Raw genomic sequence first — 56300 nt, forward strand, 5'->3', positions numbered from 1 at the left:
AGGACCGCGAGGCGACCTTCCTCATCGGCGGCGACCAGTGCACCCGGCGCTGCGACTTCTGCCAGATCGACACCGGCAAGCCCGAGGCCCTGGACCGCGACGAGCCGCGCCGCGTCGGTGAGTCCGTGGTCACGATGGACCTGAACTACGCCACCATCACCGGCGTCGCCCGCGACGACCTGGCGGACGGCGGCGCCTGGCTGTACGCCGAGACCGTGCGCCAGATCCACCGGCAGACGGCGGACCGGGAAGCCGGCCGCACCAAGGTGGAGCTGCTGGCTCCCGACTTCAACGCGGTCCCCGAGCAGCTCGCGGAGGTCTTCTCCGCCCGGCCCGAGGTCTTCGCGCACAACGTCGAGACGGTTCCGCGGATCTTCAAGCGGATCCGCCCCGGCTTCCGCTACGAGCGCTCCCTGAAGGTCATCACCGAGGCCCGGGACTTCGGCCTGGTCACCAAGTCGAACCTGATCCTCGGCATGGGTGAGACCCGCGAGGAGGTCAGCGAGGCGCTGAAGCAGCTGCACGACGCGGGCTGCGAGCTGGTCACCATCACCCAGTACCTGCGCCCCTCCGTCCGGCACCACCCCGTCGAGCGCTGGGTCAAGCCGCAGGAGTTCGTCGAGCTGAAGGAGGAGGCCGAGCAGATCGGTTTCTCCGGGGTGATGTCCGGTCCGCTGGTGCGGTCCTCCTACCGTGCCGGACGCCTGTACCAGATGGCTGTCGAGAAGCGCGGCTCCTACGTCGCCACGCAGGCTGTGTGAATTCACGCACAAGCAATTACCGGCCAGTAATGGCCGAGTCGACGCGGTCCTGACCGTCCTCGCTGATGAGGGCGGACATCAGGGCCGCGTCAGCGTTTCAGGGTTCTGTATCAAGGCTTCATTGGCGTTTGACCGGTCGGACACGCCCTGGTAACACCAATCAGTGACTCTGGTATCACGCCCCGTACACCACTCGCTCCGAGGGGGACCTCGATCATGCAGGCCGCGCCCGTACGCGCCACCGCCATCCCGTCCTTCACCGATGCCCTCCGCGCCGTCGAGTCCCTGCTCATGAGCGGCGGCCAGCGCACCGCCCGCCGCAACGCGTGGACCTCCGTGCTGGAGGACCGCCGGCGTGCCAAGGACCGGGTCGAGGCGCAGCGCTTCCTGGAGCAGGCCGCCGACCGCTCCTGACCCGCTCGCCCCGGGGCACTGCCGTCGTCCGCACTCCCGGGGACACGTAGACTTCGTGGCATGGCGAGGAAGGAAACCGCGGCGGACGCCGCGAACGCAGGGCGACTGAAGCAGATCGCTCTCACGTACAAGATGACCCGCAAGGCCGACAAGAAGATCGGTCTTGTACTCGCGGCCGTCGGCATCGGCACCCTCGGTGTCTTCCTCGGGATCGGCTTCCTGATCGGTCACCCGGTCTACCTGGGCATCTTCGGCCTGCTGATCGCTCTGCTGGCGACGGCCATCGTGTTCGGCCGCCGGGCCGAGCGGGCCGCCTTCGGCCAGATGGAGGGCCAGCCGGGCGCCGCCGCGGCCGTGCTGGACAACATCGGCCGGGGCTGGACGACCACTCCCGCGGTGGCGATGAACCGGAGCCAGGACGTGGTGCACCGGGCGGTCGGGAAGGCCGGCATCGTGCTGGTCGCCGAGGGCAACCCGAACCGGGTGAAGAGCCTGCTGGCCGCCGAGAAGAAGAAGATGAACCGCATCGTCGCGGACGTACCGGTGCACGACGTGATCGTCGGCAGCGGCGAGGGCCAGACCGAGCTGAAGAAGCTGCGCACGACGCTGCTGAAGTTCCCGCGCGTGCTGACCGGCCCCCAGGTGACGGCCACCAACGACCGGCTGCGGGCCATGGGGGATCTGCTGAGCAACATGCCGGTGCCGAAGGGGCCCATGCCCAAGGGCATGCGGATGCCGAAGGGGCGCTGACAGTCACACCGCAGGGCGCGCGGGGGGCCGTCGGTTGTTGGGGCGCCGGCCCCGTCGCACCCGATCAGCTGGGCCGGAACTGGGGGCCGTAGGTGCCCGGGGCGTTCGGGATCGGGGTCTCCATCAGTTCCACCGCCGGGTCCTCCATGGCGCGCATGGCGCGGATCGCCGTGCCCAGGCTGCGTCTGCCACCGCCGCCCCAGGCCTCGTCGAGGGCGTCCAGCACCGCCGAGTAGGTGCTGTCGAACTGGTCCAGGAGTCGCTGGACCTGTTCCGGTGGGCGGTGCCAGCCGTCGGGTGGGACCGGGGCCATGGGGCGGGCGGCGGGGAAGGGCACGGGCGCCCCGGCGAACTCCCAGCCGCGGGCGGTCCTGAGCAGCCGCCGGCCGTGGTAGATCTCCGCGAAGGCGTAGTAGTGCGCGGGGTGGTCGTCCTGGAAGGCGTCGGCCGGGGAGCTCGCGGTGCCCTCGCCCTGCTCCTTGACGATCTCCAGGGACCGCTCGACGTCGTCGAGTCCGGTGACCGGTTCCAGCACGTCCGCGCCGATGCGGTCGGAGAGCTGGAACTCGGCCGACAGATACGGCGCCGTGCGCCGGAACGCCGCCTGCAGGTCGCCGTAGAAGCCGCCGATCGTGGGCGAGTGGGCCGCCGTACGGGCGAGCGGGGCCTCGGGGGCTTCGATCGCCATCATCACGTCGCGCACGTATTCCCTGGTCAGGCCCGAGAGGTACACGTGCACTCCGGCGCGCACCCCGCCGGGCAGCGGACCGGGGTAGCGGGGTGCCGCGTCCTTGATCCGGGGCCGTCCGCCCACGGCCACGAGCAGGTTGCAGACGACGCCCAGGTGGTACATCTCGTCGCCGACGATGCGCCGGATCAGCTGCGCGGCCTCGCCGCGGCGGTCCCTGACCGACCACCAGCCGCACAGGTAGGGCGGGATGGTGGCGAGTTCGAGCCGCACGGCGGTGTGCAGGGCCGCGCGGAGCCAGTCGATGTCGCGGTCGCCCTCGGGCACGGCGAGCAGACGGGCGACGGAGCCGGGGCCGGGTGCGGCAGCCGGGCTGCCGGCCGGTCCCGCGGTGTCCGGTGCGGCAGCGGCAGCCGGTGCGGCGCCCTGTGCCGGCGCCGCCCCCGGGAGCGGTGCGGTGGCGGCCAGGGCGGCCGATGCCAGGAAGCCCCGGCGGCCGACCGGGGCGGCCGCCGGCCCGTCCGGTTGTTCGCTCGTGCCCGTCACGTCGCCTCCGCTCCGTCCTGCCCCCGCCCGCGCACACGGCGGCCGGGGCCTTTCGACAGCTCGCGAAGCTAGCAAGCCGGCGCGGCCGTGTGCGGGACGTCCGGCCGCCGGTGTGGCGCGGACCGGCTCTGACACGCCGCCGGACGGAGCATCCTGCCGGTAATCGGCTCATGCGCTTCTAGCCTTCCGAATGTGACAAAACGCCATATCCCGTACATTGCCTGCAGTACCGCAGTCCTCGGCGCGCTCCTCGGCGCCGCCCCGGCATCGGCCGACCCCCAGGTGCGCGTCGTGCATCCGGGTGAGTCGATCCAGAAGGCGGTGGACGCCGCGCGGTCCGGCGACACGGTGCTCGTGCAGGCCGGCACGTACCACGAGAGCGTCGAGGTGACCACGTCCGGGATCACGCTGCGCGGCGTGGGCCCGGACACCGTGCTCGAACCGGCCGCCCCCAAGGCCGGGAGCACCGCGAAGGACAAGAAGAGCTGCGCGGGGCAGGGCAACGGCATCTGTGTGGTCGGAGCCAAGAACCAGCCCGTCCGCGACGTCACCGTCGCCGACCTGACCGTGACCGGATTCGCCAAGATCGGTGTCGTCGCGGTGGGCGCGGACGGCCTGACCGTGCGCGGCGTGACGGCGGACCGGAACGGCCAGTGGGGCATCGCGGAGGAGCGCTCCACGCGCAGCGTCTACCGGCAGAACATCGCCCGGTCCAACGGTGACGCGGGCCTGTTCCTCGCCAACACCATCACGGCGGAGCAGGGCGCCGCCGACACCGGGGGCACCGTCCTCGAACAGAACCAGCTGGAGGGCAACCGGATCGGCATCACCGTCCGCCGGCTGCGCAACCTCACCGTCAAGCAGAACTACCTCACCGGCAACTGCGCGGCCGTCTTCGTCGTCGGCGACGAGAACAAGCCGAAGGCGGGCGCCCTCACGGTCAGCCACAACCTCGTCGAGCGGAACAACAAGTACTGCGCGGCGACCGCTCGGCTGCCCTTCCTGCAGGGCTCCGGCATCATCCTGACCGGCACCGAGGACACCGTGGTGACGCACAACCTGGTCAGCGACAACTCGGGCGCGTCCCCGCTGTCGGGCGGGATCGTCCTGTTCAAGAGCTTCGTGGGCGCCACCAGCGAGCGCAACCGGATCTCGGGCAACTGGCTCGGCGGCAACGGCCCGGCGGACCTCGTCAACCAGGAAGCCACCAAGAGCAGCAACGTCTTCCAGCTCAACCTCTGCCGGGCCTCGAAGCCCGCGGGTCTGTGCTGACCGGACGGCCGTACCCCCGTCCCCATCCCGTCCCCACCCCCGTCCCAGGCGCCGTATCCCACCCAGCAAGGAAGGAAGGCGGCACATGACCGCACCATCCCCCGAGCTCTCGGCTCCCCCTGCGCAGGGGGCACCCCCGTCCCCGCCGCCGTCGATGCGGCTGCGAGAACTCGTGTTCGGGGCGGCGTGCGCCGCCGCCGTCCGCGCGGCCGCCCGGCTCGGCGTCGCCGACGCGCTCGGGGACGCGCCCATGGCCGTGGAGGACCTCGCGGCCGCGGTGAAGACCGAGCCCAAGCCGCTGCGCCGGCTGCTGCGCGCCCTGTCCTGCTACGGCGTCTTCGCCGAGCACCCGGACGGGACGTTCGGCCACACCGAGATGTCGCGGCTGCTGCGCGAGGACGACCCGCACAGCCTGCGCGACATCTCCCTGTGGTGCACCGAACCCTGGACGTGGGACGCCTGGCCGAAGCTGGACGAGGCGGTGCGCACCGGGAAGAACGTCGTCGAGGGCCTGTACGGCAAGGAGTTCTTCGACTACCTGAACGAGGACGCCCCGGAGTCGGCCGATGTCTTCAACCGGGCGATGACCACGTCCAGCGAGCAGTCGGCGCGCGATGTCGCCGCGCTGCTGGACCTGTCCGCCAGCAGGTCGGTGGCGGACCTGGGCGGCGGGCAGGGGCACGTGGTGGCCTGCCTGCTGGACAAGTACCCGGCGATGCGGGGCTGGCTGCTGGACCTGCCGCGGGTGGTGGAGAACGCCCTGCCCCGGCTGCGCCCGGGCGGCGATCTCGCGGAGCGCGCGCGGATCGTCCCGGGCGACATCCGCGAGTCGGTCCCGGTCGAGGCCGACGCCTACATCATCAAGAACATCCTGGAGTGGGACGACGAGTCCACGGCCAGACTGCTGCGCAACGTCGTCGAGGCGGGTGGCCCCGGCGCACGGGTCGTGGTCATCGAGAACCTCGTCGACGACACCCCGTCGATGCGCTTCAGCACCGCGATGGACCTGCTGCTGCTCCTGAACGTCGGCGGGGCCAAGCACACCACGCAGAGCATGGTCGGACGGCTGGAGGCGGCGGGACTGAAGGTCGGCGACATCCGGCCGGTCAACCCCTATCTGCACGCCTTCGACTGCACGGTCCCCATGTGAGCCGCGCCTTCCCGGAGAACACCGGTGCCGGGCCCGCGTCGGACGCGGGCCCGGCACCGGTGTCCGGGAGGGGGTTCAGGCGCCGGCGTCGCGCTCCCAGAGGTAGAAGCGCTGTGCCATCGCGTCCTTCGGGGACCGCCAGGTCTCCGGGTCGTACGCGCTGACGTACGCCGAGAGCCGCTCGCTGACCTCCTTGAACTCGGGGTGCGAGGTGACCTTGGCGATGGCCGGTCCCGGCTCGCGCTCGGACTCGATGAGGTGCATGTACACATCACCGAACTGGAAGAGGCTGCGCCGGACGACTCCGACGAGGTGCGGCAGCTCTCCGCGGTCGGACTCCGCGAACACCTTGGCGATGTCGGGGGCGGAGCCCGGGGCCATGCGGGCGACGATCAGGGCCTGGTGCACGGTCGTGTCCTCCGTCCGGCTAGTCGGCCAGCGCCGGGGCGGGCCGGTGACCGGCGGCCGCCTTCTCGATCTTGTCGCGGATCAGGGCCATCTGGACCTTGGAGTTCTTGTTGATGTTGTCGGTCATCCAGGCGTCGTCGACGGGGGCGTCCGGCTTCATCGCGAAGTCCTGGGTCCACACCATCCGGGTGCCGGCCGGCACCTCCTCGTAGCGCCAGTGGATGTCCATGTGGGCGAAGGGGCCGGTCTCGACCCGGCGGGCGGTGACCGTGAGGTTGTCGCGGTCGGGCTCGCGCTCGGAGACCCAGCTCCAGACGGTGCCGTTCTCGTCCGGGTGCATGGTCAGCCGGAACGTGGTCTTCTCGCCCTCTCTCTTGAGGACCTCCACCGACGCGTACTCGCTGAACAGCTGGGGCCAGCGCTCCAGGTCGTTGGTCATGTCCCAGACCAGGTCCAGCGGGGCGGCGATGGTGATCTCGTTCTGGGTGTGTCCTGCCATCTCAGGCTCCTGCCATCAGGGTGCTGTTGACGAGGTTGAGGAACTGCTGGGGCGTCTTGCAGCGCTCCGCGTCGACCGGCATCGGGGTGCCGTGTGCGTTCTCCAGCTCGCCGACGATGCCGAGCAGGCCCAGCGAGTCGACGCCGAGGACGTCGAAGCCGGTGTCGGGCTTCTCCTGGAGCTGCTGGGGGCTGACGGTGACCCCGGCGGCCTTCTTCATCAGCGCGGCGAGTTCTTCCACGGTGATCTGGGACATGTGCTTTCCTCCTTTGCTGTGCTCACTGCGCGGCGCCGTGCCGCAGCACCAGCGCAGAGTTCGACCCCATGAGTCCGCGGCTGAGCACCAGTGCCGTACGCAGTTCGGCGGGCCGGGCGCGGCCGGTCACGAGGTCGAGGTCGTGGCAGACGTCGAAGACGTTCGGCGTCGGCGGGATCAGGCCGTGCTCCAGGGCGAGCACGGCCGCCGCGGTGTCGAGCACGGGGGCGGCGCAGTACCCCCGGCCGATTCCGGTCTTCGGTGCCGTGACCGGCACCCGGGTGCCGTGCTCGCCGAGGGCGTCGGCGAGGGCCAGTGCCTCGGCGCGGTCGGCCTCCGGCACCCCGAGGGCGTCGGCGAAGACGACGTCGACCTCTTCGGGGGCGCAGTCGGCCTCCTGCAGGGCGTGCCGGATCGCGTGGGCGAGGCCGTCGCGGGATTCCGTCCAGCGGGAGGCACCGGTGAAGGTGGCCCCGTGCCCGGCGACGAGGGCCCGGACGCCGGCGCCGCGGTCCCGTGCCGTGCCCGCCGCCTCGATCACGAGCATCGCGCCGCCCTCGGCCGGCACGAACCCGCAGGCCCCCTCCGTGAACGGCCGGTAGGCGCGGGCCGGGTCGGTCTCGCGGCTGAGCTCCTCGTAGCCGAGCTGGCAGACCATCGAGTACGGCGCGAGGGGAGCCTCGGTGGAGCCGGCCACGATCGCGTCGGTGCCGCGCCGCACCGCCCGTGCGGCGTGGGCGAGGGCGTCGAGACCGCCGGCCTCGTCGGAGGCGACGACCGAGCAGGGGCCCTTGAAGCCGCGGCGGATGGAGACCTGGCCGGTGCTGGCGGCGTAGAACCAGGCGATGGACTGGTACGGCCCCACGAACCGGCTGCCCTTGCCCCACAGTTGCTGGAGTTCGCGCTGGCCGAACTCGCCGCCGCCGGACCCGGCCGCGGTGACCACGCCGATGTCGTAGGGCGCGTCGGGGGTGTCGGCCTGGCCGAGCCGGGCGTCGTCGAGCGCGAAGTCGGCGGCGGCCATGGCGTAGTGCGTGAACCGGTCGGTCTGGACGAGGAAGCGCTCCTCGATCGTGGCCGCCGGGTCGAAGGCGCGGACCTCGCCGGCCACCTTGAGGGGAAGGTGCTCACAGCCCTCGCGGGTGATCCGGTCGAGGACGCTGAGGCCCTCCTGGGTGGCCTTCCAGAAGGTGTCGGTGCTCGTGCCGTTGGGCGCGACCACCCCGATGCCGGTGACGGCCGCCTGCCGGTCCTGCGGTTCGCTCATCGTGTCCTCACTCCCTCGGCCGGGTCAGGATCACCGCGGACTGGAAGCCACCGAACCCGCTGCCCACGGACAGCACGCTGGTCAGCCGGCGTTCGCGGGCGACCCGGGGGACGTAGTCCAGGTCGCACTCGGGGTCGGGGATCTCGTAGTTGGCGGTCGGGGGTACGACCTGCTTGGCGAGGGCCAGCACGCAGGCGACCAGTTCTATGGCGCCGATCGCCCCGAGGGAGTGCCCCACCATGGACTTGATGGAGCTCATCGGGGTGTCGTAGGCGTGGTGGCCGAGCGCCCGTTTCACGGCCGCCGTCTCGTGGCGGTCGTTCTGCCGGGTGCCGGAGCCGTGGGCGTTGACGTAGTCGATGGCCGTGGGGTCGAGCCGGGCCTGGTCGAGGGCGGTCCTGATGGCCCGCGCCATCTCCAGGCCCTCCTTGGTCAGACCGGTCATGTGGTAGGCGTTGCCGAAGGTGGCGTAGCCGCCGAACTCGCAGTAGACGCGGGCGCCGCGGGCCCGGGCGTGTGCCAGTTCCTCCAGGACGAGCACCGCGCCGCCCTCGCCCATGACGAAGCCGTCACGGTTGTTGTCGAAGGGCCGGGAGGCGTGCTCGGGGTCGTCGTTGTTCGGGGAGGTGGCCTTGATGGCGTCGAAGCAGGCCATGGTGATCGGGGAGATCGGCGAGTCCGCGGCCCCCGCGATGCATATGTCGGCCCGGCCTTCCTGGACGGTGTGGAAGGCGTATCCGACGGCGTCGAGTCCGGAGGTGCAGCCGGTGGACACCGTCTGCACCGGACCCTGGGCGCCGAATCGTTCCGCCAGCGCGGAGGCCGCAGTGCTCGGCGAGAACGCCCGGTGCAGCTGCGGCTCCGCCTTGTGGTGGTCCACGTCCCAGCGCTGCCCCCGGCTGCTCACCAGGACGTAGTCGTGCTCCAGACGGGTGGTGCCGCCGACGGCGGTACCCAGGGAGACCCCGATCCGCCACGGGTCCTCGCGGGCGATGTCGAGACCGGAGTCCCGGACCGCCTCGTCCCCGGCGACCAGGGCGAACTGTATGTACCGGTCCGCCCGTTCCACCTGCTCTGCGTCCAGACCGTGCGCCGCCGGCTCGAAGTCGCACTCGGCTGCTATCCGCGACCGCAGTCCGGCAGGGTCGAAGAAGGTGATGCCGCGCGTCGCGGTACGGCCTTCGGCGAGCAGATCCCAGAACGCCGGCACGCCGATCCCGCCCGGGGCCACGATGCCTATACCGGTCACCGCCACGCGCCGGGTCATGATCGGGCCTGCCCCGCCTCGGCGGCGACGGCCACCTGCTCCGTCTCCTCCGTGTCGACGTGGCCGAGGCTCGGGCGCGGGGCCAGCGGGCCCAGGTGGAAGACGATCCGCGCCTCCACGTTGCCGACGTTGCGGAAGCGGTGGCGCATGTTGATGGGGATCATCAGCCCCTGCTCGGGCCGCAGCGGGTGCGGCTCGCCGTCCAGGTCCACCTCCAGCTCGCCGCAGACGACGTACACGAACTCCTCGGAGTACGGGTGGTAGTGCTCACCGATGCGGTCGCCCGGCTGCACGATGGCCACGCCCATGAAACCGCTGGTCGAGCCCACCGTGGCCGGGGTGAGCATGGCGCGCAGATCGCCGCCGCGCCGGGTGTTGGGCTCGACCTCGCTGAGGTCCACGATCTTCGGAAGGGGTTTGATCACGACAGTCCTCCGTGGGTGTGGTGCCGCTGTGGGGCTCAGGCGTCCGGCGAGCGCCGGTCGGTGACGAGCTGCATCCGGACGACCTCGCCGTCCAGCAGCGCGGTCAGCGGAGCCGCGGGGGCGACGTCCACGGCCACGCCGGCACGGTGGTCGACCAGCCGTACGACGACGTCGTCCCGCTGGAAGATCGTGCTGCGCAGCACCGGGCTGCGCGGGTCCTCCGCCGCCGCCTCGTCGTCCCGCGCGAGCAGCTGCGCCAGCTCCATCCCGCGGCCCGGCCGGGCCGGGTAGTACAGCGCGAGCCGCTCGCCCTCGACCAGCTCGTCCGCGGTGACGTGGTGCACGGCCGGCAGCGCCGCCCGGGTGAAGAACACGCGTGCGGATTCCTGGTCGTTGAGGTCCCGCTCCTGCTCCAGATAGGGGTTGATGGCCTCCTCGACCGCCCGGACCTCGGGCTGCCGGGCGACGTGGCGCAGCGCCGCCAGCAGGTCGCCGCGCACCTCGATGGCGCGTACGACCCGGTTGCCGTGCATGAACAGGGAGGTGCGGCACAGCCGGGTGGTCTCGTCGACCCGTGCCTCGGGCGAGGCGTAGTCCGCGAGGATCCTCGCGACCTCGGCCTCGCTGCCCGGCTTCACCGTGAAGGTGAGCGCGTGCCGGATCACGCCGTCGCCGATCCTCGGGGAGGCCTGGAGCCGGCGCTGGGCATCGGGAGCGGCCGCCGCCTCGCCGCCCGTCTCGCGGACGATGTGGAAGCGCAGCGACCGGGTGTCCCGGACGCAGCTGTGCAGCGGCTCCACCATCTGGACGTGTTCCTCGCTGTTGACCCAGGCGAGGAACGGCGGGGCGCTCTCCCACTCACTGGTGATGAGCCATTGGGACGGGTTCTCGATCGACTGGCACAGCTGGTCGCTGACATGGCCGGGCACCGACGCGACCTGGTTGCACAGTTGCTCGTAGGCCTCCAGGAACTGCTGCTGGGCGCCGTCGTATACGTCCACCAGCAGGACGACCCGGAGGCGGGAGCCGTCGAAGACGGACTGCGAGACCCGTTTCGACACCTGCCGCGCCAGCTGTTCCGAAACCTTTTCCGACGTGGTGGTCATACTGCGCACATCTCCTTCAGGGGAGCAGAGGGGCAACGCCGCCCGTGACGCGACGTCAGCGTTCCTTGATCCTGTTCCTGTCCTCCGGAGTGCGCGACTCGTGTGAACCAGGAGGGTGATTGAGCACGCGAAGCCGTTCCGAAAGGGCAAGGAATCTCCTAGGGGGCCCTAGGTGCCCCACACCCCCGCCCCTGCCCCCGCCCCTGGAGTCGTCGATGCAGCACAAAGCCGATCACCGCGTACCCGTCCTTGTCGTGGGCGGCTCGCTGGTGGGTCTGTCCCTGTCCCTGTTCCTGGGCCGTCTCGGCGTACGGCACATGCTCGTCGAGCGGCACTCCGGGACCTCGATCCACCCGCGCGGCCGCGGCAACAACGTGCGCACGATGGAGCTGTTCCGGGTGGCCGGCGTCGAGCCGGACATCAAGACGGCGGCGTCCCTCCTCGCGGACAACCACGGCATCCTGCAGACCCCGACCCTGGTCGGGGACGCGGGCGAGTGGCTGTTCCGGGAGATCGACCCCGGCGGGGGGCTGGCCCGGTTCAGCCCCACCAGCTGGTGCCTGTGCAGCCAGAACGACCTGGAGCCGGTGCTCCTGGACGGGGCCCGCACCCTCGGCGGCGACCTCAGGTACTTCCACGAGCTGGAGTCCTTCGCCCAGGACCCCGAAGGAGTGACGGCCTACGTCCGGGACCGCGACAGCGACGACCTGTACACCGTCCGCGCGGACTACCTGGTCGCGGCCGACGGCCCGCGCAGCCCGGTCCGGAACCGGCTCGGCATCGGGCAGAGCGGCCCCGGCGACCTCTTCGCGAACGTCAGCGTGACCTTCCGCTCCAAACTCCTCGCCGACGTGGTCGGCGACCGCCGCTTCATCTGCTGCTACCTCACCGACCCCGAGGCCGACGGCGCCCTGCTGCCCGTCGACAACAAGGAACGCTGGGTCTTCCACGCCCCCTGGCACCCCGAACACGGCGAAAGGCTGGAGGAGTTCACCGAGGAACGGCTCACCCGGCACATCCGCCGGGCCGTCGGCGTCCCCGACCTCGACGTCGAGATCACCGGCAAGGCGTCCTGGCGCGCCGCCGAACGCGTCGCCGAGCGCTACCGGGACGACCGCGTCCTGCTCGCCGGCGACTCCGCGCACGAGATGTCCCCGACCGGCGCGTTCGGCTCCAACACCGGCATCCAGGACGCCCACAACCTGGCGTGGAAGCTGGCCGCCGTGCTCGACGGCTGGGCCGGGCCCGGGCTGCTGGACACCTACGACACCGAGCGGCGGCCCGTCGCCCTGGCCACCAGCGCGCGGGCCTCGGCCCGCTCCGTGGAACACAGCCACCCCGGCTTCGCCCCGGCGCCCGGCATCGGCGGCGGCAAGCGCGGCGGCATCCTCAACGTGGTCCTCGGCTACCGCTACCCGCAGGGCGCCGTCGTGGGCGCCGACCCGGACCAGCCGGTCGTACCGGACGGGCTGCGGCTGACCGGGGAACCGGGCAGCCGGGCCCCGCACCTGTGGCTGCGCCGCGCGGGCGAGCGGCTGTCCACGCTCGATCTGTACGAGCGGTCACTGGTGCTGCTGAGTGACGCGGGCTCGGCCGCGGGGGCCGCCTGGCGGACCGCCGCGCTGCGCATCGCCGGGACGGAGGAGGTACGGCTGGAGGCCTACCGGATCGGTACGGGCGCGGACGCCGAGCTGCGGTACGACACGGAGGGTGACGACTGGGCCGGAGCCCACGGCGTCACCGCCGAGGGAGCGGTACTGGTACGGCCGGACGGGTTCGTGGCGTGGCGGGCGATGGATGCGGCACCGGACCCGGAGACGGCACTGCGGGATGTCCTGAGGACGCTGCTGAGGCGGGGCTGACCCGCTCCGGGTGCCCCCGCCGCCACAGCGGTTTCGCGGGCGACGGCAGTGCGGTTCCCGGGGACGCGGGGCTGCATCGATGTGCGGCTCCGCCGCGCGGGCGCGACCGGCCACGCCGGAGCCGCGCCCGGAAGACGGCCGCGAGCTCGACGGCGCCGGATCAGATCCGTACCTCGACCGTCTTCGCGAGCCGGTCGTGCAGCCCCCGCCCGTCCCGGTCCCAGATCAGCGCCGGAATCGCCAGGCACAGCAGGATCGTGCGCAGTACGGCCCGCAGCGGGTTGACCGTGCCCGTCTCCAGGGCCACCACCCGGACGCCGAAGAGCCGCTTACCCGGAGTGAAGCCGATCGTGCCGACCGTCAGCACGCTCAGGACGAAGAAGATGCCCAGCGCCCAGTTGCTCGTGTCCGGGCTGTATCCGTGCGTGACCAGGCCGTATGCGATCAGGACGCTCAGCCCCCAGTCCACGGCGAGCGCGCCGAGGCGCCGGCCGGGCCGGGCGATCGAGTCCGGCCCCTCCTCGGGCAGACCGAGCTGCTCGCCCCGGTAGCCGAAGTCGGCACCGGCCTCTTCCATGGCCGCGCGGGGCCCGGAGAGCCACGATCCGAGTGCTTGCCTGTTGTCCACCCGACCACGGTACTGCGCCCGAAATGACCGGGGTACGGCGGGGTGTCCCGGGGCTAGGGTGGAACCGTGGCCGGTTAACTTCTGCGAAACAAACGGGTCACGCCCGAGAAATCACCCGTCCCTAGGGTCGAGACCAGCGTGTGCCACCGCACTGGCCGCACGAACGATCTACCACCCCGGCGAGGACGGTCGGGAGTAGGAGGAGCTGGATGTTCCAGAACGCCGACGAGGCCAAGAAGTTCATCGCGGACGAGGACGTCAAGTTCGTCGACGTCCGCTTCTGCGACCTGCCGGGCGTCATGCAGCACTTCACGGTGCCCGTTGAGGCGTTCGACCCGGACGAGGAGCTGGCCTTCGACGGATCGTCGATCCGTGGTTTCCAGGCCATTCACGAGTCCGACATGGCTCTGCGTGCCGACCTGTCCACCGCCCGTGTCGACCCGTTCCGCCGGGACAAGACGCTCAACATCAACTTCTTCATCCACGACCCGATCACGGGCGAGCAGTACTCCCGTGACCCGCGCAACGTGGCGAAGAAGGCCGAGGCCTACCTCGCCTCGACCGGTATCGCGGACACCGCGTACTTCGGTCCCGAGGCCGAGTTCTACGTCTTCGACAGCGTGCGTTTCGCCACGTCCGCGAACGAGTCCTTCTACCACATCGACTCCGAGGCGGGCGCCTGGAACACCGGTGCGGTGGAGAACAACCGCGGTTACAAGGTCCGCTACAAGGGCGGCTACTTCCCGGTGGCGCCGGTCGACCACTTCGCCGACCTGCGCGCCGAGATCTCCCTGGAGCTGGAGAAGTCCGGCCTGAAGGTCGAGCGCCAGCACCACGAGGTGGGCACCGCCGGCCAGGCCGAGATCAACTACAAGTTCAACACCCTGCTGGCCGCCGCCGACGACCTGCAGCTGTTCAAGTACATCGTGAAGAACGTGGCCTGGCGCAACGGCAAGACCGCGACCTTCATGCCGAAGCCGATCTTCGGTGACAACGGCTCGGGCATGCACGTGCACCAGTCGCTGTGGAGCAACGGCGACCCGCTGTTCTACGACGAGGCCGGTTACGCGGGCCTGTCGGACACCGCCCGCTACTACATCGGCGGCATCCTCCGGCACGCCCCGTCGCTGCTGGCCTTCACCAACCCGACGGTGAACTCGTACCACCGCCTGGTGCCGGGCTTCGAGGCGCCGATCAACCTGGTGTACTCGCAGCGCAACCGCTCCGCCGCGATGCGTATCCCGATCACCGGCTCGAACCCGAAGGCCAAGCGCGTCGAGTTCCGCGCCCCGGACTCCTCCGGCAACCCGTACCTGGCCTTCTCGGCCCTGCTGCTGGCGGGTCTGGACGGCATCAAGAACAAGATCGAGCCGGCCGAGCCGATCGACAAGGACCTGTACGAGCTGGCTCCCGAGGAGCACGCGAACGTCGCCCAGGTCCCGACCTCGCTGAACGCCGTGCTCGACGCGCTGGAGGCCGACCACGAGTTCCTCCTCCAGGGCGACGTGTTCACGTCGGACCTGATCGAGACGTGGATCGACTTCAAGCGCACCAACGAGATCGCGCCGCTGCAGCTGCGTCCGCACCCGCACGAGTTCGAGCTCTACTTCGACGTGTGATCGGACCGCCACAACCGGTTCCGTAACCGAGGGCCGCCACCCGGAGTCGCTCCGGGTGGCGGCCCTCGGCCGTTGCTCGGACCCGCCCTCAGACCACGACCACGACCACGGGAACGCTGCCGAACCCGTTGTTGAAGCCGAAGAAGCCGTTGTTGAAGCCGAAGCCGTTGAAGCCGAAACGGTTGTTGAAACCGCAGTCCCAGCCGCCGTGGAAGCAGCCACGGTTGGTGGTGACCTGGGTCGGGGTGGCTGCCGACGCGGTGCCGGCGGTACCGATCGCCACTCCGCTCGCCATCAGGACGCCGATGGCGGACGCCGCGGCGAGACGCCTCGCGCGATGTGCATTCATGGATCCACCTTCCTTCCACCCCTCGTGCGGCCTGCCGGCACGAGGGGTGGGCCGCGACGTCGGAGTGAAGAGTCCGGCGCGGTCGTAGGGGATGCCGCACGAGCAGGAGTAGCAGGGGCAGACGTGGTGGGCACCCCGCGGTGCGGCTCTCCGTTAAATGCTAGCCGTCCGGCGACCACCCGGCATCCCGGGCAACCTTTGCCGCTTCCCCTGCTTCCTACTTTCGGGGGATCATCCCCCTGACTCTGTCCGACGAGAGAGGTTGAACGGGGATGACGGAAAACGACGACTGGGAGCGGGAGTTCGATCACCGCTGGGCGAATTCCGCCGAGCACAAGGAGCCCTCGGCCCGGGCTCGGATGCTCGCCGCGCGCTGGAAGGAGAACCCGCCGGACCCGGCGCCCTTCCGTGCCGACCCCGATCCGGTGCCGCACCGGGCGTCGTGGGCGTCGACGGCCATGGTCGTCGGCTGCGTGATCGTGGTCATGGTGCTCATAGGACTCGCGCAGTTCGGCTCGTCGTACTAGTCGTGGTACCGGTCGCCCCACGGGCCGCGCCTTTGCTGCCCCTAGGGCCGATCGGAACCACTTCATGGGAATCGGCAGGTGCACACTGGACAGCGGGACGAGTGCCTGACTGCGGGGTGATGCAAGATGCAGAGCCGCTTCCGGAGCGACCGACGGCTGACCGTGCGCATGGGGCTCACGCTGTTCCTGCTCGGGCTGCTGTACGTGGGCTTCGTCGCCGCGCTGATCGCGCTGCTGAAGTCCTGGGTGCTGGTCGTCGTGGTGGTCGGGGCGATGTTCGTGGCGCAGTTCTGGTTCTCCGACCGGATCGCCATGTTCGCGATGCACGGGCGGGTCGTGGAGCGCGAGGAGTATCCCGAGCTGCACGCGGTGGTCGACCGGTTGTGCGCGATCGCGGACATGCCCAAGCCGGTCGTCGCCGTATCCGACATGGACATGCCGAACGCGTTCGCGACCGGCCGGAACCCCGACCACGCGGTGGTCTGCGTGACCACGGGGCTGCTACGCCGGCTGGAGCCGGCCGAGCTGGAGGGCGTCCTGGCGCACGAGCTGTCGCACGTCGCGCACAAGGACGTCGCCGTGATCACGATCGCGTCCTTCCTCGGTGTGCTGGCGGGTCTGATCGTGCGGTTCGCGTTCTACTCGCAGGTCTTCGGCGGGGGCCGCAGGGACCAGAACACCGCCGCCGTGTTCGCCGCGATCATGGGCGTCTCGGCGGCGGTGTACGCGATCAGCTTCCTGCTGATCCGGGCCCTGTCCCGGTACCGGGAGCTGGCCGCCGACCGCGCGGCCGCGCATCTCACCGGCCGGCCGTCAGCCCTTGCCTCGGCGCTCACCAAGGTCTCCGGGGACATCGCCCGGATCCCGACCAAGGACCTGCGCACCGCCCAGGCCTTCAACGCCTTCTACTTCACCCCGGCGACCGGCAAGGAACCCGGCATCGAGCGGTTCTTCTCCACGCACCCCACCCTGGAGCAGCGGCTGGAGCAGCTGGGCCGGATCTCGGCGGAGCTGGGCGAGGCCGCCACACCGGGGAAGGCGGGCTGAGCGTTGGGGCTGCTGGACATCCTGCTGGGCCGTACGAAACCGGTCGTACCCGATCTCGACCGGCTCTTCGCGCTGCCCTCGGCCGCCGTGACCCTGCAGGCCGCGGCCGGTTTCACACCGGCCGGGACCGGCGCGGTGTGCTTCGCCACCGTGGAGGGCGCGGCCTTCGAGCAGACCCACCGGGAGGTGCAGGCGCTGCTGGACGCGGACACCGACCGCACCGGACCGCCGGTGGAGCTGCGCCGGGACGGCTACGGATACTCGTGGCTGGTCTCCAAGCGCTCGCCGGACCAGCTGCCGGAGCTGGTCAACGACCTGCACGCGGTGAACAGCGCGATGGAGGTCAACGGCTTCGGCCCCCAGCTGCTGTGCTCGCTGGCCGCCTTCACGGACGACGGCGGCCGCACGCTGGCGCTGGTCTACCTCTACAAACGGGGCACCTTCTACCCGTTCGCCCCGCTGCCCGGTGCCGCACAGCGCCGGGACAGCGCGCTCGAACTCCAGGTGAAGGCGGCGCTCACGAACGATCTGCGGATCGAGCAGGACCTGAGCCGGTGGTTCCCGGTGTGGGGCGCCCCCGGCCTGTGACCGGCGACGCCCTCCGTCCTCACCTGCTCTTCTCCCGTTCCTGCCGACGGGTCTCGAAGGGGCGCTCACGACGGTACCGGCGCTCCCACTTCGCCTGCCGGTCCCGGCGCTCGCGGTAGGCCCGGTAGCTGTCGGGCAGGGGCGGGGTGCCCGCTCCGGCGGGCGGTGACGGGGTGCCGGGCGACCCGCGTCCGTGCGTCGCGTACAGATAGAGCAGCGCGACGGCGGCGAGCCACCACAGGTGGTCTCCGATTCCGAGGATCACCAGGACGACGGTCCCGGACGCGACGATGCCACGCATGACGGACCTCCGTGGGGTGAGTGTGGAGGGGGTGGAGTGTGTCGGCTTCGTGCCGTTTGTTCAGCGTAGGGAGGCCGTGGCGGCGGCCGCATCCCGTTTTCCGCCCGGGAAAGAGCCCGCCGTGAACGAATGGCCTCATGAGCGAACTGACGGGCTCCACCCACGACTTCGACGGCGAACGGCTGAGCGGGGTGACCGCGGCCCCTCGGGCCGGGCCACGGCGAGAGCACGGGGTCCCTCGCGGAGCTGAGCCTGCGCCGGAGGTTCGGGCTCTACGCGCCCCAGGCCTGCTGGACCGTGCAGGAGGCGCTGACGGCACGGGCCCGGTACAGCCGCCGCCCCCAACTCCTCGCATCGGAACACCAGTTGGGTCTCCGGTTCCGTGACCACGCCGAGGGCCGGCGGGAGTTCGTGACGGCGCTGGTGAGCGGGCCGGGCACCCCCGAGGGAGCGCGGAGGTGCCGGGCGCCGGTGTCGGACGTCAGCGGCTGTAGCGCATGAAGGCGCGCACCATGTGGCACGTCGTGCCGGACGGCGGGCGCATGCCGATCTCCTCCGCCGTGCTGCGGATCTTGTCGTCGGGGGCCTGGGCCGGCTGGTGGATCCCGGAGTCGAGCAGGGCTATGGCCAGGCGCATGGCCTTCAGGCGGCGGTTGTGGGTGATGTACCACTCGCGGGGCCGTCCGGCGGGCAGCGGCCGCTTGGTCACGGGCTCGTAGGGCGAGTCGAACAGCACGGGTCGCTGGACGGTGGACTGGGTGGGCAAGGGCTTCGGCTTCAGGGCGGCAGCGGGCACAGGCATCCTCCTGTCGCGGGCAGGGCATCGGCCGGACAGCCCGGCGACGCCCTCGAACACTGCTTCCAGTCTACTGCCGGGCACTGACAACGGGGTGACTGCGGGACCGGGCAAATCTCCAGCTCAGCAGGGATATTGTCGCTGTGTCACACCAGTTCCGGCAGGGACGGGTGAGTCGGCCCGAATTCGAACACTCCGCAGCGCGCGGACGGCGCCGCGGTGGTGGCGGACACGGTCGGGCCGCGGGGCTTCGCGTACCGTGTGCGGCATGGAAATCTGGATCAATCCGGCCTGCTCCAAGTGCCGCAGCGCCATCAGCCTGCTCGACGCCGAGGGGGCCGAGTACACCGTCCGCCGCTATCTGGAGGACGTGCCGAACGAGGACGAGATCAGGGCCGTGCTCGACCGGCTGAACCTGGAGCCCTGGGACATCACCCGTACCCAGGAGGCCGAGGCCAGGGAACTGGGGCTCAAGGAGTGGGCACGGGACGCGAGTGCGCGCGAGCGGTGGATCACCGCACTCGCCGAGCACCCCAGGCTCATCCAGCGCCCGATCATCACCGCCGACGACGGAACGGCCCTGGTGGCCCGCTCCGAGGAGGCGGTACGGGAGGCCCTGGCGCACAACAAGAGCTGAGCGCCGCTCAACTCCCCTGTGACCCAAGCCACTTCACCAACTCCTGCAACCGCTGAGCAACCTCGTTCGGTATCTCGTACATAGCGGCGTACGCTCCCCTACCTCTTCAGGAGGCGCGCATGTCGCGCAGGAGAAGTCTCGGTACGAAGAAGAAGATCGCGCTGCTCGTCAGTGCCGCGGCGGTGGCGGGCGGCGGGGCCTTCGCGCTGGCCACCACGTCCAACGCCGCGCAGCCCGCGCACGACGCCAAAACGCTGTCCGCCGGGGGCTCGAACGTCTGCCAGGGGCTGGCCACGGCCCACGGCAACAACGACCGGTTCATCGCGGACCAGAAGGCTCATCCGGACGCGCAGTCGGCAGCCCGGATCGCCAACCGCGAGGCGGTCATCAAGCAGATCGAGGTCCAGCAGAAGGCCGCCGGATGCACCGTTGGGGAGTCGGCTCAGGACTCCCAGGCGGGGCAGGGCGCCAACGGCACCGGACAGCAGCAGGGCGCGGGACAGCAACAGGGCGCCGGTCAGCAGGCGGGGCAGCAGAGCGCACAGCCCTCGCAGTCCGCCGCCGGCGACGCCAACGCCGGTGGTGCCAGTGCCGGCGACGCCAACGCCGCCGGTGCCGCGGCGGGCTCGGGCCAGCAGGTCTGCAAGGGCTCCACGGTCACGCTCTCCGGCGAGGGCGGCGCCCCTGCCGCGTCCAGCGGCCAGTTCCCGGCCGGGACGACCCTGAAGGTCACCAACCTGGACAACAACAAGTCCACGACGGTGAAGGTCACCTCGGTCTCCGGCAGCTGCGTCCTGCTCAACAACGCGGCCTTCGAACAGGTCCGGGAACCCGGCAAGTTCCTCATCCGCCACGCGGTCATCGAGAAGGTGGGGTGAGGCTCAGGGACCGGTCAGAAACGCGGTGAGACGGCGGGCCAGGTCATCGGGTGCCGCCTGGGGCAGCGCGTGGTGGGACACGTCCGGCAGGACGGCGGTCTCCACGTGCGGCAACAGGGCGCGGGCCCGGCTCGCCACCTCACCGGGGTCATGGGTCCTGCTGTTCGCGGCCACGAGCAGCAGGACCGGCACCTCCAGGGCCCGCAGCGCGTCGGGCGCCGGACGCGGGTCGGTGACCGGCTTCGCGGCCGGGAAGCCCGCCCCCGCCTCCTGGAGGGCGAGCCAGTCCGGGTCGAGGGGCACTCCCCCGGTCTCCCATTCCATGAACGCGCGGACCCGGCGGGGCGTGGGCCGCAGCAGCATCGGCAGGGCGTGGAGCAGGTACGCCGCCTTGTACCCGGCGAAGCACTGGGTCGGGTCCAGGAGGAACAGGCGGCGCACCCGGCCGGGCGTGCGCAGGGTGTGGTGCAGGGCGATCCAGCCGCCGTACGAGTGGCCGCCCAGGTCGGCCGAGCCGGTGCCGAGGCCGTCCATGACGGCGTCCAGCCACGCCGTCAGGTCGGCGACCGTGCGGGGGTGGCGGTCGCCGGCCCGGCCGCTCAGGCCCGGGGCGCCGGCCACATCGACCGCGTAGACCCTGCGCACCCGGCCCAGCTCCGCGACCTGGGCGTACCAGGAGACGGAGGTGGCCGCACCGCCGCCCGGCAGCAGGAGCAGCGGGGGTGCGTCACGCGGGCCGCAGGCATGGACGCGGGTGTCACCGAAGGGGGTGGCGACCGTCAGCGCCGCCCGCTCGGCGGGCCACTTCGCCAGGACCTTGTCGTACGCACCCCGAAAGGCCTCCCAGTCGTATCCGGCCACCCCGCACCGCCCCCTATTATCTCGTTCGGCAAGATACTCGCTCAACGAGATGATAGCCCTGGAGGCCCGCGTGCAACCCGACCCGGACATGGAGATCGTGCACCTCCTGCGTGCCGTCGCCGTCGAACTCGGCCTGCACAGCGCCCGGTTCGCGAGCGGCAACGACATGCACGCGACGGACGTACGCGCCCTGATCGCACTCATGGACGCGCGGCGGGCGGGCGAGGAGACGACCGCCGGGCGGCTCGGAGCCGCGCTGGGGCTCAACTCGGCGGGAACGACCGCGCTGCTCGACCGGCTGGAGCGGGCGGGTCATGTGCGGCGGGTGCGCGGGAGGACCGACCGGCGCAAGGTCGTCGTGGAGGTGACGGAAGAGGCCGTGGAACTCGGGCAGTCCTTCTTCGGGCCGCTGATCGAGCGCTCGCTGGAGCTGCTGCGCGGCTACGACGACCAACAGCGGGCCGCCATCCGGGAGTTCCTCGACGGGGTGCGCAGAGCGGCGGCGCAGGACGCGCATACCTCACCCGCCGACGCCTCACAACGTGAGCCGGGACACAAAACCGCCAGGTAACACGGGGTTCACATACGGGCAACGGCCGGGAAATCGCCCGTTGACAGGCTGCCCGGCAGATCGAGCGGCGCACCGGTGCCGCAGCGCCGCAGCACCCGCGACGACGAGTGCGCCCGACCTACCCCTGAGGATGTGGCCCCCGTGACCTTCAAGGCCGAGTACATCTGGATCGACGGCACCGCGCCGACGGCCAAGCTCCGTTCCAAGACGAAGATCATCACGGGTACCCCGGCCGACCTGGAGGCACTGCCGATCTGGGGCTTCGACGGCTCCTCCACCAACCAGGCCGAGGGCCACTCCTCGGACCGCGTGCTCAAGCCGGTCTTCACCTGCCCCGACCCGATCCGCGGCGGCGACGACATCCTCGTCCTGTGCGAGGTCCTCGACATCGACATGACCCCGCACGCGTCCAACACGCGGGCCGCGCTGGCCGAGGTCGCCGAGCGGTTCGCCGCGCAGGAGCCGATCTTCGGCATCGAGCAGGAGTACACCTTCTTCGACGGCTCCCGCCCGCTGGGCTTCCCCGAAGGCGGCTTCCCGGCCCCGCAGGGCGGCTACTACTGCGGTGTCGGCGCCGACGAGATCTTCGGCCGTGAGATCGTCGAGGCCCACCTCGACAACTGCCTGAAGGCGGGCCTGGGCCTGTCCGGCATCAACGCCGAGGTCATGCCCGGCCAGTGGGAGTTCCAGGTCGGTCCGCTGTCCCCGCTGGAGGTCTCCGACCAGCTGTGGGTGGCCCGCTGGCTGCTGTACCGCACCGCCGAGGACTTCGGCGTCTCCGCCACCCTGGACCCCAAGCCGGTCAAGGGCGACTGGAACGGCGCGGGCGCGCACACCAACTTCTCCACCAAGGCCATGCGCGAGGGCTACGACGCGATCATCACCGCGTGCGAGTCGCTCGGTGAGGGCTCCAAGCCGCTGGACCACGTCAAGAACTACGGCGCCGGCATCGACGAGCGCCTGACGGGCCTGCACGAGACCGCTCCGTGGGACGAGTACTCCTACGGCGTCTCCGACCGCGGCGCCTCGGTCCGCATCCCGTGGCAGGTCGAGAAGGACGGCAAGGGCTACATCGAGGACCGCCGCCCGAACGCCAACGTCGACCCGTACGTGGTGACCCGCCTGCTCGTGGACACCTGCTGCTCCGCGCTGGAGAAGGCCGGCCAGGTCTGATCCGCCCGGTCTCCGAAGGGGTCGCCCGCCGTCACGGCGGGCGACCCCTTCCGCCTATCGTGCGTCCCATGGAGACCGACTGGGGGCAGCTCTCGCACGCGTACGGTCCGGCCGACGACATCCCCGGCCTGCTGCGGGAGATGGAGTCCGAGGACGCGGACGTACGCGCGGAGGCCGCGCACGAGCTGTTCTCCGCGCTGTGCCACCAAGGGGACATATACGACGCCTCGGCCGCCGCCGTCCCCCACCTCGCGCGGCTCGCCCTGCACGGCCCCGGCCACCGGCCGGAGCTGCTCCGGCTGATCGCCGGCATCGCGGACGGAGACGGCAGGCCCGCCGAACGGGCCGCCGCGCGGCGGGCCGTGGCCGAGGCCCTGCCGGCCCTGCTGCCCTTCGCGCACGACACCGACGCGGAGCTCCGCGACGCCATGGTGCTGCTGGTCACGGCACTCGGCCACCCGTACGCACTGCCGCTGCTCCCGCTGCTGCGGGCCCGGCTCGCCGAGGAGCCCGACCCCGGGGTGCGCGGCCGGGTGGTGACCGCGCTCGCGCTGCTGGAGGCGGGCGACGGCGGCTGGCGGCACGGCCTGCTGGCCGACCCGGAGCCCCGGGTGCGGCTCGCCGCCGCCGAGGACCTGCTGCGCACCGCCGGACTGCCGCTGCCCGGCGAGCTCGTGGACGTATGCGCCCGGGCGTACGCGGCCGACCCGCACGAGCGCGAGGACGTCTCCTGGCCGCACCCCTACCGACCGTTCACCGACCGGCTGCTGGAGGATGACCCGGACGCGGCCCTGCGCGCCCTCGCCCGGGGCGTGCCGCTCGCCCACGACGTCAACGAGCGCTGGCGGGACCGCGAGGCGCAGACACTGCCCTGGGCGCTGGCGGAACTCGACGGCGCGCCCTGGGAGTTGTACCGGCTGGCCCGGACGGCCTGCGCGCTGCCGGCGGAGGCCCACCCGCGCGTGCGGGAGCGGGTGCTGCCGTACCGGGGTTCGGACGACCCGGCCGTGCGGGCCGCGGCGCTCACCGTGCTGGCCCGCGCCGGTTCGGCCGAGGCCGTGCCGGAGGTGGTACGGCTGGTCGAGGAGGCACCCGGCCTGGACGGCACCGTGCGTGCCGTCACCGCGGTGACGGACGTGTTCGGAGCGGGGGCGCTGCCCGTGGCGCGGGCGGTGGCCGGGCGGCTCGACGCGGCCCCTGCGCAGCTGGTCGCGGTGCTGGCGCGGTACCCCGAGGTGGCCGTGGAGGTCGTGGCCCACCTCGCCACGCTGGTGCGTGAACGCACCGACGGCCACGGCGGTGCGGTCGCCGTGCTCGGCTCGCTGGGCCCGTCCGCCGGTGCGGTCGGCGCCCAGGCGCTGCGGGCGGCGGCGACCGGGGACGCCGGCTTCCCGGTGCCGACGGCCGCCGCGCTGGCGTACCACCGGGTGACCGGCGATCCGGAACCCGCGCTCGCTCTCCTCGGTGCGCAGCTCGCGGAAGAGCCCCCGGAAGGGCTCGCGCAGGCCGGTGAACTGGGACCGCGGGCCGCACCGTTGCTGCCGCTGGTCGAGCCGTGGCTCGCGCAGCGGCACACGGTCAGCAGGCGGGGCCGGGCGGCGCTCACCGTGTGGCAGATCACGGGCCGGACCGAGGACACGGTGGAGCCGCTCGCCCGGTGGCTGGTCGCCGACGACTTCTGGCCCCCTGTCGAGACACCCGCCCTGCCCGCGCTCACCGCGATCGGCCTGCTGCCCCGGTTCGCCGTGGACCGGCTGCGCAAGGTCGCCGAGTCGGCCCGCCGCGCCGCCCACGACCTGTTCGTGACGGGCGGCCCGCACCCGGACTACGTCCTGCGGTCCGCCGTGCGCGAGCTGCTGGCGACGGCGCGCGTGCTCGACTGAGGCGGTCATGTCCGCATGCCGAGACGTCATTTCGGACGCGTGAACCACCCGCAACGCCCTGATCAGGGCGTTGTGCGCGCTCCCTCGACCCACGCAGCGTCAACTTCACGCCAAGGAAGCGTCCAAGCAGTGAGAGGAGGGTCCTGCCCCGGGCCGGTGTCTGCTTCAATGGGCCCATGGCCAGCTTCCAGAAGACCACCGCGACGGGTCGCCATGACCTTGAGCCCTTCTGGCCTTCCCGTCAGCACCACGACTTCGACCGGGTGTGTTGCCGCGTGCTGAACGCGCGGGCCCTCTAAAGCCGTAACCCCCGGCCTTCGGCCAGCGCGGAACGACGTACGTCCCCCGGCGCGCCCGACCACGAATCGCGGCCGTCGCACCCACCGACGAACCTCTCGCGCGAAAGAGCTGACCTCTCATGGCGACCACTCGTTCCCTTTCCTCCGCCTCCACCCTCACCGCCCCCGCCCGGCACCGGCTGCGCGCCGTCGACCGGGACGAGGTGGTCGACGTCGCGGACTTCCTGCCGCCGGGCGCCACCTGGCTGCCCGCGCCGCAGCACACCCTGCCCGCCCTGCCCGGCCAGCCGCCGATGGTCGGCTACCTGGTGCTGGTCCCGGCCGACCAGCGGCCGCCGTTCCTGCCGGTCGCGGTGCCGGAGCAGCTGCATGAGGAGGCGTCGGCCGAGTCCACGGACACCGAGCCGGCGGTGCGGATCGACCCCGTGCAGCGCACCGCCAGCGTCGACGGCCGTGAACTCGACCTCACCTACCTGGAGTTCGAGCTGCTGGCCCATCTGGTGGCCCATCCGCACCGGGTGCACACCCGCGACCAGCTGGTCACCACGGTGTGGGGCTACGGCCATGTCGGGGACGGCCGCACCGTCGACGTGCACATCGCCCGGCTGCGCCGCAAGCTGGGCGCCGAGCACCGCCAGTCGATCCAGACGGTGCGCCGGGTCGGCTACAAGTACACGCCGCCGACCGCCCGCTGACCCGGCCGCCGCTCTGCCCTCGGCAGAGTCCCGTACCGCCGCGCGCCCGGAGCGGGCATGATCACCGGTATGAGACTTCTGGTGCTGGGCGGTACGGAGTTCGTCGGACGGGCCGTCGCCCAGGCCGCGCTGGGGCGGGGCTGGGAGGTGACCGTCTTCCACCGGGGACGCCACCAGCCCCCGCCCGGCGTACGGTCGTTGCACGGCGACCGCACCGCCCCGGACGGCCTGGCCGCGCTCGCCGCCGACCCGGGCACCTGGGACGCCGTGGTCGACACCTGGTCGGCCGGGCCCCGTGCGGTGCTCGCGGCGGCACGGCTGCTGCGGGGCCGTGCCGCGCGGTACGCGTACGTCTCCAGCCGGTCGGTGTACGCCTGGCCCTGGCCTTCGCTGGGCGGGGACGCCGAGCTCGGGCCGCTGGTCGAGGGTGCCCTCGCCGACGCGGAGCAGACCGCGTACCCCCAGGACAAGCGGGGCGGCGAGCTGGCCGTCCTGGAGACGTTCGGCGGGCAGGACTCGCTGCTGGTGCGGGCCGGGCTGATCCTCGGCCCGCACGAGAACGTCGGCCGGCTGCCGTGGTGGCTGACCCGGATCGCCCGGGGCGGCCCGGTACTGGCCCCGGGGCCGCGTGAGCTGCCGGTGCAGTTCATCGACGCCCGGGACCTGGCCGGCTGGCTGCTCGGCGCGGTGGAACAGTCGCTGAACGGGCCGTACGACCTGGTCGGCCCGCCGGGACACAGCACCATGGGCGAGCTGCTCGACCTCTGTGTCCAGGTCACCGGCGCGGACGCCGAACTGCGCTGGACCGACCCGGCGGTGATCCTGGCCGCCGGGATCGAGCCGTGGACCGGGCTGCCGGTGTGGGCGCCGCCGGACAGTGAGCTGTACGCCTGCGTCCACCGCACCGACGTGTCCCGAGCACTGGCCACCGGGCTGGTGTGCCGGCCGGCCGCGGAGACCGTCGCGGACACCTGGCGGTGGCTGACGGAGATCGGCGGCGTGGCCCCCATGCGGCCGGACCGGACGGTCAACGGTGTCGATCCGGAGGCGGAGGCGAGGGTGCTGGCCGGGGCGGGGGGTGTACCTGGCACCACTACCGAAGAGGGGGCCCCGGGCGAGTGATCTCCGCGCGGCCGTGGCCGAGACTGGCGTCATGACGACAGACACGAAGAGAGACGGCCTGCGCACCCGCGCCCGGGACGCGGCGCTCGCCGCCGTACGGGGATTCGTCCTGGCCGTGGCCATGCTGCCCGTGGCGGTGCTGTGCTTCACGCTGACCGCCGTCTCCCTCGTGCTCATCCCGGTCGGCATCGGCCTCGTCACGACCCCCTGGGTCCTCGGCGCGCTGCGGGAGTACACGAGCACCCGGCGCAGGCTCGCGTACGAGTGGTGCGGGATACGGATACCGGCGGCACACCGGCCGCCGCCCGAGCACGCCGGCCCCTGGACGCTCACCCTCGCGCTGCTCCGGGACCCCCAGGTCCGGCGGGACATGCTGTGGCTGCCGGTGGACATGACCGCGGGCTTCGTCACCGCGCTGCTCCCGGCCCTGCTGGTGTTCTACCCGCTCGAAGGGTTCGCGGTGGCGGCCGGGATGTGGCGCGTGGAGGACGGGCCGTACTGGTACCTCTTCGTACCGGTCGGCGGCCCCCTGACCGCGCTGGCCGCCGCCGTGCTGGCCGCCGCGCTCCTGGTCGTCGCCCTGCGGTACACCCCCCGGCTGCTGACCATGCACGTCCGGCTCACCCGGTCCGTACTCGGCGGCGACGCCGAACTCGCCGAACGGATCCGGGTGCTGACCGAGACCCGGCAGGACGCCGTGGACACCTCCGCCGCCGAACTGCGGCGCATCGAGCGGGACCTGCACGACGGTGCGCAGGCCCGGCTCGTCGCCATGGGCATGGATCTCGGCACCATCGAGATGCTGGTGGAGCACGACCCGGCGCAGGCGAAGCGGCTGCTCGCCCAGGCCCGCCGAAACTCCGCCGAGGCCCTGGAGGAGCTGCGCGACCTGGTGCGCGGCATCCATCCGCCGGTCCTCGCGGAACGCGGACTGGGCGACGCCGTACGGGCGTTGGCGCTGCGGCTGCCGGTGCCCACGGAGGTGAGCGTGGAACTGCCGGGCCGGGCGGACGCCCCCGTGGAGTCGGCGGCCTACTTCGCGGTCAGCGAGGTGCTCACCAACGCCGTCAAGCATTCCGGTGCCGAACGGGTCCGGGTGGGCCTGCGCCACACCGGCGGCCGGCTGCGGATCACGGTCACCGACAACGGCACGGGCGGCGCGGCGCTCGGCGCCGGGTCGGGTCTCGCCGGGGTCGAGCGCCGGCTCGCCGCGTTCGACGGCGTCCTGGCCGTCAGCAGCCCCGCCGGCGGCCCCACCCTGGTGACCGTGGAGATCCCGTGCGCGTTGTCCTAGCCGAAGACCTCTTCCTGCTGCGCGACGGGCTGGTCCGGATGCTCCAGGCCTTCGGCTTCGAGATCGCCGCCGCCGTCGAGTCCGGTCCCGAACTGGCCAAGGCCCTGGCCGAGCTGGAGCCGGACGTCGCCGTGGTCGACGTACGGCTGCCGCCCACGCACACCGACGAGGGCCTGCAGTGCGCGCTCGCGGCCCGCCGGGCCCGGCCGGGGCTGCCGGTGCTGGTGCTCTCCCAGCACGTGGAGCAGCTGTACGCGCGCGAGCTGCTCGCCGACGGAACCGGCGGGGTCGGCTATCTGCTGAAGGACCGGGTGTTCGACGCCGGGCAGTTCATCGACGCGGTACGACGGGTGGCGGCGGGCGGTACGGCGATGGACCCGCAGGTGATCCAGCAGCTCCTGTCCCGGCGGGCTTCCGGCGACCAGCCGCTCGGCCGGCTCACCCCACGCGAGCTGGAGGTGCTGGAGCTGATGGCGCAGGGCCGGTCGAACGCGGGCATCGCGGCGCAGCTCGTGGTGACGGAACGGGCCATCGCCAAGCACACCTCCAACATCTTCGGCAAACTGGGACTTGAGGTGTCGGACGACGACAACCGGCGCGTACTGGCGGTGCTCGCCTTTCTGGACCGGGACCGCTGACCTGCCAACTTCCCTGGTGCGCGAGGAATTTGTGAGACCGGTGAACACCTCTGGGACGGCATCCGTATGGAAGGACGCCGCTTCACTCCTGTCGGGCGCCCCGATGCTGCCCCGCAAGGAAGTCAGAGGAGTTCCATGGGACGCAACACACGAAAACGCCGTACGCCGCTGGCCAACAAGGCCATAGCCGCATCGGCGGCCCTAGCGCTCGGTGGGGGCGGGCTGATCTGGGCGAATTTCTACGCCTCGGCGCACGAGCCGGGCAACCAGATGTGGGGAGGCAACCAGACGAAGGCCGCGACGGCGCAGGTCGCGACGGTCTCCTGCCCGGACGTCCAGCAGAAGCTGACGAACGTGCCCTGGCGGGCCCGCCAGGGGGTGGCGACGGAGCTGGGGAACCTCGACCGGCAGATCACCGAGGCCTACAACCGGCTCGCCTCCACCCGGGACGCGCAGGCCAAGGATCCGAGCTTCGTACAGAACGCGATCGTCGGCCCCCTCAAGGAGAAGCGGGCGGCGACGATCAACCGGATCCGGATCGACATCCAGCGCGTCGGCGGTTCCTTCGACAACTCGCTCACGCAGCTCGCCGCCTGTACGACGCAGACCGCCAACCAGACCACCGCTGGGGGGAACACCGGTGGCCAGCAGCAGAACGGCGGACAGCAGCAGCAGAACGGCGGACAGCAGCAACAGAACGGCGGCCAGCAGCAGGGCAACAACGGCCAGCAGGGCAACGCCGGGCAGAACATCGGCGGGCAGGCCGGCAACGGCCCGGTCGCGGCCGACTTCGTCGACATCACCAAGGTCGCGCCGAACGTCCAGGGCAAGCCGCGTCAGCAGGGCAACGCCTCGACCGGCACGTTCACCACGCGCTGCGGTGTCAACGCCAACAAGAACCACAACACCGACAACGTGATCGTGGCGCCCGGCGTGACCAACGGCGCGCACCACCTGCACGACTACGTCGGCAACCAGAAGGTCAACGCCTTCTCCAGCAACCAGACGTTCCTGCAGGGCGGCACCAGCTGCCAGAACAGGAACGACCTGTCGGCGTACTACTGGCCGGTGGTCCGGGTCCAGGACGGCAGCCAGGACTTCGACCAGAACGCCGACGGCGGCGGCAAGGAAGGCAACGTCGGCAAGATCCTGACCCCGGTGCAGGCCCAGATCAAGTACGTGGGCAGCCCGGCGAGCAAGGTCGTCCCGATGCCGCAGTTCCTGCGCATCATCACCGGTGACGCCAAGACCACGACCAACGGTCTGGCGAACGCCAACGCGCACTGGAGCTGCACCGGCTTCGAGAACAAGGTCCAGCTGACGCAGCAGTACCCGATCTGTCCGCAGGGCAGCAAGGTGGTGCGGACGTTCGCCTTCCAGAGCTGCTGGGACGGGCAGAACATCGACAGCGCCAACCACCGTACGCACGTGGCCTTCGCGGACCCGGCGAGCGGGGTGTGCCCGAACGGCTTCAAGGCGATCCCGCAGCTGACGATGCGGCTGGTGTACAACATCAACCCGCCGACCGTCCAGAACGGCCAGGTGAAGAACGCCTACGCGGTGGACGGCTTCCCGGAGCAGCTGCACAAGCCGGCCACCGACCACGACGACTTCATCAGCGTCACGACCGGCGGCCTCGCCAACAAGATCGCCAACTGCATCAACAACGGCCAGAACTGCGCATGACCTTCTGACCGGGCCACGAACGAGGCCGGTGACGGACCCCCCTCCCGTCACCGGCCTTTCCCGTGTCCGCGCCCCGCGGGACGCCCCGGAGGGCCGGGGCGTCAGCCGTGGTGCGCGTGGTGGTCGGTGCCGATCTCCACGTCCCCGCCGAGCGTGCCGCGCAACGCCTTGACCACCCCGTCGTCGCCGACGGCGACCCACTTGCGGCCGACGAGGTAGTAGCCGCCGTAGTCCTTCGCATCGTTGATCCACTCGCGCTGGCCGCGGTCGGTGGCGAAGGTGGCGAGGATGAACCTGCCGTCGCCGTTCCTGCAGATGGCCTGGCGGATCTCGTCGGCGTCGGTCTGCATGTCCGGCTTGCACTTCACCTCGGCGGCCAGGCTCTCCAGGCTGCCGGTCGCCGTGGGCGGGACCGCCTTGGCGTCCCCGCCCGAGCCGCAGCCCGCCAGCGCGAGTACGGCCGCCGCACACAGCACCGCGCGTGTCACCCTCATCTGTTCCTCCGGTCCCGGTCGGCCAAGCATGCCTCAGCTCCTTCGGATACGGCTGCGGGCCGCCGGGCGCTCAATCCGGAGCCGGACGGACCCGGTCATCCCCGGAAGGGTGAATCACCCATCCGGGGGTGACCAACCTGCGGTTCGTTCGTTCTCCCGGACGTGCAGTCACAGGATGTAGCCCAGCGTCACGCACCCCTCTCCGCCGAGGACACCGGCCCCGTCGGCCTCGAACAGGCCGAGGCCGCGCTCGTCGAGCACTACCCCCGGCTGGTCCGGATCGCCTACCTGGTGCTGCCACCGGGCCTCGGCCGCAGCCGCCGGGTGCTGACCGCACACGCCCTCGCCCAGCGCTCCCTGCCCCGGGGCCGCGCGCAGCAGTGCGCGATCCCGGCGCAGACCCCGGGCCGCGAGGGAGACCTGGGATACGCCTTCCTGCGGGAGCGCGTCCTGCGGGCGGCCCTGGAGGCGGCCCGCCCCCGCACGGGCCTGCCCCGGCTCTCCCAGCTGCCGCCGCTGCTGCCCCAGGTGTGGGGCCTGAAGCTGTTCCCGCGCTCGGGCGGCGCCGATGAACTGGCCCTGGACCAGCGGCTGTCCGCCCTGTCCGGCCCGGCCCGCGCCGCCTATGTGCTGCGCGGCCTGGAGGAGCTGTCCGACGCCGACATCCGTACGGTCCTCGCGGCCGCCGGGGTGGACGACGTGGGCGGCGCGCTGGCCGACGCGAACGGCCTGCCGACCCAGCCCGCGCTGCTGTCCTCCCCCGAGTTCGACCCCTGTCTGCTCCAGGCCCGGCCCACCGATCTGGTGCGCCGCCGCCAGCACACCAAGGCCGCGCTCGCGGCCGCCGCGGCGCTCGCGGTGTGCGGGGCGCTGGTCGCCCTGCCCGGCGGCGGCTGGGGCCCGGACGGCGCCGCCGCACCCGCCTACGCCGGCAATCCGGCCGCCGAGGCCGCCCTCGACCCCGGCCGGCTGATCCGGGTCTCCCCCATCACCTGGGAGTCCGCCGCCCGTACCGACTTCTCGGTGTGGCCCGCGCGCGGCACGCTCACCGGCGACACGGCCCTGCTGCGCCGCGCCCTCGCCGTCTGGGCCCGCCCCGGCGACACCGTCCATGTCTCGGCGACCCCCGGCACCGACACCGGCGGCCCGGCCGGCCCGCCCCAGCTGCTGTACGCGGGCCAGCTGGACAACGCCCGCGTGGTGATGCTGTACGACGGTCTGCGCATCGCCCGGTACGCCGAGCCGGTCGACGGCACCCAGGGCGCGGCCCTCGACCTCGCCCGTGCCGACGGCGCGACCGGCGCCGAGGCGAACGCGCTGGTGCTGGGCCGCTCGGACGGCAATGTCCAGTATCTGACCGCCCCCTGGGTGAAGAAGGCGGCCTCGCGGGACCTGATGAAGCCGGAGGCGGCCGCGACCCCGCTGACGATCAGCGACGGCGTCACCGCCCCGCTGGCCAGCCCCGCGCTGCGTCCCGGCAACTGCACCTCGTGGCCGGTGCTGCAGCTGACCGACGCCACCGGCTCCCGGCTCAGCACCGACCTGGGCGAGTTGGTACCGGCGCACCTCACCGCCGGCCGGCCCGGTGCGGCCGGCGAGGCGTCCGGGGCGGCCGGGCTGCGGGCCTGGGCGCCGTACGCCTGCTCGCTGTCGCTGGAGCGCTCCGCCGGGGTGCGCAGCGTCAACGCCTGGACGTTCGCCGGTCAGCCGCTGCCCGACGGCAGCGGGGCGGCCGACTGGGTGTGCACCCGGGCCGAGACCTGGCGCGGTGACGGTACGGGGGCGTTCGCCCAGTTCCACCCACCGGGCGGACGGGTCGGGGCGGTGGTGGCCAAGGGGACGGACGCCCGGTCCTGCGGGCCGCGTGATCCCCATGTGCTGGCCGGGGTGCTGTGGAAGTCGGCGGCGGGGCACTGGTATCTGCTGGCGGCGGGCGACAAGGACACGGCGACGATCCGGGCCGGGGGCGGGGTCACCGCCGCCGGGCAGGGCCGGTTCCTGGTGGCCCGGGCCAGGCAGGGGGCACGCGCCGAGCTCAAGGGCACGCTGGTGGACGGGACGGAGGTCAGCGGGCTGAAGTAGGACGCTTTGCTGACGCCAGCGTAAACAAGGTCTGCCAGAGGGGTTCTCAGCACCCCTACCGGTCAGTACATTGACGCCATGTCCAATACGCAGGCCCGGGTGCCGCTCAAGGCACGCAAGGTGTCCTTCTCCTGGGACGGCACGCCGTTGCACTGGGTGCCGGGGGATCCGCTCACCACGCACACCATCAACGTGCTCCACCTGCTGCTGCCCGCCGGTGAGCGGTGGTTCGTGCACGTGTACAAGCAGGTGCTGCCGTACATCCGGGACGACCGGCTCCGCGAGGACGTCATCGGGTTCATCGGCCAGGAGGCGATGCACTCCCAGGCCCATGACGAGGTGCTGCCCCACCTGCGGGAGCAGGGGCTCGATCCGACGCCGTACACCGCGCAGGTCGACTGGTTCTTCGAGAAGCTGCTCGGCGACCGGACGCTGCCGCCGGGCAGGGCCCGCCGCTGGTGGCTGATGGAGCGGGTCGCGCTCATCGCGGCCATCGAGCACTACACGGCGTTCCTCGGCAACTGGGTGCTCAACGCCGGCGAACTGGACCGGCGCGGTGCCGATCCGACCATGCTGGACCTGCTGCGCTGGCACGGCGCGGAGGAGGTGGAGCACCGCTCGGTCGCCTTCGAGCTGTTCCTGCACGTCGACGGCAGCTACCGGCGGCGCGTAAGGACCTGGGCCACCGCCTTCTCGGCGCTGGTGTTCCTGTGGCAGCGCGGGGCGCGGTTCTTCATGGAGAACGACCCGACCCTCGTCGACGGCAAGGCCTCCTTCAAGGAGTTCCACGTCCGCGGCAGGCGGGGCCTGCTGCCCTCGACCGGGGACATGCTCCGGTCCGTCCCCCGCTATCTCAGCCGCGGATACCACCCCTCGCAGGAGGGCGACACCGAACAGGCCGTCGCCTACCTGGCCTCCTCGCCGGCGGCCATGGCGGCGGAGAAGAGGGCCGCCTGATGCCGAGGCCGCGCAACCTCGCGCTCGTCGCGGGCGCCGCCCTGCTGGCCCGGCGGGCCCTGCGCCGCCGTATCCAGGTCTCACCGCTGTGGCCGATGCCCGCGCTGGAGGTGCCCACCTCGGGCCGGCCGCGGTCGCGGGCCCTGCGGCTGCTGGTCGCCTCGCACGAGACGGTGGCCGACGGTGTCGTCCGACTCCGCCTGGAGGGGCGGGACCTGCCGCGCTGGCAACCCGGGGCGCATCTCGACCTCGTCCTGCCGTCGGGACGCATCCGGCAGTACTCGCTGTGCGGCGACCCCGAGGACACCTCCTCGTACACCATCGCGACCCGGCTGGTCGAGCACGGCCGGGGCGGCTCGCGCGAGGTCCACGAGCAGGTGACGGAGGGCATGGAACTGGAGGTGCGGGGACCTCGGAACCGTTTTCCGCTGATCGAGGCGGAGTCGTACGTCTTCGTCGCCGGCGGTATCGGCATCACCCCGATCCTGCCCATGCTGCGGGCCCTGCCGGAGAACGCCGAGTGGCGGCTGCTGTACGCGGGGCACGCCAGGGCGTCGATGCCGTTCCTGGAGGAGGTCGAGAAGCTGGGCCGAGACCGGGTGACCATCGTGGAGGGGAGGCCGGACCTCGACGCCCTGGAGGTGCGCGAGGGGGCCGCCCTCTACTGCTGCGGGCCCGAGGGGCTCATGGCGGCCGTCGCGGCACGCTTCCCGGACGTCCGCCTCGAACGGTTCGCGCCCCCCGCGGTGTCCGGCGGCAACGCGGAGTTCGAGGTCGAACTCAGGCGCACCGGAAGGACGTTGACCGTCCCCGCCGGCTCCACCGTGCTGCAGGCCGTGCGCAGGGAGCTGCCGGACACCGCCTACTCCTGCGAGCAGGGGTTCTGCGGGACCTGCCAGCAGCGGGTGCTCGAGGGCGAGATCGATCACCGGGACGAGCTGCTGACGGACGACGAACGGGCCGACTCGATGCTGATCTGTGTGTCCCGGTCCAGGGGCGATCGTTTGGTGCTAGACATGTGATCATCTCCGGTCGTGGTCCGATCGGTATGGTGTCCGCATGACTATCGGGGTTCGCCGCAGGATGGGCGTCGAGGAGCGGCGGCAGCAGCTGATCGGTGTCGCCCTCGACCTGTTCAGCCGACGCTCGCCCGACGAGGTCTCCATCGACGAGATAGCGTCGGCCGCGGGCATCTCCCGCCCGCTGGTGTACCACTACTTCCCCGGCAAACTCAGCCTGTACGAGGCCGCCTTGAAGCGTGCCGCGGAGGATCTCGCGGGCCGCTTCGCCGAGCCGCAGGAAGGGCCGCTCGGCGCCCGGCTGCTGCGCGTGATGCGCCGCTTCTTCGACTTCGTGGACGAGCACGGGCCCGGTTTCTCGGCGCTGATGCGCGGCGGTCCGGCGGTCGGCTCCTCGGCGACGAACGCGCTCATCGACTCCGTGCGGCATGCCGCCTACGCACACATGCTTGCGCACCTGGGCGTCACCGAGGCACCGGCACGACTGGAACTGGTCATCCGCTCCTGGATCTCACTCGCCGAGTCGACGGCCCTGATCTGGCTGGAGGGCCGGCGTGTCCCGCGCGCCGAGCTGGAGATCCAGCTCGTGCACGACTTCGCCGCGCTGACCGCCGTGAGCGCGGCCCACGACGAGGACATGGCGACCCTGCTGAAGAAGATGGTCAAGGACGAGCCGGCCGACGGCCCCTTCGCGGAGCTCGTCGGCCGGCTCGGCACCCTCGGTTGACGCGAGCGCTAGCGCGCCGCCCGGGTGAACACCGCCACCGTCCGTGCGGGGACGGTGAACGTGCCCGTGCCGGCCGCGTAGGCGGAGGTCTTCACCACCGGGTCGGCGCCGGCGGCCTGCACCGGGTGCAGCCGGTAGGGGGTGCCGGCGAGGCTGCCGACCGTCTGCTCCTGCTGCCGCGGGGTGGCGTTGAAGACGACGACCAGATCGCCGAGCTCCATGGTGATGACACCCGGCGTCTCGTCCCTGCCGGACAGCGGGAAGGACAGCTCGTCCTGCACCTGAGCGGCCGTGCCGAGCGAGAACGCCTTCTCCGTCGTACGGATTCTCAGCAGGTCCTGGTAGGCGGCGGAGGCCCCGGTGATCTGGTCGCAGCCCACCTTGACCGTGCTCAGCAGCGGCCGGGCGTAGTCCCACTTGGACTGGTTGTCGGCCGCCATGGGCAGTCCGCGCCCGAAGCCGTTGCCGTCGGCGCAGTTCCAGTGGATGGCGTTGAACCAGTCCCCGCTGTCGAAGGAGTTGCGGTCCAGCGACTTCGAGCGCAGCAGGTCGGTGCCCGCCTGGGACAGGGACGGCCCCTGGGAGAGGCCGGCCGTGGCCATCGCCAGGACCTGCATCCGGGCCCGGTCGGACGCGGAGGTGTCCTTCGGGAGCTTGTAGGCCAGCGCGTCGAACAGCGACTCGTTGTCGTGCGCGTCCACATAGGCGAGGGCGTCGCCGGGCGCGTCGGCGTATCCGGCGGGCGAGCCGCCGTAGTCGATCTCCGCTCCCGTGACCTGCCTGCCGTCCGTGTCCGTGAAGTGGTACTTGGCGAGGTTGCCGGTCAGGCCGACCTTGATGAGGTCCTGGTAGTGCAGGAGGCGCGCCTTCTGCTCCTCCTGCGAGCCGTTGGCCGAGGAGGAGTTGGGGTCGGTGTACAGCCCGGACGCGAAGCCCTGGACGCCGGGGTCGGAGTCGAAGGGGCTGCCGCCGCGCACGGCGTCACGGGCGCGGTCGGAGAAGGTGGCGATGCCGGTGCCGGCCATGTTCCGCTGCGTGGCCTGCACGAACCGGGCGTCGTTGGCGACCTCCCCGAAGTTCCAGCCCTCGCCGTACAGGATGATCTTCTTGCCGTCGACGCCGTCCTTCTTCAGGGTCAGCGCGTCCAGGGCCTTCCTGACCGCCAGGATGTTGGCCTTCGGGTGGTGGCCCATGAGGTCGAAGCGGAACCCGTCGACCTTGTACTCCTTGGCCCAGGTGACGATCGAGTCCACCACCAGCTTGCCCATCATCGCGTTCTCGGGTGCGGTGTTGGAGCAGCAGGTGCTGTTGGCCACCGAGCCGTCGGCGAGGAGCCGCTGGTAGTAGCCGGGCACGATCCGGTCGAGCACGCTGGTGTCCGCCTGGCCGCTGGCCGCCGTGTGGTTGTAGACGACGTCCATGACGACCCGCAGGCCGTCCCCGTTCAGCCCCTGGACCATCCTGCGGAACTCGACCGTACGGGCGGTGCCGTCCGGGTCGGTGGCGTACGAGCCCTCCGGGACCGTGTAGTGGTACGGGTCGTAGCCCCAGTTGTAGGCGTCCTTCGCGGCCGTCTTCGCCACGCACTCCTGCTGCCGGCCGGAGTCGGCGGGATAGGAGGCGAGGTCGCAGCCGGGGCTCCGCTGGTCGGCCTTCCTCTCGGGGACGGTGGCGAAGTCGAAGGCGGGCAGCAGGTGGACGTACGACGTCCCGGACCTCGCCAGCGCGCGCAGGTGCCTGGAGCCGTCGCTGTCCCTGTCGGTGAAGGCCAGGTAGGTGCCCGGGTGCTTCGAGGTGTGGTCCTCGACGGAGAAGTCCCGGATGTGCAGCTCCTGGATCTGCGCGTCCTTCAGCGGTACGGCCCTGGGCTTGCGCAGGGCGGACCAGCCGCTCGGGGCGAGGGCCTTGTCGTCCAGGTCGACGACGAGGCTGCGCCCGGAGTCGGCGGTGAGGGCGACCGAGTAGGGGTCGGTCACCTTGTTCGTCACCATCTTGCGGACGCTGGGCGCCCAGACCTTCACGACGTACCGGTACGGCTTGCCCTTCCAGGACGCCGGGCCGGTGACGGACCAGACGCCGGTCGTGTCGTCGCGGTGCATGGCGTGGGTGGAGCCGTCCAGCTCCAGTGACACGCTCTGCGCGGTCGGCGCCCACACGGAGAGCGTCGGCTTGCCGTCGTGGAAGACCGGTCCGAGCGCGGCCTTGGTGGCGCCGGGGTAGAGGTCGTCCAGCGCGCCCGCGACCTGCACGCCGGTCGCGGCCAGGACGGCACCATTGGCAGCCCGCTGCGAGGCCACCAGCTGGCCCTTGAGGGCCTCGCCCACCCGGTCCCGGTCACGCGGGTCGACGGACCAGGCGGTGTAGTCCTTCAGGTGCGGGAACCTCGCCTTCTGCGCGTCGGTCAGCGTGGTCTTCTCCAGCCGGATCCAGCGCTCGTCGTCGCTGGTCAGCGCCCCGTCCTTGACAGCGATCGAGCCGTCCGCGGAGTACAGCAGCTGGGTGGAGGCGGCGCCGTCCACGCCGTTCCAGGCGACCGTGTCCCGGTCGATCCAGATCGCCTTGGAGGTGCTCAGGTCGAGGGCGGCGGCGCTGCCCGCCGGCTGCGGGAGCAGGTACTTCTCCTGGCCGTTCAACTGCCACACCTCGTAACCGTCGGTCTTGAGGTCCAGGGACTGGTCGGCCGGGAGATCCTTGTCGTCGCCCTTGTGGATGATGTAGCTGAGGCTGGTGGCACCCGCGGTGAGCGGCACCTCGAAGACCGCGCCATAGGCATCAGTCTTCACCGGCTTCAGCGGGTTCGACCAGTCGGTGGGGTGCGCGGCACCCGTCCAGACGTGCAGGCCCCAGCCGTCGTAGTCGCCGTCGGCCCGGTGGTAGTGGATGACCGCCTTGGTCTTGTCCTGCGCGGGATAGTCGGGCTTCTGGGTCAGTACGTCCGTCTTCCCCTGCTCGACCCAGACCTCACCCGTCTTGGTGACGTCGATGCTCCGGTCGGCGGAGACGTCCTTGTTCCCGTTCTTGTCGATGACCAGGAATCCGACGTGGGAGGCGCCGGGCTTGAGCTTGACCCAGGCGAAGGCGCCGTACGCGTCACGGCCGGTGAAGGGGTGGCTGGCGGGCCAGTTGGTGGCCTCGCCGTCGGCGATGTCACCCCAGGCGTACAGGCCCCAGTTGGCGTAGTCGCCGTCGGTGCGCTTGTAGTGGACGACCGCGTAGTCCCGGGAGGAGGCGGTGGGGGTCCCGGGCGCGGGCGGGGTGCCGGAGGTGCTGCTCGCCGTGGCGCTCGCGGTGTGCCCGGCCGAGTCGACCACGACGGCCTTGTAGCGCAGCGTGGTGCCGGCGGGGATGCCCTTGCCGAGGGTCTGGGTGACCTTGTACGGGGCGTGGTCGGCGGAGCCGAGGACCTGCCACTTGGCGTCGCCGACCTGGGCGGCGAAGACGACCCGGTTCAGCCGGCCGCCGTCGACACCGGCGCCGACGTCCACCGTGCCGGTGGCTCCGGCGGCCGGGGCGTTCAGGGTGATGGAGGGTGGCGCGGCGGGCTCGGCGAGGGTGCCGGCCGCCTTGTAGACGACGGCGGACTCGGCCGGCACGGTGACGGTGACCTTGCGGTCGCCGTCGGACTTCACCGAGCCGGAGGCGCCGTAGACGCCCCGGTAGGCCATGCCGGCGGAACCGGTCGCGAAAGTCGCCGTCTGCGCCGAGTCGGCGTTGTTGAGGGCGACGACGTACTCCTGGCCGGTCTTCGCGTCCGTGCGGGTGAAGGCGTAGATCCCGGCGCCGTCGGCAGCGTACCGCTCGGTCTGGACGCCGTCGGTCAGGGCCGGGTTGGCCGCGCGGAGTCCGGCGAGCGCGGCGATCTGCCGGTACAGGGGCGCCGAGGTGTCGTAGGAGTCGCGGGCGTGGGTGCGGTCGGTGCCGATCTCGTCGTCCGCGAGGTAGTCGGGGACCTTGGAGGCGAACATGGTCTGGCGGGCGTCCTTGTCGCCGCCGGAGCCGGTGAAGCCCTGCTCGTCGCCGTAGTAGACGACCGGGTTGCCGCGGCTGAGGAACATCAGCTCGTTGGCCAGCTCGTCCTTCTTGAGGATCTCGGCGTCGGTGGCCTTCGGGTTGTCCTGCTTCAGGAAGTACCCGATGCGGCCCATGTCGTGGTTGCCGAGGAAGGTGACCTGCTCGTAGGCGTTGGCCCGGCCGGTCGTGTACTTGTAGTCGTCCGCGAAGACGCCCGCGAGCTTGTGCGCGCTGCCGCCCTGGGAGGCGTAGGCGCGGGCGGCGTCCTGGAAGGGGAAGTCGAGGGTGGCGTCGAGGCGGCCCTGGGTGACGTAGGGGGACGTGATGTTCGTGTCGGCGGAGTAGACCTCGCCGAACATGAAGAAGTCCTTCCGCCCGTGGGCCGCCGCGCAACGGTCGAGCGCGGTCGCCCACTGGGTCCAGAACGGCAGGTCGACGTGTTTGACGGTGTCGATCCGGAAGCCGTCGACGGCGAAGTCCTTCACCCACCGCTCGTAGATCCTCTCCATGCCGTGCACGACCTCGGGACGCTCGGTCCACAGGTCGTCCAGGCCCGAGAAGTCACCGTAGGTCGTGGACTCGCCGGCGTACGTGGAGTCGCCCCGGTTGTGGTACATCGTCGGGTCGTTGAGCCAGGCGGGGACCTTGGCCTGGCTCGTGACCCGCGGGGTGTACGGGAAGGAGGCACGGGAGACGGCCGGGAACCTCTTGCCGCCGTCCGCGTAGTCGGCGTCGTCGAAGGGCCGGCCGTCCCTGGTCAGGTAGGGGAAGGCGCCTTTGGAGAGGTAGTCGGAGGACTTCTCCTCGTAGTCCACGACGTCGGCGGTGTGGTTGGCGATGACGTCGAAGAAGACCTTCATGTGCTTGGCGTGCGCCGCGGAGATGAGGGTCTTGAGGTCCTCGTTGGTGCCGAAGTGCGGGTCGACCTGGGTGAAGTCGGTGATCCAGTAACCGTGGTAGCCGGCGGAGGCGTTGCTGCCCGTGCCCTGCACCGGACGGTTCTTGAAGAGGGGGGCCATCCATAGGGCGGTGGTGCCGAGCCCCTTGATGTAGTCCAGCCTCCTGGTCAGGCCCTTGAGATCGCCGCCCTGGTAGAAGCCCTTGTCGGTGGGGTCGTACCCGGTGGTGAGGCGTGAGCCGGTGAGTCCGCCCCGGTCGTTGGACCTGTCCCCGTTGGCGAAACGGTCCGGCATGACGAAGTAGAACTGCTCGTGGGTGTCGCCGTGCCGCGCGGGCTGGGCGGCGAGTGCCGCGTCCGAGGGGGGCGCGGGCGGGGTGGCGGCGTGGGCGGCCAGTGGCTGGATCAGTGCGGCGGCGAGGGCCACGGCGGCGATGGCCGCGGCCCGTCTCGCTCTCGGTATCACAGGCGGTAACTCCTAGCGCATGCGGCTCATTTGGATGCCTTGGGTCCGACCCCGCGCGACCGTATCGCCGACGAAAGGTTTACAGCAAGAGTCTTGAAACACATAGCAAGAGATTTCAGCGCCAACCTTGACGCGCGGCAACGCGGGTGGGGGTTCCGGTGACGCGGTAAACGCCACGACGAGTACGCCTCCACAACCTCCGGCACCACCGTGTACGTCGTCGGCTCCATCGCGGCGCCGGGCGGCTGGGACGCCTCGAAGGCGGTGTGGCTGTTGTCCTCCGGATACCACGAGCACTTCGCCCCTGGCCTCGACGACTGCTGGAACGTGGCGGACGCCGACGCCACCGACGCCACCTTCAACGAGATCATCCCCAGGAGCACGTCCTTCGAGTACAAGGACGTCAAGAAGGACGGCTCCGACAACGTGACCTGAAGGTCCGGGAGGAACCGCTCGTACACGGCGGGCAGTTCGTCCGGCTACACGACGGTCGACACCTGGAAGTAGCCGGCTGATGCCGTGAACACGACCCGGTCCGGCACGAGGCGGACCGGGTCAGCCACGCACGAGCGGCAGGTCCTTCAGCCTCTTGTCGACGGTGCCAGTGACAAAGACCGGGATGGGGCACTCACGCCTCACGTCGGCCCAGGAGGAGGCCAAGGCGTCCACGGTTTCCTGGAGTGTGCTGATCACCTGGCTCTCGGACATTTGGAGCGCGGGAGCGATCTTGCGGAAATGCTCCGAGGTGATCAGTTCGGATTTGACGGTTCCGCCCAATGGAAATGCGAGATTCGGGTCGGCCTGACTCTTGGGATAGGCGGTGACACAGACCAGATCGTAGGCGGGAGACAGCCGTGCCTGCTTGCCTTCTGGATAGCGGAGTGTCCAGTTCTTCAAATGCGCGTCTGCGTTTCCCATGAGGACGATGGCGACCAGACGCCGCAGGTACTCGACGGCGTCCTCGGCAGGACACACGGCCCTGATCACCCTGCCGATGCCCTCGTAGGTGGCCTTGTTGTACTTGGCCTCGGCGGACACCTCTCGGACCTGCGCGAAGTCCTCCTGATGGACCCGCCCGGCCTCGGTGCGGTCAAACCGGCGCACCGCAAGGGCGAGGGCGCCGGGCGCGATCGCACCCTCGGGCAGGTTGCGCAGATCGCTGCCCCGGACCAGCTCGGCCTCGGGCACATCGATTCCGGCTCTGCGCGCCCACTCCAGCATGGCGAACTCGTTGGCCGGCACGTCGGGAAAACGCTCGTCGGGCAGCTTCACGATCCAGTCCCCGCCGCTCCCGGTAGCCGGGAGCACCAAGGCCTTGCCGTCATGGCGCATGGAGAACTTCGGCTGCACACCAGCCAGCGAGAAGCGCAGCCCGTGGTCGTGCGCGCACTCGTCCTCCGCATCGTGATCGGGCAGTCCGTCGAGCGAGGCGTCGGGGACCACGCGCACTGCACCGGGAAGATCCTCGCCAAGGTGGCACAGCAGGGCGAAGTCATGGAGTCGACGCTTACCCAGTTCCGTGGCCACCAACTGCCGCAGGCCGCTACCGACCTCCGGAAGCAGGTTGGCGAACCATTCCGGAACGCTCCCGCTTCCGGAACGCCGCTTGCGTGGGTCCTGCTCGAAACCCTGGCCCAATACCGGGTGATCAGGGCTGAGATCGGTGTAGTCGAACCAGGTGTTTCCCTTGTGATAGCCGAGGACGCCTACCCGGCGGTCCCCCAGGAAGACCGAAGCGGTCGCGTCAGGTTGCATTGGGGGCTCCCCAGAGGTCGTCGGAGAAGAGGCTCTCGGGTTCCGGCCCGTCGGAGAAGCCCCACAGGGCCATGCTCTGGACATGGTCGGCGATCACCTTCCGAACCAACTCCGATCGGCGGCGCAGAAAGTCGTCCAGGCGTCCCTGGGCAACGAGTTCCATGCATCCGTCATCGACGCAGTGGGAACGGCGCGTCTCCGGGGTGGCGCTCGAAAGGAGTTGCGCTGCTGCCGACATGGAGAAGCCAGGGTGCACGAGTCTGTTGCCGATGGTCCTGTCAGGACTTTCCACAACCGGGAACAGCGGCGACGTACCTGTGTCAAGAAGTTCGGTCAGCAACCGAGTTCGCTCGATCCTCGTTCCTGCGGCGTGGAGGTTGTCTTCGACGTCCCGGACATCGACCAGCAGAACGGGATGCGCCGAGAGCAGGCCAAGGACGTTGATCTTCGCCTGTGCCCGGTTGAGGGCCGTCTGGGCGAGGTCAGGCTGCCACTGCTCACCACCCGGCGGCAACAACTCCAGCAGTCTGCCCGCACTGGCCACGGGGTCGTCCTCGATCGCGCTGGCGTTGCGCCGTAGCGCGACAGTGTTCCCCTGCGGAGCCGCGCCGATCGCCGAGCCGCGCCAGATCCAGCGGCGGAGCAACTCGGTGGCTCGGCCCTGGGGACGCCCGAAGAGGTGAGTGAACCGGGCAAGGACGGGCACGAACAGTGCGTACGGCAGGAGACGCATGTGGGGAATGCGAGCATCGGCTTTGAGGAACTCGACCACCAGGCGCAGGGCCTTCTCCGTGGCGGAGAACGCGGAGTGCAGATCTTCGTCGTCCTTGAACTCCTGCCGGAAGTCGCGGTCGACCTTCCCGCCGCGCAGAGCCATAACGCTCTGCATCAGTATCTGGGAGGTGAAGTCGCCGAACTCCAGAGCACGCAGACGCTCCCGCAGCGCCTCCAGGTCGGACGGCTGCACATCCAGTGGAGCGGAGTGCAGGGCCTGAAAGATCTCAGCGCGCTTCAACGTCTTGCCGAATGTGTTCATCCGGTCGAAGATCTCCCGTAGCGCCTGCTCGTCGTCGCCCTCGATCTCGTACATGGGGATCTCGTACGTGCGGATGGCCGTCGCGACAGCGTCGCACCTGTCGAAGTCCTCGTCGGTCAGCCAGTTCCGCTCACGCTGCCACGCCAGAAGCCGGCGGTTGTCACCCGCCACCCAGACAGGGAGCCAGTGGTCGGCCGGTTGCTTCGAATGCGGTGCGGACAGGAACTTCTTGTCCCGTAGATCGAAGAAGATTCGGAAGCGGCGGTCCACCGTCTCCTCGGACGCGGTGAGCGCACCGATCAGAGAGGTGAGCCGCTGCTGTCCGTCGACGACCCACAGCGCGTCGGAGCGTTCGGGCGCCTTGAGCCGGAGCTCCCCCAAGGAGATTTCGGCGGCAGGCGCGGGCTTGCGCCACATCAGCAGGTTACCGATTGGATACCCACGGAAAATGCTGTCGAACAATCGCTCGGCATCCTCGGCGTCCCAGCGGTACGACCGCTGGAACTGTGGCACTCGGATCCGTCCGCTCCGCGCCCATGCGACGAGTTCGGGCGGAGCGACGCGACTCACCTTCGGTTGGGTCACTCCGGCCAAGATCCACCTCCTGGGGCGTCCACATCGTAAGCCGACAGACCTCGGGCGACGCGGGTCACCGCAGGTCTCCCAGAGGCGTGCCGTCCTCGGTGGCGAACGCCTTCCAGCCGTTCTGCTGGTTGCCGGCCAGAGCCGTGGCAGCCGCCGACGGGGTGGTGTAGACGCTGCCGTCCTCCAGGCACAGGCCACCATCGGCCATGACGGTCACATAGTGCACCTGGTTGAGGTTGCGCCGACGCCATACCAGACGCTGGCCAACGTTCAGCCTGCCGTCCGCGAGCAGGGGGCCCAGCGCGTTGCTCCCGCCGCCCGAGGCGGCCCTGTCCAGGCCGAGGAGCTTGCGCAGTGTGCTGTTCGGCGTGTCGACGAACGGTTCAGCCAGGCTCTGGAGCTTGGCGAAGACCTCGTCGTCGACCCTGATGGTGCGCGTCATCAGCTCCCCTCGAATATTCCACTCTCGCTCGCATCACTGTCACAGTGAAAGGTACGCGGCAGGTGCGGGGAACGTCCACCCGGAAGCCGAAAGGCGGTGGAGGTCTCGGCCGCCGCCGACTGGAAGGGGACCATCACAGTGGAACGGCGGAGTCGGCTGGTACGACGTCCGTATGCCGGTCACGCCTCCGTCGCGCTCGCCGAGCGGATCGACCCAGGGGAACTGGCGTTCGCAACGCGCGTCGGCACCGCGCCTGTGGAGGTGACTGGGGAGAGCAGGACGCTCGGGGCCACGCTCACCGGCGTCGAGCCGCACATCGAGGAGTTCACCGACGCTGACCTCATTCTCGCGGCGGCCCGCGCGCCTCGGGGATCTCGCATGACGTCGCACGGCCTCGAAGCCCTGACGCCCTGCTTGGACCTGAACCACGGTCCGGTTGCTGTGGCGGGAGTCGGCCACCGTCTTCCATGCCCGGGGCTCTCTCCTCGTCGGCGGCGGCGCCGGGGACCCGGCGACGGGCGCCGCGGCCGCCGCGTTCGGCGCGTACGCCCGTGAACTCGGTCTGGTCCCCGACCGCGCGGTCCTCACCCCGGGGTGAGGACCTGGGCCGCCCGGGCTGACTCACGGTGACACTGCGCACGGGCGACCGGTGCGTCCCGTCAGCGGCACCGGAGTTCGGATCGGCCGAGCGCACCGATGGGTGGATCAGCAGGTCGGCTTGCCGACGTAGATCGCCAACGCGGTGTTGCTGCCCAGCGTGGCGGTGAACTGTCCGCTGGAGTTCACCGTCACCGGCCTGCTGCTCTGGACGTCGCAGTACGTGCCGGCCGGCAGCGAGGTCTGGTACGTGCGGGTCTGGGACGAGGACTCGTGGTTGATCGCCACATAGCCCTTGGTGCCGCGGCCGAAGGCGATCCAGTTGTTGCCGTCGTCCCACCAGTTGGTGACCGACTGGCCGCGGGTCGCGTTGCGGAAGGCCACCATGGACTTGATCTCCGGCCAGGCGTGCTGGCACTTCCAGCCGTCCTGCCAGCAGGCGTTGACCTGGCCGTTGTTCGGCGGGCCCGCGTCCGCGTCGGACCATTCGTAGCCGGAGTTGATGTCGGGGGCGCCGTAGGGCCAGGCGAGCATGAAGACGTTGGCCAGGGTGTAGTTGGCGCCGTCCTTGTAGGTGAGGGTGGAGCCGTTGCGCTCGGTGTCGTGGTTGTCGACGAAGACGCCGGCCACCGGGCTGCCGAGGTAGCCCCAGCCCTCGCCGAAGTTGGTCAGGTAGGCCAGCTTCTCGTTGTTGAAGACGCGCTTGAGGTCGTAGGCGTAGCGGAACTCCTGGACGTCCCCGTTGCCGGTGTACTCGGAGGGCTGGACCGCCTCGTTCGCGCCGTAGATGACCTCCTGCTTCCAGTAGACGGAGGGGTTGGTCAGGCGGGTCTTGATGTTCGCCAGGTCCTCGGCGGGGATGTGCTTCGCCGCGTCGATGCGGAAGCCGTCGGCCCCCAGCGAGAGCAGGTCGTTCATGTAGCCGGCGATGGTCTTGCGGACGTACTCCTCGCCGGTGTCCAGGTCGGCCAGGCCCACCAGTTCGCAGTGCTGGACGTTCCAGCGGTCCTGGTAGTTGGTGACCTGGGAGGTGCAGTCGTCGAAGTCGGGGTGCGAGTACAGGCCCGGGTAGTCGTACTTGGTGTACGCCGAGCCCCCGGTGCCGGTGCCGCTGCCCGCCGACATGTGGTTGACGACGGTGTCGACGACGACCTTCAGCCCGGCCGCGTGACAGGTGTCGATCATGTTCTTGAAGGCGGTGCGGTCGCCGAGGCGCCCCGCGATCCTGTACGACACCGGCTGGTACGAGGTCCACCACTGCGGGCCCTGTATGTGCTCGGCGGGCGGGGAGACCTGGACATAGCCGTAGCCGGCCGGGCCGAGGGTGCTGGTGCACTCGCGGGCCACCGAGGCGTAGTTCCACTCGAAGAGGACGGCGGTGACGTCCTTGGTGCCGGGCGGGGAGGCCTCGGCGATGGTCGGGTTCATGCCAACCGCGACGCCGGCCGCGAGGGCGAGCGTGGCGGCCAGGGTCCTTCTGGCCATGTGTGCTCCTGCACTTCGTTGTGCGTGTGGGGGGGGGAGAGATTGAGGGGTCAACGACCAAGGGGTGGCGTGAACGTAACCGTTACGCCAACGTTTCAGCAAGATGCAGAAAGAATTCCAACAGGCGTTTCGAGAGGGCCGGTTCGCGGCGGATCGCGGACCGGGCCCGCTCGGGGCGGGCACCGCATCGGCCGGATATCGGCGCCCCCTTGCAAGAGGACCTCGACCGCCACGAGGCCGACCGCTTCCCCGTGGCGCGGTCGGCGCAGGCGGCAGCGCACCCACATCACCGCAGCCCGGAGGACATGCGCGGGTAACGGGGACATCACGCTTGCGGGATCTCGCGGAAATTTCCTTGCAACATCTTTCGCAAGGACTTGCAGCCTTGCTACGTTCCTCCCGCGCCCGGCGGCCGTCGATTGGGACAGACGGCACCCGCGGTCCTCCCAAGGGATGATCCGGGCAATCCTCTTCTAGGAGTTCATATGCGACGAGGCATATCGATCGCCGCCGCGGTCACCGTGGTCGCCCTGGCCGCCACCGCCTGCGGCGGCTCGGACAACAAGGCCGACGGCAAGCCGAAGGACCCCAAGGACGTCTCGGGCACGATCACCTACTGGGACACCTCCGACGCGGCGACCGAAGCCCCGACGTACAAGGCCCTGATCAAGCAGTTCGAGGCCAAGTACCCGAAGATCAAGGTGAACTACCAGAGCATCCCGTTCACCGACGTCGAGCAGAAGTTCAAGTCGGCCGCCAAGAGCGGCAAGGGCGCCCCGGACGTCGTGCGCACCGACGTGGGCCTGATGGCCGAGTACGCCTCGCTGGGCTACATCGCCCCGCTCGACGGCACCCCCGCCCTGCAGAACACCTCGGACTTCAGCACGGGCGCGATGAACACGGCCAGGATCAACGGCAAGACCTACGGCGTGCCGTCGGTCACCGACACCCTCGCCCTGCTGTACAACAAGGACCTGTTCAAGAAGGCCGGCATCGCCAAGCCGCCGGCCACCTGGGACGAGTTCATCGCCGACGCCAAGACGATCAAGAAGAAGACCGGCGCGTACGGCACCTACGTCAACCCGGACTCGTACTTCCTGCTCCCGCTGCTGTACGGCAACGGCGCGGACCTGGCCGACACCTCGGCGAAGAAGATCACCATCAGCGACAGCAAGGCCGCCGCCGCGCTGGACACCGCCAAGAAGATCTACGACGAGGCGTCGATGAAGGTCGACTTCGCGAACGCCTACCAGAACATGCAGACCGCCTTCAAGGACGGCAAGGTGGCCATGCTGATCCAGGGTCCGTGGTCCGTCAGCGACGACCTGACCGGCTCGGCGTTCAAGGGCAAGGAGGCCAACCTCGGCTACGCGCCCGTCCCGGCCGGCGCCGCCGGCAAGGCGCAGGCCCCGACCGGCGGTCACGACCTCGCCGTGTACCAGGGCTCCGGCAACCTGGACGCCAGCTACCTGTTCACGCAGTTCATGACGTCCACCGAGAGCCAGATCACCATCGCGGAGAAGACCGGCACCCTGCCGACCCGCAAGTCGGCCTACACCTCCGCGGTCACCGCCGACGCCAAGATCGCCGGCTTCAGGCCGATCCTGGAGCAGACCGCCCGTCCGCGCGTCGCGCTCCCCCAGGTCGGCTCGCTGTTCACCCCGCTGCAGCAGAACTACGTGAAGATCCTGCAGGGCGACGCGTCGGTCAAGTCCGGCCTGGACGCCACCGCCAAGCAGTTCCAGCAGCTCCTGCCCGGCTACTCCATCGGCTGACCTGAACGGTCGGTAGCCGCACCGTAACCGTAGGACACGCAGCCCCGGGGAACGTTCTTTCCCCGCTGCCGCCCCGACCGGGGCTCCCCGGGGCTGCGGAACCACCCCACCTCCGCCGCGAACGAGCCGATAAGAGTCGATGAGGATGAGCACCGCAGCGAGCACGGCACAGACCGACAAGACAGCGCGGGACGACAGGTCCCCGCGCCCCGCACGCGTTTCGCGCCTGAGGCGGTCCTGGGAGAAGCACTGGTACGCCTGGGCGATGGTGACCCCCGTCGCCGTGGTGATGGCCGTGCTGGTGCTGTATCCGCTGGGGTACGGCTTCTACCAGTCGCTGACCAACGCCAACGAGTCGAACGTCGCCACCACCATCGGCGCCTTCCACCGGCCCGCCACCTACGACTTCGTCGGCCTCGACAACTACTGGCACGTCCTGTCGGGCGCGGACGGCGACTTCTACCCGCGCCTGGTGTGGACCGTGGTGTGGACGGTCTCCTGCGTCGCGCTGCAGGTCGGCATCGGCATGGGCCTCGCCGTGCTGCTCAACCGCAAGATGCGGCTGCGCGGCTTCTACCGGGCGATGCTGATCCTGCCCTGGGCCGTCCCGTCGTTCATCGGCGTCTTCGCCTGGCGGCTGATGCTGAACTCCCAGTTCGGCGTGTTCAACGAGATCATCACCGCGGTCGGCCTGCCCGCCCAGAACTGGCTGGGCACCCCGCTCGCCCAGAAGGTCGCCGTGATCATGGTGAACGTCTGGATCGGCATCCCCTTCAACATGGTCGCCGTGCTCGGCGGTCTGCAGTCGATCCCCAAGGAGCTCTACGAGGCCGCCGAGATGGACGGTGCCTCGCCCTGGCAGCGGTTCGTCAACGTCACGCTGCCCGGTCTGCGCCCGGTGTCCAACACGGTGGTCCTGCTGGGCTGTATCTGGACGTTCAACATGTTCAACGTCATCTACCTGCTGCTGGGCAACAACACCACCGGCGACACCGACATCCTCGTCACCTTCGCCTTCCGCAAGGCCTTCACCGGCATCTCGGACTACTCCGGAGCGGCGACCTACGGGATCGTCATCCTCGCCCTCCTGCTGGCCTTCTCGACCTTCTACCGCCGCAGCACCCTGAAGTCCGAGCAGGCGTAAGGAGCAACCGCCATGACCGCAGCGACCCACGAGACCCCCGCGACCGCTCCCGCCGCCACCCGTTCCCCGGCCGCGCCCTCCCGCAGGGTGCGCGGCCGTGAGGAGCGCGGCATCGCCGCGTCGATCGCCCTGCACGCCACGCTCATCCTGGCCACGGTCATCGCGGCCTTCCCGGTGGTGTGGATCCTGTTCATCTCGCTCGGCCCGAAGAACGCCTGGCAGCAGCCGAGCGAGGTGCTCAAGAACCTCAGCCTCCACAACTACAGCGACGTACTGGCCCATTCGGACCTGCCGAAGTGGTTCCTGAACACCGTCATCGTGGCCGGCGGCACCACCGCCCTCGGTGTCTTCCTCGCGGCGACCGCCGGGTACGCGGTGTCCCGGATGAGGTTCCCGGGCAGCCGGCAGCTGATGTGGACCTTCCTGGTCACCCAGATGTTCCCCAGTATCGTGCTGATCGTGCCGCTGTATCTGCTTCTGTCCGAGTTGGACCTGCTCGACAACTACCTCGGTCTGATCCTGGCGTACGCGACGACGGCGGTGCCCTTCTGCGCCTGGATGATGAAGGGCTACTTCGACACCATCCCCAAGGAGATCGACGAGGCGGGCCGGGTGGACGGCCTCACCCCGTTCGGCACCTTCTGGCGGCTGATCGTGCCGCTGGCCAAGCCGGGCCTCGCGGTGACCGCGTTCTACAGCTTCCTCACCGCCTGGGGCGAGGTCGCCTACGCCACCCAGTTCATGCAGTCCGACCACTACACGCTCGCCGTCGGCATCCGCACCTTCGCGCAGGACCAGCGGCCCGACTGGGCGTGGACCTCGGCCACCGCGATCATCATCACCATCCCGGCGGCCCTCGTGTTCATGCTCGTGCAGCGCAGCCTGGTCTCCGGACTGACCGCCGGCGGCACCAAGTCCTGACCGCCCGGCCCGGCATCCCGCACGCTTCTTCGTCGTTCCCCCCGCATCACGTAAGGGAATCCATGACCCAGCACGTCACCGACGCAGTCCCCACCGACGCCTCCTCCGCCGCCTCCGGGCGCCGGGAGTGGTGGCGCGACGCGGTCATCTACCAGGTCTACCCGCGCAGCTTCGCCGACGGCAACGGCGACGGGATGGGCGACCTGCCCGGCATCCGCTCCCGGCTGCCGTACCTGAAGCGCCTGGGTGTGGACGCCGTGTGGCTGTCCCCGTTCTACGCCTCCCCGCAGGCCGACGCGGGCTACGACGTCGCCGACTACCGGGCCGTCGACCCGATGTTCGGCACCCTGACCGACGCCGACGACCTGGTGCGCGACGCCCATGCGCTGGGTCTGAAGGTGATCGTCGATGTGGTGCCCAACCACTGCTCCGACCAGCACGAGTGGTTCAAGCAGGCGCTGCGCGAGGGCCCCGGCTCGCCACTGAGGGAGCGGTTCCACTTCCGGCCGGGCAAGGGCGCGCACGGCGAACTGCCGCCGAACGACTGGGAGTCCATCTTCGGCGGTCCGGCCTGGACCCGGGTCACCGAACCGGACGGCACCCCCGGCGAGTGGTACCTGCACCTGTTCGCCCCCCAGCAGCCCGACTTCAACTGGGACCACCCCGCCGTGCACGACGAGTTCCGCTCCATCCTGCGGTTCTGGCTGGACCTCGGCATCGACGGCTTCCGCATCGACGTGGCGCACGGCCTGGTCAAGGCGGCCGGGCTGCCGGACATCGGCCATGACGAGCAGGTCAAACTGCTCGGCACCGAGGCCGTGCCGTACTTCGACCAGGACGGCGTGCACGAGATCTACCGGGGCTGGCGCCGCATTCTCGACGAGTACCAGGGCGAGCGGATCGCGGTCGCCGAGGCGTGGACGCCGACCGTCGAGCGCAGCGCCCTGTACATCCGGCCCGACGAGCTCCACCAGGCCTTCAACTTCTCCTATCTGACCACCGGCTGGAACGCGGCGGACCTGCGCGACGTCATCGACCGCTCGCTCAGCGCCATGAACGCGGTGCACGCACCCGCGACCTGGGTGCTCTCCAACCACGACGTGGTACGGCACTCCACGCGCCTCGCGGAAGGGGACGAGGCGCGTGGTCTGCGCCGGGCCCGGGCGGCGACCCTGCTGATGCTGGCGCTGCCCGGCTCGGCGTACCTCTACCAGGGCGAGGAGCTGGGCCTGCCCGAGGTCGTCGACCTGCCCGACGAGGTGCGCCAGGACCCGGCGTTCTTCCGCAGCTCGGGCCAGGACGGCACGCGCGACGGCTGCCGGGTGCCGCTGCCCTGGTCGGGCGAGGCGCCGCCGTTCGGCTTCGGTCCCGTCGAGGGCGGCCCGAGCTGGCTGCCGCAGCCCGAGGCGTGGAAGGACCTGACCGTCGCGGCGCAGGACGGCGACCCCACCTCGACCCTGGAGTTCTACCGCAGCGCGCTGGCCGTGCGCCGCGAGCACCCGGCGCTCGGCGCCGGCCGCCAGGTGACCTGGCTGGACGCCCCGGACGGCGTGCTGGCCTTCCGCCGCGACACCGCCGACGGCTCTTTCGTCTGCATGGTCAACCTCACCGCCACTCCGGTTTCCGTGACCACTCCCGGCACCCTGCTGCTCGCCAGCGCCGATGTCCAGCCGGGCCCGGCCCGCACCGAGCTCCCGGCGGATTGCGCCATCTGGTGGGCAGTCTGAGATGCGACCGGTACAGTCCAATCCTGTGACCACACGGCTTGCCGACATCGCTGCGCAGGCGGGGGTGAGCGAAGCGACCGTCAGCCGGGTCCTCAACGGGAAGCCGGGCGTCGCAGCCACCACCCGCCAGTCCGTGCTCGCCGCGCTGGACGTGCTGGGCTACGAGCGCCCGGTGCGGCTGCGGCAGCGCAGCGAGGGGCTGGTCGGGCTGATCACGCCGGAGCTGGAGAACCCGATATTCCCGGCCCTCGCCCAGGTCATCGGACAGGCACTGACCCGTCAGGGCTACACCCCGGTGCTCGCCACCCAGACCCCGGGCGGGTCGACCGAGGACGAGCTGACCGAGATGCTCGTGGACCGTGGGGTCGCCGGGATCATCTATGTCTCCGGGCTGCACGCGGACACCACCGCCGACATGCAGCGCTATGACCGGCTGCGGGCGCAGGGCGTGCCGTTCGTGCTGGTGGACGGCTTCTCGCCGAAGGTGCAGGCGCCGTTCATCTCCCCCGACGACCGGGCCGCGATGACGCTCGCGGTGACGCATCTGGTGTCGCTCGGGCACACCCGGATCGGGCTCGCCCTCGGGCCGAAGCGGTTCGTGCCGGTGCAGCGCAAGATCGAGGGCTTCGTGCGGGCGGTGCAGGACCAGCTGGGGCTCACCGCCGAGACGGTCGAGACCGAGCTGATCCAGCACTCGCTGTACACCCTGGAGGGCGGTCAGGCCGCGGCCACGGCGCTGATCGGGCGGGGCTGCACGGCCGTGGTGTGCGCCAGCGACATGATGGCCCTCGGTGCCATACGGGCGGCCCGGCAGCGCGGTCTGGAGGTGCCCAGGGACGTGTCGGTGGTGGGCTTCGACGACTCCCCGCTGATCGCCTTCACCGATCCGCCGCTGACCACGGTCCGCAAGCCGGTTCCGGCGATGGGGCAGGCCGCGGTGCGCACCCTGCTGGAGGAAATCGGCGGGACGCCGGCACCGCACAGCGAGTTCGTGTTCATGCCGGAGTTGGTGGTGCGCGGTTCGACCGCATCGGCACCGCATGCCGCCCGCACCTCGTAGAAGGTGCGCCGCGAGCCCGGCCTTGGGATGATCGGTCGAGGAAGCCCTTTCTGGCAGACTTGATGGCTATGAGTGACTCGACCGTGACGCAGCCGGAAGGTCGCGAGGAGCTGGCCGTTCCGCAGGCCGTCACGGGCGAGGACGGACGGCTCGCACGGGGTCTCGTGGGCCGGCTGCGGCGTCCGCGGCGGCCCCGGCTCTGGTTCGAGATCCTTCTGATCGCGGTGAGTTACTGGACGTACTCACTGATCCGCAACGCCGTCCCGGAGCAGAAGGGCGAGGCGCTGCGCAACGCCGACTGGATCTGGCGCGCCGAGCACGTCCTGGGCATCGCCGTCGAGCGGTCCGTCAACCACGCCGCCGACTCGGCGACTTGGCTGATCATCGGCATGAACTACTACTACGCCACCCTGCACTTCGTCGTCACGATCGGTGTGCTGGTGTGGCTGTACCGGTGGCATCCGGGGCGCTACGCGGCGGCGCGGCTGGCGCTGTTCGCGACCACCGGTGTGGCCCTCGTCGGTTACTATCTGTGTCCGCTCGCGCCGCCCCGGTTGATGCGCGGCGGGTACTTCGTGGACACGGTCATGGTCCACCACACCTGGGGCTCGATGGCTTCCGGCGATCTGAAGCACATGTCGAACCAGTACGCCGCGATGCCGTCGATGCACATCGGCTGGTCGCTGTGGTGCGGGCTGACGATCTTCGCGCTGGCGTCCGTGCCGTGGATGCGGGTGCTGGGCCTGCTGTATCCGGCGACGACCCTCCTCGTGATCGTTGCCACGGCCAACCACTTCTGGCTGGACGCGGTGGGCGGCGTGCTGTGCCTCGCCTTCGGTTTCACGGTGGCGCGGTCGTGGTACGGCGCCGTGCCGTACGCGCTGCCGAGGATGGCGCCGGCCCGCGTGGCGGAACCGGCTCCGTCCGCTCAGTCCGCGTAGAACAGCTCCTCCACCACCGTGCGCGCCCTGCGGGTGGTACGGCGGTACGCGTCCAGCATGTCCCCGGCGTGCCCGGCGCCGTAGCCCAGGTAGCGGCCCACGGCGGCCAGCTCGCGGGGCTCGGTGGGGAAGGTGTCCCCGGCCCGGCCGCGGACCAGCATGACCGCGTTGCGCACCCGGGTGGCCAGCACCCAGGCCTCGTCCAGGGTCTCCGTGTCCTCGGAGCTGAGCAGCCCGGCCGCGCGCAGGGCGGACAGGGCCTGGCGGGTGCGGGTGGTGCGCAGGTCGGGAACGTGGTAGCCGTGCCGCAGCTGGAACAGCTGCACCGTCCACTCGACGTCCGACAGACCGCCGGGACCGAGCTTGGTGTGCAGCTTGGGATCGGCGCCGCGCGGGAGCCGCTCGGACTCCATGCGCGCCTTCAGCCGGCGGATCTCGCGGACCGCCTCCTCGCCGAGTCCCTGCCGCGGGTAGCGCAGGGGGTCGATCAGCTCGGTGAAGCGGCGGCCCAGCTCCTCGTCGCCGGCGACCGGCTCGGCCCGCAGCAGCGCCTGGGACTCCCAGACCAGGGACCAGCGGCGGTAGTACGCCTCGTACGACTTCAGGGTGCGCACCAGCGGGCCCGACTTGCCCTCCGGGCGCAGGCCGGCGTCGATGAGCAGCGGCGGGTCGGCGCTGGGCAGCTGCAGCAGCCGGCGCATCTCGGCGACGACCTTGTTCGCCGCCGCGGCCGCCTCGTGCTCGTCGACGCCGTCCTGCGGCTCGTGCACGAAGACGACGTCCGCGTCGGAGCCGTATCCCAGCTCGTGACCGCCGAAACGGCCCATCCCTATGATCGCGAAGCGGGTGGGCAGCGTGTCGCCCCAGCCGTCGCGGACCACCGCGCGCAGGGTGCCGGCGAGGGTCGCGGCGGTGATGTCGGAGACCGCGGCGCCGACCCGGTCCACCAGGGCGCCCTGGTCGGCCTCGGCGGGGCTGGTCTCGGTGCCGTAGGAGCCGACGATGTCGGCGGCGGCCGTACGGAACAGCTCGCGGCGGCGGACGCCGCGGGCCGCCGTGACGCCCTGCTCGGCGTTCTCCGCGCGGCCCACGGCGGCCAGGATCTCCTGCTCCAGGTGGGCGCGCCCGCGGGGTTCGAGGCCGCCGCCGTCACCGTCGCCGAGCAGCGCCACCGCCTCGGGGGCGCGCATCAGCAGGTCCGGGGCGAGGCGGCCGGCCGACAGCACACGGGCCAGGTTCTCGGCCGCCGCGCCCTCGTCGCGCAGCAGGCGCAGGTACCAGGGCGTCTTGCCGAGCGCGTCGGAGACCTTGCGGAAGTTCAGCAGGCCCGCGTCCGGGTCGGCGGAGTCGGCGAACCAGCCGAGGAGGACGGGCAGCAGGGTGCGCTGGATGGCCGCCTTGCGGGTCACGCCGGAGGCGAGGGCCTCCAGGTGGCGCAGGGCGGCGGCGGGGTCGGCGTAGCCGAGGGCGACGAGGCGCTCGCGGGCCGCCTCGGGGCTCAGGCGGGCCTCGCCGGGGGCGAGTTGGGCAACCGCGTCGAGCAGCGGGCGGTAGAAGAGCTTCTCGTGCAGCCGTCGTACGACGCCGGTGTGCCGCTTCCACTCGCGGTTCAGGTCGGCCACCGGGTCGGTGCGCAGGCCGAGGGAGCGGCCGAGGCGGCGCAGGTCCGGTTCCGCCGTGGGTACGAGGTGGGTGCGGCGCAGGCGGTAGAGCTGGATGCGGTGCTCCATCGAGCGCAGGAAGCGGTACGCCTCGTCCAGGCGGGCGGCGTCCTCGCGGCCGACGTAGCCTCCGGCGGCCAGGGCCTGGAGGGCGTCCAGGGTGGTGCCGCTGCGGAGGGTCTGATCGGTGCGTCCGTGCACCAACTGGAGGAGCTGTACGGCGAATTCGACGTCGCGCAGGCCGCCCGGCCCGA

51 protein-coding genes and 1 pseudogene (2 of these 52 running past the window's edge) are annotated in these 56300 nt (G+C 70.9%); 32 read left to right on the forward strand and 20 right to left on the reverse strand.

What is annotated here, in order from left to right; all coding sequences use genetic code 11:
- The 3 genes from lipA to ABT171_RS17920 form a co-directional block, all read left to right on the forward strand.
- On the forward strand, positions 1-761 hold the 3' portion of the coding sequence (lipA, locus tag ABT171_RS17910) for a lipoyl synthase (RefSeq protein WP_351244734.1). It extends 205 nt beyond the left edge of the window; only the last 761 of its 966 coding nucleotides appear in the window; the start codon falls outside the window, past its left edge; it ends in the stop codon at positions 759-761.
- A 216-nt stretch (positions 762-977) separates the two neighbouring features.
- Positions 978-1175, forward strand: a complete 198-nt coding sequence (locus tag ABT171_RS17915) for an SCO2195 family GlnR-regulated protein (RefSeq protein WP_031173128.1) — start codon at positions 978-980, stop codon at positions 1173-1175.
- A 60-nt stretch (positions 1176-1235) separates the two neighbouring features.
- Complete coding sequence (locus ABT171_RS17920) at positions 1236-1925, forward strand: DUF4191 domain-containing protein (RefSeq protein ID WP_351244736.1); 690 nt, start codon at positions 1236-1238, stop codon at positions 1923-1925.
- A gap of 64 nt (positions 1926-1989) precedes the next feature.
- On the opposite strand, the gene ABT171_RS17925 is transcribed toward ABT171_RS17920, so the two are convergent.
- Complete coding sequence (locus tag ABT171_RS17925) at positions 1990-3159, reverse strand: ferritin-like domain-containing protein (RefSeq protein ID WP_351244738.1); 1170 nt, start codon at positions 3157-3159, stop codon at positions 1990-1992.
- A gap of 192 nt (positions 3160-3351) precedes the next feature.
- Between ABT171_RS17925 and ABT171_RS17930 the strand changes: the two genes are divergently transcribed.
- Both ABT171_RS17930 and ABT171_RS17935 read left to right on the forward strand, forming a co-directional pair.
- A complete protein-coding gene (locus ABT171_RS17930) occupies positions 3352-4431 on the forward strand; it encodes a right-handed parallel beta-helix repeat-containing protein (RefSeq protein WP_351244740.1) in 1080 nt (359 codons plus the stop codon).
- A gap of 85 nt (positions 4432-4516) precedes the next feature.
- Positions 4517-5581: a methyltransferase gene (locus tag ABT171_RS17935; RefSeq protein WP_351244742.1), complete on the forward strand. Its 1065-nt coding sequence runs from the start codon at positions 4517-4519 to the stop codon at positions 5579-5581.
- Between the two features lie 75 nt (positions 5582-5656).
- On the opposite strand, the gene ABT171_RS17940 is transcribed toward ABT171_RS17935, so the two are convergent.
- The 7 genes from ABT171_RS17940 to ABT171_RS17970 are packed head-to-tail and all read right to left on the reverse strand — an operon-like array spanning position 5657 to position 10809.
- Positions 5657-5989, reverse strand: a complete 333-nt coding sequence (locus ABT171_RS17940; RefSeq protein ID WP_351244744.1) for a TcmI family type II polyketide cyclase — start codon at positions 5987-5989, stop codon at positions 5657-5659.
- 19 nt (positions 5990-6008) lie between these two features.
- Positions 6009-6488, reverse strand: coding sequence for an SRPBCC family protein (locus tag ABT171_RS17945; RefSeq protein WP_351244746.1), 480 nt, complete (start codon positions 6486-6488; stop codon positions 6009-6011).
- A gap of 1 nt (position 6489) precedes the next feature.
- Complete coding sequence (locus tag ABT171_RS17950; RefSeq protein WP_351244748.1) at positions 6490-6744, reverse strand: acyl carrier protein; 255 nt, start codon at positions 6742-6744, stop codon at positions 6490-6492.
- 22 nt (positions 6745-6766) lie between these two features.
- Positions 6767-8011 carry a ketosynthase chain-length factor gene (locus ABT171_RS17955; RefSeq protein WP_351244750.1) on the reverse strand — a complete coding sequence of 415 codons (1245 nt, stop codon included), beginning with the start codon at positions 8009-8011 and terminating at the stop codon, positions 6767-6769.
- Between the two features lie 7 nt (positions 8012-8018).
- On the reverse strand, positions 8019-9278 hold the full coding sequence (locus tag ABT171_RS17960) for a beta-ketoacyl-[acyl-carrier-protein] synthase family protein (protein WP_351244752.1): 1260 nt from the start codon (positions 9276-9278) through the stop codon (positions 8019-8021).
- Positions 9275-9703: a cupin domain-containing protein gene (locus tag ABT171_RS17965; protein ID WP_351244754.1), complete on the reverse strand. Its 429-nt coding sequence runs from the start codon at positions 9701-9703 to the stop codon at positions 9275-9277. Before ABT171_RS17965 ends, ABT171_RS17960 begins: the two co-directional genes overlap by 4 nt.
- Positions 9704-9738: 35 nt before the next feature.
- Positions 9739-10809, reverse strand: a complete 1071-nt coding sequence (locus ABT171_RS17970; protein WP_351244756.1) for a SchA/CurD-like domain-containing protein — start codon at positions 10807-10809, stop codon at positions 9739-9741.
- 215 nt (positions 10810-11024) lie between these two features.
- Here ABT171_RS17970 and ABT171_RS17975 point away from each other — a divergent pair, with 215 nt between their 5' ends.
- Positions 11025-12671: an FAD-dependent oxidoreductase gene (locus ABT171_RS17975; protein WP_351244758.1), complete on the forward strand. Its 1647-nt coding sequence runs from the start codon at positions 11025-11027 to the stop codon at positions 12669-12671.
- Between the two features lie 160 nt (positions 12672-12831).
- Here the strand turns inward: ABT171_RS17975 and ABT171_RS17980 are convergent, their stop codons facing one another.
- A complete protein-coding gene (locus ABT171_RS17980; RefSeq protein WP_351244760.1) occupies positions 12832-13299 on the reverse strand; it encodes an RDD family protein in 468 nt (155 codons plus the stop codon).
- Positions 13300-13508: 209 nt separating this feature from the next.
- Here ABT171_RS17980 and glnA point away from each other — a divergent pair, with 209 nt between their 5' ends.
- Complete coding sequence (gene glnA, locus ABT171_RS17985; RefSeq protein ID WP_351244762.1) at positions 13509-14918, forward strand: type I glutamate--ammonia ligase; 1410 nt, start codon at positions 13509-13511, stop codon at positions 14916-14918.
- Between the two features lie 88 nt (positions 14919-15006).
- Here glnA and ABT171_RS17990 read toward each other — a convergent pair whose 3' ends face one another.
- Positions 15007-15267: a hypothetical protein gene (locus ABT171_RS17990; protein WP_351244764.1), complete on the reverse strand. Its 261-nt coding sequence runs from the start codon at positions 15265-15267 to the stop codon at positions 15007-15009.
- Positions 15268-15539: 272 nt separating this feature from the next.
- Here ABT171_RS17990 and ABT171_RS17995 point away from each other — a divergent pair, with 272 nt between their 5' ends.
- The 3 genes from ABT171_RS17995 (at position 15540) to pspAB (ending at position 17429) form a co-directional block, all read left to right on the forward strand.
- The gene (locus ABT171_RS17995) at positions 15540-15794 is read left to right on the forward strand and encodes an SCO2583/SCO2584 N-terminal domain-containing protein (protein ID WP_351244766.1); all 255 of its coding nucleotides are present in this window, start codon (positions 15540-15542) and stop codon (positions 15792-15794) included.
- Positions 15795-15920: 126 nt separating this feature from the next.
- On the forward strand, positions 15921-16841 hold the full coding sequence (htpX, locus tag ABT171_RS18000) for a zinc metalloprotease HtpX (protein WP_351244768.1): 921 nt from the start codon (positions 15921-15923) through the stop codon (positions 16839-16841).
- 3 nt (positions 16842-16844) lie between these two features.
- Positions 16845-17429 (forward strand): PspA-associated protein PspAB, encoded by a 585-nt coding sequence (gene pspAB / locus ABT171_RS18005; protein WP_351244770.1) that lies wholly within the window; start codon positions 16845-16847, stop codon positions 17427-17429.
- Between the two features lie 19 nt (positions 17430-17448).
- Here the strand turns inward: pspAB and ABT171_RS18010 are convergent, their stop codons facing one another.
- Positions 17449-17730: a hypothetical protein gene (locus ABT171_RS18010; RefSeq protein WP_351244772.1), complete on the reverse strand. Its 282-nt coding sequence runs from the start codon at positions 17728-17730 to the stop codon at positions 17449-17451.
- A gap of 481 nt (positions 17731-18211) precedes the next feature.
- Positions 18212-18526, reverse strand: a complete 315-nt coding sequence (locus tag ABT171_RS18015) for a hypothetical protein (RefSeq protein WP_351244774.1) — start codon at positions 18524-18526, stop codon at positions 18212-18214.
- 268 nt (positions 18527-18794) lie between these two features.
- Between ABT171_RS18015 and ABT171_RS18020 the strand changes: the two genes are divergently transcribed.
- Both ABT171_RS18020 and ABT171_RS18025 read left to right on the forward strand, forming a co-directional pair.
- Positions 18795-19163 carry an ArsC/Spx/MgsR family protein gene (locus tag ABT171_RS18020; RefSeq protein ID WP_351244776.1) on the forward strand — a complete coding sequence of 123 codons (369 nt, stop codon included), beginning with the start codon at positions 18795-18797 and terminating at the stop codon, positions 19161-19163.
- Between the two features lie 119 nt (positions 19164-19282).
- The gene (locus tag ABT171_RS18025; protein ID WP_351244778.1) at positions 19283-20041 is read left to right on the forward strand and encodes an SCO2207 family protein; all 759 of its coding nucleotides are present in this window, start codon (positions 19283-19285) and stop codon (positions 20039-20041) included.
- Between the two features lie 3 nt (positions 20042-20044).
- On the opposite strand, the gene ABT171_RS18030 is transcribed toward ABT171_RS18025, so the two are convergent.
- On the reverse strand, positions 20045-20902 hold the full coding sequence (locus ABT171_RS18030; RefSeq protein ID WP_351244779.1) for an alpha/beta fold hydrolase: 858 nt from the start codon (positions 20900-20902) through the stop codon (positions 20045-20047).
- 88 nt (positions 20903-20990) lie between these two features.
- On the opposite strand from ABT171_RS18030, the gene ABT171_RS18035 reads away from it, so the two are divergent.
- The 8 genes from ABT171_RS18035 to ABT171_RS18070 all read left to right on the forward strand — a co-directional run bounded on the left by ABT171_RS18035 (position 20991) and on the right by ABT171_RS18070 (position 30263).
- On the forward strand, positions 20991-21473 hold the full coding sequence (locus ABT171_RS18035; RefSeq protein ID WP_351245162.1) for a MarR family transcriptional regulator: 483 nt from the start codon (positions 20991-20993) through the stop codon (positions 21471-21473).
- A gap of 141 nt (positions 21474-21614) precedes the next feature.
- Positions 21615-22646, forward strand: coding sequence for a glutamine synthetase (gene glnII, locus ABT171_RS18040; RefSeq protein WP_351244781.1), 1032 nt, complete (start codon positions 21615-21617; stop codon positions 22644-22646).
- Between the two features lie 68 nt (positions 22647-22714).
- Complete coding sequence (locus ABT171_RS18045) at positions 22715-24529, forward strand: hypothetical protein (RefSeq protein WP_351244783.1); 1815 nt, start codon at positions 22715-22717, stop codon at positions 24527-24529.
- 418 nt (positions 24530-24947) lie between these two features.
- On the forward strand, positions 24948-25523 hold the full coding sequence (locus tag ABT171_RS18050; protein ID WP_351244785.1) for a winged helix-turn-helix domain-containing protein: 576 nt from the start codon (positions 24948-24950) through the stop codon (positions 25521-25523).
- Between the two features lie 69 nt (positions 25524-25592).
- Positions 25593-26645, forward strand: a complete 1053-nt coding sequence (locus ABT171_RS18055) for an NAD-dependent epimerase/dehydratase family protein (RefSeq protein WP_351244787.1) — start codon at positions 25593-25595, stop codon at positions 26643-26645.
- 31 nt (positions 26646-26676) lie between these two features.
- Positions 26677-27939 carry a sensor histidine kinase gene (locus ABT171_RS18060; RefSeq protein ID WP_351244789.1) on the forward strand — a complete coding sequence of 421 codons (1263 nt, stop codon included), beginning with the start codon at positions 26677-26679 and terminating at the stop codon, positions 27937-27939.
- Positions 27924-28577, forward strand: coding sequence for a LuxR C-terminal-related transcriptional regulator (locus ABT171_RS18065; protein ID WP_351244791.1), 654 nt, complete (start codon positions 27924-27926; stop codon positions 28575-28577). Before ABT171_RS18060 ends, ABT171_RS18065 begins: the two co-directional genes overlap by 16 nt.
- Before the next feature lie 135 nt (positions 28578-28712).
- Positions 28713-30263, forward strand: a complete 1551-nt coding sequence (locus ABT171_RS18070; RefSeq protein WP_351244793.1) for a DUF1996 domain-containing protein — start codon at positions 28713-28715, stop codon at positions 30261-30263.
- A gap of 101 nt (positions 30264-30364) precedes the next feature.
- Here ABT171_RS18070 and ABT171_RS18075 read toward each other — a convergent pair whose 3' ends face one another.
- A complete protein-coding gene (locus ABT171_RS18075; protein WP_351244795.1) occupies positions 30365-30757 on the reverse strand; it encodes a hypothetical protein in 393 nt (130 codons plus the stop codon).
- Between the two features lie 162 nt (positions 30758-30919).
- Here ABT171_RS18075 and ABT171_RS18080 point away from each other — a divergent pair, with 162 nt between their 5' ends.
- The 4 genes from ABT171_RS18080 (at position 30920) to ABT171_RS18095 (ending at position 35542) form a co-directional block, all read left to right on the forward strand.
- On the forward strand, positions 30920-32839 hold the full coding sequence (locus ABT171_RS18080; RefSeq protein WP_351244797.1) for a hypothetical protein: 1920 nt from the start codon (positions 30920-30922) through the stop codon (positions 32837-32839).
- A gap of 78 nt (positions 32840-32917) precedes the next feature.
- Positions 32918-33796 carry a metal-dependent hydrolase gene (locus ABT171_RS18085; RefSeq protein ID WP_351244799.1) on the forward strand — a complete coding sequence of 293 codons (879 nt, stop codon included), beginning with the start codon at positions 32918-32920 and terminating at the stop codon, positions 33794-33796.
- Positions 33796-34818: a PDR/VanB family oxidoreductase gene (locus tag ABT171_RS18090; RefSeq protein ID WP_351244801.1), complete on the forward strand. Its 1023-nt coding sequence runs from the start codon at positions 33796-33798 to the stop codon at positions 34816-34818. The genes ABT171_RS18085 and ABT171_RS18090 overlap by 1 nt, the downstream gene beginning before the upstream one ends.
- Before the next feature lie 37 nt (positions 34819-34855).
- Positions 34856-35542, forward strand: coding sequence for a TetR/AcrR family transcriptional regulator (locus ABT171_RS18095; RefSeq protein WP_351244803.1), 687 nt, complete (start codon positions 34856-34858; stop codon positions 35540-35542).
- 8 nt (positions 35543-35550) lie between these two features.
- On the opposite strand, the gene pulA is transcribed toward ABT171_RS18095, so the two are convergent.
- Positions 35551-40917, reverse strand: a complete 5367-nt coding sequence (gene pulA / locus ABT171_RS18100) for a pullulanase-type alpha-1,6-glucosidase (RefSeq protein WP_351244805.1) — start codon at positions 40915-40917, stop codon at positions 35551-35553.
- A 210-nt stretch (positions 40918-41127) separates the two neighbouring features.
- Here pulA and ABT171_RS18105 point away from each other — a divergent pair, with 210 nt between their 5' ends.
- The gene (locus ABT171_RS18105; RefSeq protein ID WP_351244807.1) at positions 41128-41352 is read left to right on the forward strand and encodes a CBM20 domain-containing protein; all 225 of its coding nucleotides are present in this window, start codon (positions 41128-41130) and stop codon (positions 41350-41352) included.
- Positions 41353-41472: 120 nt separating this feature from the next.
- On the opposite strand, the gene ABT171_RS18110 is transcribed toward ABT171_RS18105, so the two are convergent.
- From ABT171_RS18110 to ABT171_RS18120, 3 genes are all read right to left on the reverse strand, one after another.
- Complete coding sequence (locus tag ABT171_RS18110; RefSeq protein ID WP_351244809.1) at positions 41473-42672, reverse strand: type II toxin-antitoxin system HipA family toxin; 1200 nt, start codon at positions 42670-42672, stop codon at positions 41473-41475.
- A complete protein-coding gene (locus ABT171_RS18115; protein WP_351244811.1) occupies positions 42662-44293 on the reverse strand; it encodes a DUF262 domain-containing protein in 1632 nt (543 codons plus the stop codon). Before ABT171_RS18115 ends, ABT171_RS18110 begins: the two co-directional genes overlap by 11 nt.
- Before the next feature lie 64 nt (positions 44294-44357).
- Positions 44358-44735 carry a DUF4357 domain-containing protein gene (locus tag ABT171_RS18120; RefSeq protein ID WP_351244813.1) on the reverse strand — a complete coding sequence of 126 codons (378 nt, stop codon included), beginning with the start codon at positions 44733-44735 and terminating at the stop codon, positions 44358-44360.
- A gap of 168 nt (positions 44736-44903) precedes the next feature.
- On the opposite strand from ABT171_RS18120, the pseudogene ABT171_RS18125 reads away from it, so the two are divergent.
- A pseudogene (locus ABT171_RS18125) lies at positions 44904-45465 on the forward strand (PhzF family phenazine biosynthesis protein); the annotation flags it as partial.
- On the opposite strand, the gene ABT171_RS18130 reads toward ABT171_RS18125, so the two are convergent.
- A complete protein-coding gene (locus ABT171_RS18130; protein WP_351244815.1) occupies positions 45441-46817 on the reverse strand; it encodes an alpha-amylase in 1377 nt (458 codons plus the stop codon). The pseudogene ABT171_RS18125 and the gene ABT171_RS18130 overlap by 25 nt on opposite strands.
- Positions 46818-47302: 485 nt before the next feature.
- Between ABT171_RS18130 and ABT171_RS18135 the strand changes: the two genes are divergently transcribed.
- The 6 genes from ABT171_RS18135 (at position 47303) to ABT171_RS18160 (ending at position 54385) form a co-directional block, all read left to right on the forward strand.
- Positions 47303-48592, forward strand: coding sequence for an extracellular solute-binding protein (locus ABT171_RS18135; RefSeq protein WP_351244817.1), 1290 nt, complete (start codon positions 47303-47305; stop codon positions 48590-48592).
- A gap of 139 nt (positions 48593-48731) precedes the next feature.
- Positions 48732-49736, forward strand: a complete 1005-nt coding sequence (locus ABT171_RS18140; protein ID WP_503075612.1) for a carbohydrate ABC transporter permease — start codon at positions 48732-48734, stop codon at positions 49734-49736.
- A 12-nt stretch (positions 49737-49748) separates the two neighbouring features.
- Positions 49749-50657, forward strand: a complete 909-nt coding sequence (locus ABT171_RS18145) for a sugar ABC transporter permease (protein WP_351244821.1) — start codon at positions 49749-49751, stop codon at positions 50655-50657.
- Positions 50658-50719: 62 nt separating this feature from the next.
- Entirely contained in the window at positions 50720-52384 is a 1665-nt protein-coding gene (locus ABT171_RS18150; RefSeq protein ID WP_351244823.1) for a glycoside hydrolase family 13 protein, read from the forward strand.
- 25 nt (positions 52385-52409) lie between these two features.
- The gene (locus tag ABT171_RS18155; protein WP_351244825.1) at positions 52410-53444 is read left to right on the forward strand and encodes a LacI family DNA-binding transcriptional regulator; all 1035 of its coding nucleotides are present in this window, start codon (positions 52410-52412) and stop codon (positions 53442-53444) included.
- 68 nt (positions 53445-53512) lie between these two features.
- Entirely contained in the window at positions 53513-54385 is an 873-nt protein-coding gene (locus ABT171_RS18160; protein ID WP_351244827.1) for a phosphatase PAP2 family protein, read from the forward strand.
- Here ABT171_RS18160 and ABT171_RS18165 read toward each other — a convergent pair.
- Positions 54373-56300, reverse strand: the 3' portion of a protein-coding gene (locus ABT171_RS18165; protein WP_351244829.1) for a bifunctional [glutamine synthetase] adenylyltransferase/[glutamine synthetase]-adenylyl-L-tyrosine phosphorylase. Its footprint extends 1066 nt past the window's final position; 1928 of the gene's 2994 nt are visible here — the last part of the coding sequence; its start codon lies off the right edge, out of view; the stop codon is at positions 54373-54375. The two genes, ABT171_RS18160 and ABT171_RS18165, sit on opposite strands and share 13 nt — an antisense overlap.

Source organism: Streptomyces sp. NPDC001851 (assembly GCF_040297165.1).
GTDB lineage: Bacteria > Actinomycetota > Actinomycetes > Streptomycetales > Streptomycetaceae > Streptomyces.

What these genes read in the sequence shown, in the direction of transcription:
- ABT171_RS17915 (WP_031173128.1), top strand. Translation starts at nt 978, where the DNA reads ATGCAGGCCGCGCCCGTACGCGCCACCGCCATCCCGTCCTTCACCGAT.
- ABT171_RS17920 (WP_351244736.1), top strand. Translation starts at nt 1,236, where the DNA reads ATGGCGAGGAAGGAAACCGCGGCGGACGCCGCGAACGCAGGGCGACTG.
- ABT171_RS17935 (WP_351244742.1), top strand. Translation starts at nt 4,517, where the DNA reads ATGACCGCACCATCCCCCGAGCTCTCGGCTCCCCCTGCGCAGGGGGCA.
- ABT171_RS17945 (WP_351244746.1), bottom strand. Translation starts at nt 6,488, where the DNA reads ATGGCAGGACACACCCAGAACGAGATCACCATCGCCGCCCCGCTGGAC.
- ABT171_RS17950 (WP_351244748.1), bottom strand. Translation starts at nt 6,744, where the DNA reads ATGTCCCAGATCACCGTGGAAGAACTCGCCGCGCTGATGAAGAAGGCC.
- ABT171_RS17955 (WP_351244750.1), bottom strand. Translation starts at nt 8,011, where the DNA reads ATGAGCGAACCGCAGGACCGGCAGGCGGCCGTCACCGGCATCGGGGTG.
- ABT171_RS17960 (WP_351244752.1), bottom strand. Translation starts at nt 9,278, where the DNA reads ATGACCCGGCGCGTGGCGGTGACCGGTATAGGCATCGTGGCCCCGGGC.
- ABT171_RS17970 (WP_351244756.1), bottom strand. Translation starts at nt 10,809, where the DNA reads ATGACCACCACGTCGGAAAAGGTTTCGGAACAGCTGGCGCGGCAGGTG.
- ABT171_RS17975 (WP_351244758.1), top strand. Translation starts at nt 11,025, where the DNA reads ATGCAGCACAAAGCCGATCACCGCGTACCCGTCCTTGTCGTGGGCGGC.
- glnA (WP_351244762.1), top strand. Translation starts at nt 13,509, where the DNA reads ATGTTCCAGAACGCCGACGAGGCCAAGAAGTTCATCGCGGACGAGGAC.
- ABT171_RS17990 (WP_351244764.1), bottom strand. Translation starts at nt 15,267, where the DNA reads ATGAATGCACATCGCGCGAGGCGTCTCGCCGCGGCGTCCGCCATCGGC.
- ABT171_RS17995 (WP_351244766.1), top strand. Translation starts at nt 15,540, where the DNA reads ATGACGGAAAACGACGACTGGGAGCGGGAGTTCGATCACCGCTGGGCG.
- htpX (WP_351244768.1), top strand. Translation starts at nt 15,921, where the DNA reads ATGCAGAGCCGCTTCCGGAGCGACCGACGGCTGACCGTGCGCATGGGG.
- ABT171_RS18010 (WP_351244772.1), bottom strand. Translation starts at nt 17,730, where the DNA reads ATGCGTGGCATCGTCGCGTCCGGGACCGTCGTCCTGGTGATCCTCGGA.
- ABT171_RS18020 (WP_351244776.1), top strand. Translation starts at nt 18,795, where the DNA reads ATGGAAATCTGGATCAATCCGGCCTGCTCCAAGTGCCGCAGCGCCATC.
- ABT171_RS18025 (WP_351244778.1), top strand. Translation starts at nt 19,283, where the DNA reads ATGTCGCGCAGGAGAAGTCTCGGTACGAAGAAGAAGATCGCGCTGCTC.
- ABT171_RS18035 (WP_351245162.1), top strand. Translation starts at nt 20,991, where the DNA reads ATGGAGATCGTGCACCTCCTGCGTGCCGTCGCCGTCGAACTCGGCCTG.
- ABT171_RS18045 (WP_351244783.1), top strand. Translation starts at nt 22,715, where the DNA reads ATGGAGACCGACTGGGGGCAGCTCTCGCACGCGTACGGTCCGGCCGAC.
- ABT171_RS18050 (WP_351244785.1), top strand. Translation starts at nt 24,948, where the DNA reads ATGGCGACCACTCGTTCCCTTTCCTCCGCCTCCACCCTCACCGCCCCC.
- ABT171_RS18055 (WP_351244787.1), top strand. Translation starts at nt 25,593, where the DNA reads ATGAGACTTCTGGTGCTGGGCGGTACGGAGTTCGTCGGACGGGCCGTC.
- ABT171_RS18060 (WP_351244789.1), top strand. Translation starts at nt 26,677, where the DNA reads ATGACGACAGACACGAAGAGAGACGGCCTGCGCACCCGCGCCCGGGAC.
- ABT171_RS18070 (WP_351244793.1), top strand. Translation starts at nt 28,713, where the DNA reads ATGGGACGCAACACACGAAAACGCCGTACGCCGCTGGCCAACAAGGCC.
- ABT171_RS18075 (WP_351244795.1), bottom strand. Translation starts at nt 30,757, where the DNA reads ATGAGGGTGACACGCGCGGTGCTGTGTGCGGCGGCCGTACTCGCGCTG.
- ABT171_RS18085 (WP_351244799.1), top strand. Translation starts at nt 32,918, where the DNA reads ATGTCCAATACGCAGGCCCGGGTGCCGCTCAAGGCACGCAAGGTGTCC.
- ABT171_RS18090 (WP_351244801.1), top strand. Translation starts at nt 33,796, where the DNA reads ATGCCGAGGCCGCGCAACCTCGCGCTCGTCGCGGGCGCCGCCCTGCTG.
- ABT171_RS18095 (WP_351244803.1), top strand. Translation starts at nt 34,856, where the DNA reads ATGACTATCGGGGTTCGCCGCAGGATGGGCGTCGAGGAGCGGCGGCAG.
- ABT171_RS18110 (WP_351244809.1), bottom strand. Translation starts at nt 42,672, where the DNA reads ATGCAACCTGACGCGACCGCTTCGGTCTTCCTGGGGGACCGCCGGGTA.
- ABT171_RS18120 (WP_351244813.1), bottom strand. Translation starts at nt 44,735, where the DNA reads ATGACGCGCACCATCAGGGTCGACGACGAGGTCTTCGCCAAGCTCCAG.
- ABT171_RS18130 (WP_351244815.1), bottom strand. Translation starts at nt 46,817, where the DNA reads ATGGCCAGAAGGACCCTGGCCGCCACGCTCGCCCTCGCGGCCGGCGTC.
- ABT171_RS18135 (WP_351244817.1), top strand. Translation starts at nt 47,303, where the DNA reads ATGCGACGAGGCATATCGATCGCCGCCGCGGTCACCGTGGTCGCCCTG.
- ABT171_RS18140 (WP_503075612.1), top strand. Translation starts at nt 48,732, where the DNA reads ATGAGGATGAGCACCGCAGCGAGCACGGCACAGACCGACAAGACAGCG.
- ABT171_RS18145 (WP_351244821.1), top strand. Translation starts at nt 49,749, where the DNA reads ATGACCGCAGCGACCCACGAGACCCCCGCGACCGCTCCCGCCGCCACC.
- ABT171_RS18150 (WP_351244823.1), top strand. Translation starts at nt 50,720, where the DNA reads ATGACCCAGCACGTCACCGACGCAGTCCCCACCGACGCCTCCTCCGCC.
- ABT171_RS18160 (WP_351244827.1), top strand. Translation starts at nt 53,513, where the DNA reads ATGAGTGACTCGACCGTGACGCAGCCGGAAGGTCGCGAGGAGCTGGCC.